The sequence below is a fragment of the Rhizobium sp. RSm-3 genome (genome assembly GCF_001854685.1).
In the GTDB taxonomy this organism is placed as follows: Bacteria; Pseudomonadota; Alphaproteobacteria; order Rhizobiales; family Rhizobiaceae; genus Rhizobium; species Rhizobium ecuadorense.
The window spans coordinates 56,630-106,381 of record NZ_MAWZ01000015.1 but is presented as its reverse complement, the minus strand read 5'-3'; the positions used below and the strand labels follow the sequence as shown (position 1 = coordinate 106,381).

Annotated in this window: 35 protein-coding genes (1 of these 35 running past the window's edge); 16 read left to right on the top strand and 19 right to left on the bottom strand. The window is 61.8% G+C overall.

Annotation, left to right across the window (positions count from 1 at the left end; all coding sequences use genetic code 11):
- Positions 1-191: 191 nt before the first annotated feature.
- Positions 192-1,343, bottom strand: a complete 1,152-nt coding sequence (locus BBJ66_RS16600) for an ROK family transcriptional regulator (protein WP_071088430.1) — start codon at positions 1,341-1,343, stop codon at positions 192-194.
- Between the two features lie 175 nt (positions 1,344-1,518).
- On the opposite strand from BBJ66_RS16600, the gene BBJ66_RS16595 reads away from it, so the two are divergent.
- Positions 1,519-2,547: an AraC family transcriptional regulator gene (locus BBJ66_RS16595; RefSeq protein ID WP_071088428.1), complete on the top strand. Its 1,029-nt coding sequence runs from the start codon at positions 1,519-1,521 to the stop codon at positions 2,545-2,547.
- A gap of 47 nt (positions 2,548-2,594) precedes the next feature.
- On the opposite strand, the gene BBJ66_RS16590 is transcribed toward BBJ66_RS16595, so the two are convergent.
- Positions 2,595-3,632: a LacI family DNA-binding transcriptional regulator gene (locus BBJ66_RS16590; RefSeq protein ID WP_071088426.1), complete on the bottom strand. Its 1,038-nt coding sequence runs from the start codon at positions 3,630-3,632 to the stop codon at positions 2,595-2,597.
- Positions 3,633-3,809: 177 nt separating this feature from the next.
- A complete protein-coding gene (locus BBJ66_RS16585; RefSeq protein WP_071088423.1) occupies positions 3,810-4,442 on the bottom strand; it encodes a TetR/AcrR family transcriptional regulator in 633 nt (210 codons plus the stop codon).
- Positions 4,443-4,554: 112 nt separating this feature from the next.
- On the opposite strand from BBJ66_RS16585, the gene BBJ66_RS16580 reads away from it, so the two are divergent.
- From BBJ66_RS16580 to BBJ66_RS16560, 5 genes are all read left to right on the top strand, one after another.
- A complete protein-coding gene (locus BBJ66_RS16580; protein ID WP_071088421.1) occupies positions 4,555-5,628 on the top strand; it encodes an efflux RND transporter periplasmic adaptor subunit in 1,074 nt (357 codons plus the stop codon).
- Complete coding sequence (locus BBJ66_RS16575) at positions 5,625-6,713, top strand: efflux RND transporter periplasmic adaptor subunit (RefSeq protein WP_071088418.1); 1,089 nt, start codon at positions 5,625-5,627, stop codon at positions 6,711-6,713. Before BBJ66_RS16580 ends, BBJ66_RS16575 begins: the two co-directional genes overlap by 4 nt.
- A complete protein-coding gene (locus BBJ66_RS16570) occupies positions 6,710-9,781 on the top strand; it encodes an efflux RND transporter permease subunit (RefSeq protein ID WP_071088416.1) in 3,072 nt (1,023 codons plus the stop codon). The genes BBJ66_RS16575 and BBJ66_RS16570 overlap by 4 nt, the downstream gene beginning before the upstream one ends.
- Before the next feature lie 82 nt (positions 9,782-9,863).
- A complete protein-coding gene (locus BBJ66_RS16565; RefSeq protein ID WP_071088414.1) occupies positions 9,864-11,015 on the top strand; it encodes an alpha/beta hydrolase in 1,152 nt (383 codons plus the stop codon).
- Between the two features lie 144 nt (positions 11,016-11,159).
- Positions 11,160-12,611, top strand: coding sequence for an NCS1 family nucleobase:cation symporter-1 (locus BBJ66_RS16560; RefSeq protein ID WP_071088412.1), 1,452 nt, complete (start codon positions 11,160-11,162; stop codon positions 12,609-12,611).
- Between the two features lie 88 nt (positions 12,612-12,699).
- On the opposite strand, the gene BBJ66_RS16555 is transcribed toward BBJ66_RS16560, so the two are convergent.
- Entirely contained in the window at positions 12,700-14,580 is a 1,881-nt protein-coding gene (locus BBJ66_RS16555) for a HAMP domain-containing methyl-accepting chemotaxis protein (RefSeq protein WP_071088410.1), read from the bottom strand.
- Between the two features lie 349 nt (positions 14,581-14,929).
- Between BBJ66_RS16555 and BBJ66_RS16550 the strand changes: the two genes are divergently transcribed.
- Positions 14,930-15,973: a magnesium and cobalt transport protein CorA gene (locus tag BBJ66_RS16550; protein WP_071088408.1), complete on the top strand. Its 1,044-nt coding sequence runs from the start codon at positions 14,930-14,932 to the stop codon at positions 15,971-15,973.
- Here BBJ66_RS16550 and BBJ66_RS16545 read toward each other — a convergent pair.
- The 3 genes from BBJ66_RS16545 to BBJ66_RS16535 form a co-directional block, all read right to left on the bottom strand.
- On the bottom strand, positions 15,970-16,746 hold the full coding sequence (locus tag BBJ66_RS16545) for a phosphotransferase enzyme family protein (protein WP_071088406.1): 777 nt from the start codon (positions 16,744-16,746) through the stop codon (positions 15,970-15,972). The two genes, BBJ66_RS16550 and BBJ66_RS16545, sit on opposite strands and share 4 nt — an antisense overlap.
- Before the next feature lie 35 nt (positions 16,747-16,781).
- Positions 16,782-17,654: an MBL fold metallo-hydrolase gene (locus tag BBJ66_RS16540; RefSeq protein ID WP_071088404.1), complete on the bottom strand. Its 873-nt coding sequence runs from the start codon at positions 17,652-17,654 to the stop codon at positions 16,782-16,784.
- Between the two features lie 70 nt (positions 17,655-17,724).
- The gene (locus BBJ66_RS16535) at positions 17,725-18,087 is read right to left on the bottom strand and encodes a hypothetical protein (RefSeq protein WP_071088403.1); all 363 of its coding nucleotides are present in this window, start codon (positions 18,085-18,087) and stop codon (positions 17,725-17,727) included.
- 241 nt (positions 18,088-18,328) lie between these two features.
- On the opposite strand from BBJ66_RS16535, the gene BBJ66_RS16530 reads away from it, so the two are divergent.
- Genes BBJ66_RS16530 through glgB form a run of 3 tightly spaced genes read left to right on the top strand, consistent with a single transcriptional unit; the run spans position 18,329 to position 27,045 of the window.
- Entirely contained in the window at positions 18,329-21,553 is a 3,225-nt protein-coding gene (locus BBJ66_RS16530) for an alpha-1,4-glucan--maltose-1-phosphate maltosyltransferase (protein ID WP_071088401.1), read from the top strand.
- Positions 21,554-24,838, top strand: a complete 3,285-nt coding sequence (gene treS / locus BBJ66_RS16525) for a maltose alpha-D-glucosyltransferase (RefSeq protein ID WP_071088399.1) — start codon at positions 21,554-21,556, stop codon at positions 24,836-24,838.
- On the top strand, positions 24,835-27,045 hold the full coding sequence (gene glgB, locus BBJ66_RS16520; protein WP_071088397.1) for a 1,4-alpha-glucan branching protein GlgB: 2,211 nt from the start codon (positions 24,835-24,837) through the stop codon (positions 27,043-27,045). The genes treS and glgB overlap by 4 nt, the downstream gene beginning before the upstream one ends.
- A 6-nt stretch (positions 27,046-27,051) precedes the next feature.
- Here the strand turns inward: glgB and BBJ66_RS16515 are convergent, their stop codons facing one another.
- Complete coding sequence (locus tag BBJ66_RS16515) at positions 27,052-28,680, bottom strand: thiamine pyrophosphate-dependent enzyme (RefSeq protein WP_071088395.1); 1,629 nt, start codon at positions 28,678-28,680, stop codon at positions 27,052-27,054.
- A gap of 40 nt (positions 28,681-28,720) precedes the next feature.
- Entirely contained in the window at positions 28,721-29,899 is a 1,179-nt protein-coding gene (locus BBJ66_RS16510; RefSeq protein ID WP_071088393.1) for an amino acid aminotransferase, read from the bottom strand.
- Between the two features lie 154 nt (positions 29,900-30,053).
- Between BBJ66_RS16510 and BBJ66_RS16505 the strand changes: the two genes are divergently transcribed.
- Positions 30,054-30,521: an Lrp/AsnC family transcriptional regulator gene (locus tag BBJ66_RS16505; RefSeq protein ID WP_071088391.1), complete on the top strand. Its 468-nt coding sequence runs from the start codon at positions 30,054-30,056 to the stop codon at positions 30,519-30,521.
- 125 nt (positions 30,522-30,646) lie between these two features.
- Here BBJ66_RS16505 and BBJ66_RS16500 read toward each other — a convergent pair whose 3' ends face one another.
- From BBJ66_RS16500 to BBJ66_RS16470, 7 genes are all read right to left on the bottom strand, one after another.
- Positions 30,647-31,408: an ABC transporter ATP-binding protein gene (locus tag BBJ66_RS16500; RefSeq protein WP_071088389.1), complete on the bottom strand. Its 762-nt coding sequence runs from the start codon at positions 31,406-31,408 to the stop codon at positions 30,647-30,649.
- A complete protein-coding gene (locus BBJ66_RS16495) occupies positions 31,405-32,445 on the bottom strand; it encodes a FecCD family ABC transporter permease (protein ID WP_071088387.1) in 1,041 nt (346 codons plus the stop codon). The genes BBJ66_RS16500 and BBJ66_RS16495 overlap by 4 nt, the downstream gene beginning before the upstream one ends.
- Positions 32,442-33,467 carry an ABC transporter substrate-binding protein gene (locus BBJ66_RS16490; RefSeq protein ID WP_071088386.1) on the bottom strand — a complete coding sequence of 342 codons (1,026 nt, stop codon included), beginning with the start codon at positions 33,465-33,467 and terminating at the stop codon, positions 32,442-32,444. The genes BBJ66_RS16495 and BBJ66_RS16490 overlap by 4 nt, the downstream gene beginning before the upstream one ends.
- 125 nt (positions 33,468-33,592) lie before the next feature.
- Positions 33,593-34,438: a metal ABC transporter permease gene (locus tag BBJ66_RS16485; protein WP_071088384.1), complete on the bottom strand. Its 846-nt coding sequence runs from the start codon at positions 34,436-34,438 to the stop codon at positions 33,593-33,595.
- Positions 34,435-35,292: an iron/manganese ABC transporter permease subunit SitC gene (sitC, locus tag BBJ66_RS16480; RefSeq protein WP_049731024.1), complete on the bottom strand. Its 858-nt coding sequence runs from the start codon at positions 35,290-35,292 to the stop codon at positions 34,435-34,437. The genes BBJ66_RS16485 and sitC overlap by 4 nt, the downstream gene beginning before the upstream one ends.
- On the bottom strand, positions 35,292-36,191 hold the full coding sequence (locus BBJ66_RS16475) for a manganese/iron ABC transporter ATP-binding protein (protein ID WP_071088382.1): 900 nt from the start codon (positions 36,189-36,191) through the stop codon (positions 35,292-35,294). Before BBJ66_RS16475 ends, sitC begins: the two co-directional genes overlap by 1 nt.
- On the bottom strand, positions 36,188-37,105 hold the full coding sequence (locus BBJ66_RS16470; protein ID WP_071088380.1) for a metal ABC transporter substrate-binding protein: 918 nt from the start codon (positions 37,103-37,105) through the stop codon (positions 36,188-36,190). Before BBJ66_RS16470 ends, BBJ66_RS16475 begins: the two co-directional genes overlap by 4 nt.
- Here BBJ66_RS16470 and BBJ66_RS34755 point away from each other — a divergent pair.
- Positions 37,104-37,253: a hypothetical protein gene (locus BBJ66_RS34755; protein ID WP_161492678.1), complete on the top strand. Its 150-nt coding sequence runs from the start codon at positions 37,104-37,106 to the stop codon at positions 37,251-37,253. The genes BBJ66_RS16470 and BBJ66_RS34755 overlap by 2 nt on opposite strands.
- Before the next feature lie 186 nt (positions 37,254-37,439).
- On the opposite strand, the gene BBJ66_RS16465 is transcribed toward BBJ66_RS34755, so the two are convergent.
- Both BBJ66_RS16465 and BBJ66_RS16460 read right to left on the bottom strand, forming a co-directional pair.
- Positions 37,440-37,721: a hypothetical protein gene (locus BBJ66_RS16465; protein WP_049731027.1), complete on the bottom strand. Its 282-nt coding sequence runs from the start codon at positions 37,719-37,721 to the stop codon at positions 37,440-37,442.
- Positions 37,722-37,747: 26 nt separating this feature from the next.
- Positions 37,748-38,200, bottom strand: a complete 453-nt coding sequence (locus tag BBJ66_RS16460; RefSeq protein ID WP_071088378.1) for a hypothetical protein — start codon at positions 38,198-38,200, stop codon at positions 37,748-37,750.
- Positions 38,201-38,424: 224 nt separating this feature from the next.
- On the opposite strand from BBJ66_RS16460, the gene BBJ66_RS16455 reads away from it, so the two are divergent.
- Both BBJ66_RS16455 and BBJ66_RS16450 read left to right on the top strand, forming a co-directional pair.
- Complete coding sequence (locus BBJ66_RS16455) at positions 38,425-44,724, top strand: HAMP domain-containing protein (protein WP_071088376.1); 6,300 nt, start codon at positions 38,425-38,427, stop codon at positions 44,722-44,724.
- Positions 44,725-44,734: 10 nt separating this feature from the next.
- Positions 44,735-46,411: a response regulator gene (locus BBJ66_RS16450; RefSeq protein ID WP_049731029.1), complete on the top strand. Its 1,677-nt coding sequence runs from the start codon at positions 44,735-44,737 to the stop codon at positions 46,409-46,411.
- Positions 46,412-46,511: 100 nt separating this feature from the next.
- Here the strand turns inward: BBJ66_RS16450 and BBJ66_RS16445 are convergent, their stop codons facing one another.
- Entirely contained in the window at positions 46,512-46,700 is a 189-nt protein-coding gene (locus BBJ66_RS16445) for a hypothetical protein (RefSeq protein ID WP_225881021.1), read from the bottom strand.
- A 532-nt stretch (positions 46,701-47,232) separates the two neighbouring features.
- Between BBJ66_RS16445 and treZ the strand changes: the two genes are divergently transcribed.
- Together treZ and malQ are read left to right on the top strand one after the other, a co-directional pair.
- Complete coding sequence (gene treZ / locus BBJ66_RS16440) at positions 47,233-48,993, top strand: malto-oligosyltrehalose trehalohydrolase (RefSeq protein WP_071088441.1); 1,761 nt, start codon at positions 47,233-47,235, stop codon at positions 48,991-48,993.
- Positions 48,994-49,019: 26 nt separating this feature from the next.
- Positions 49,020-49,752: the beginning of a 4-alpha-glucanotransferase gene (malQ, locus tag BBJ66_RS16435; RefSeq protein ID WP_071088439.1), read on the top strand. It continues 1,112 nt past the right edge of the window; the window shows 733 of its 1,845 coding nt (coding positions 1-733); it begins with the start codon at positions 49,020-49,022; its stop codon lies beyond the right edge, outside the window.

Genomic DNA, 49,752 nt, shown 5'->3' with positions numbered 1-49,752 from the left:
TTTGGCTCGAACCATAGAGACAATCAAACCAAACGAATGCGCAAACTACATCCGAAACGCAGGATATGGGTCAACCTAAATGCAAAACGGTCTAGATAGCGCAGCTCGGGTTCGATCGCCTGGGCCGCTTCAAGTTCTGATAGGCAACTCCTCGGGTTCCGCTTCATCGAGGTACTGCCGGCGACCGGGTATCACAAAACGGTTTCGAACAGCGGGATCAGGGCCGCGCCGATTGCGCCCGGGGCATCGATGATCTGTGCCACGGCAAGGCTGGGAACGTCGCGCAAGACGCCGTGCCGAGGCAGATTGTTGAATTCGGTCCGTTCGATCAGCATTCTCGCCAGCGAAGGCGGAAGCTCGCCGCCAAGGACGATGAGGGCCGGGTCGAAGATCGCGCAGATCGCATTGATGGCGCGATTATGGGCCGGCATGACGCGGTCGACCCATTCGCGAACGCCCTCCCAATCCACCAGCTTTTCGTTCTTCAGATCCTTGAGAGTTAGGTCCGAGCGCCCCTTGCTGCGAAGATATTCGAGCAATTGGCCGAGTGCGGGGCGATCGTCATAGTCCTGACGCGCGAAGAGAACGGAGAATTCGCCGGCGTTGCCGAAGCTGCCGCGAAACGGCATGCCTCCGGACACCAGGCCGCCGCCGTAGCCATGAAGATGGGCGATATAAGCGAAATCCGCGACATCACGGCCAACGCCGAAAATTGCTTCCGCCAAAGCTGCGGTCCGGGCGACATTGTCTGCCCAGACCGGCAGGCCAAGCAGTTCCCCAAGCAAAGGCGCCAAGTCTATCAGCGACCAATGAGCGAGCGGCAGAGGACAGTTGAAGGCCGTCTCCAGCATGCGGTGGCCGGCGACCGCGAGGCCGACGCCGAGCACGTCGCGCCGTGTGGCGCCCCGGCGGGCAAGAATGTCTTCGACCGCCGCTTCAATCCGTTCCAGCTCCGCCGGCAGCGAAGCGCCTGCCTGCGGGATTTCCATATTTTCCAGAGGCTCGCCGAAACCCATGAGGCAAAGGCCGATCGAGCCGACATTCACGGAGATGCCAAGCGTCAGACACCAATCCTTTCGCAGCGTCAGCTCCGGACTGGGTGGGCCCGCCCGCCGGCCTTCCGAATGCGAAAACACGATCATTCCGCGCTCATGAAGCCGGGCGACGATCCTGTGCAGGGATTGCTGGGTGAGATCGAGCGGCTCGGTCAGGTCGGAGCGCTCGATCCCCGGAGACTTCCAGATCAACCGCAAGAGGTCCCGTTCGTTGCGGGAGGCAACCCGCGCCGGTTGTACGTCTCGCAGAAAATGGGCCGCGACATGGTTTAGAGGAACGTACTTCATTTTCGGATCGTTTTGAATTACACTGTAGGTGTGAAGCTAAAGAGGAGGGGACGCTTTATTTCCATCAGTGGCAAGGAAATTCATCCATGGTGTTGGCGGTCCTGCTTACCTCATCGAGATTGGTCAGGCCAGTCGCGATGACGTCTCGTGTGGCTAGAGAAAAGAATCGAGTTGCATGATTTCATTGAGACCCGAGAATACAGCCCGCGTTCTTGAGCCTGAGGGTTATGGGTTTGTGCCGACACATGAAGGCACCAACTTCGAATCGATGGTTCAAGCCTTTTCGACAGGATACGGGGTTTTCGGCGCGCAGCCGCTGAGCAACGACCGGACTTTCGCCTGGGCGGCGGACTTGAGGAGGACCGAGGCATTCACGGTGATTCATTCGGTATACCAGAGTTCCTGGACACTCCGAACGCTCGATGAAACGCCGCAACATCTTGCGTTTTACCTGCCGCAGACGGGATCCCATCGATTGTCGATCGGAAAAAGGGTGGTTGAAAGCGGCGCCGGTCATCTTCTAATGGCCAACAACCATGAGGCCGGTGATCGTTTCATCCAAGGCCCGCATAGGTCGGACGTTCTCTTTCTGGACTGGCAGGTCGTCAGGCGAATGCTCGTTTCGCTTGTGGAAACGCCGCTCTCCGAATCGCTTGACCTTGAGCCCATCCTGGATCTCGCGACGCAGTCGGGCCAGCTTATCGGCAACCTGGTGCAGACGATCGTACAGGGCATGCGCAACGGCGGTCCGCTTCTGTCTTCTCCTCTCGCCACGGCAACGATGAGCGAAACGCTCGCGCATCTCGTCATCCGATTTGGCCACCACCGTCTGTCAGGCCATCTGGAAAAAAAGAAAGTGTCGCTGGTTGCGCCTTGGCATGTCCGGCGTGCCATCGACTATATGCATGCCAATATCGCAGAACCTCTCACCATGACGATGGTTGCGGACGATGTCGGCGTTTCCCTTCGTGCGCTGCAGACGGGCTTCAAGGCCTTCAGGGGAACCTCGCCGGCTGGTTACCTGCGCACGATCCGGCTGCAAGCGGCCCGTGAGCAACTGCGGGATCCAACGAACCAGCGATCCGTCCGCGAAATCTGCATGATATGGGGGTTCGCCCATGCCGGCAGGTTCTCCATCATCTACCGCAGCACCTTCGGCGAAAGTCCGCGGGATACGCGCCTGCGGGCGGAGCGCTTGCGTTGATTTGGGGCTATGGAGCCCTCAAGATTCTGTCGTCTTCCTACAGGTTTTTAGCGCGGCGGCGCAATGCTGCCGCGCAGGACGAGGTGGCATCCGAGTTCCAGGCGATGGGCCGGCCGCTGCGGGTCGTTGGCGACCAGCCTCTGTTCGATGAGCGCAAGCGCGGCAGCGCCGAGCTTGTCAGTGGGAACGCTGACCGTTGACAGCGGCGGACGGCTGAATTCGCCGGGGACGATATCGTCGAAGCCCAGCACGGAGATCGCTTCAGGCACGCCTATGTCGCGATCGGCCAATGCCTTCAAGCAGCCGAGCGCCAGATTGTCGGCGGCGCAGAAGACGGCGGTGGCACCTTTCATCGTGGGATCGCGGTCAAGCAGTGCGTTGATGGCAGCTTCGCCGTGACGAGGCTCATATCCTTCGGCCTCGACGATCATGTCTTCGGGCACCGGAAGCTGCGCTGCGAAATAGGCATCGGAAAAACCGTCATATCGGCGCTGGATCGTCGTGCGGCCCTTCCAGGTCAGGTGCAGGATGCGGCGATGTCCGAGCGCCAGCAGGTGCTCGATGCCGAGCCGCGCCCCGAAGCGGTTTTCCGGTGTCACCGTATCGACCAGCATGGCAGGATCCTCGCCGTTGACGATGACAACAGGCATATCAGGGGAGGAGAGGCTGCGGATGAGCTCCGGCTGATCGTCGTTCAGCACCACGATGCCGTCGGCGCGCTCGGAGAGCGCGATCTGCCTGACCTGGGCGCCGTCGATGCGCCGGCCGGTGCTGACGAAAGGCACGATCCGGATGCCGCGACGCTCGCACTCCTTCCTGAGACCGTTGAGGATCGTCCAGCTCACCAGGTTGAGGTCGCTCTCCGGCGCGGCATCGCCCGGAATGGCAAGAAGCAGGACGCGCAGCGCCGCGATCGTCGCCTTCTTCCTGCGGCGGTCGAGATAACCTAAGCGTTTGGCCGAATCCAGAACCCTTTCGCGCACTTCGACCGTCAGCGGCGCGGTTCCGTTCAGCGCATGCGAGGCCGTACTAAGCGATACATCAGCGTCGCGCGCGACATCCTTGAGATTGACTTTGCGTTCCACTTTATTCCGTCGCGAATTGAGGTTTCGCCTTCGAAGACACAAGCTAACGCGATGTTTTCACATAAAGACTTCAGAAAAGCTACGTGCGCCTTCGCCTATTTTTCGGCTTTCGGCGAAAACCGGCCGCAGCGCTGCGGCAAACGAAGCGATGATCGCTGCGCTAGGAGCCCTTAGCGATCACTGAGGTTTGGTGAGCAGGCCGTTGAACAGCAGGTCGAAATAGGTCCGCAGGAAGGCCTCCTTGTTGGGAGTGGGCACGCGGCGGTCGTCGAATATCAGCCGCAGAACCGTCGTCGTCAGGATGGGCGCGACCACGATGTCGGAGAATTCCACGGGAACTGGGCGAAACTCCCCCGATGCCACGCCCTCCAGGATCAGGGCGTCGATCTTGGCGATGATCGGGGCAATGAACTGATCGTGGTGGCGATCGATCAGGTCGGGGAAACGCTGTCCCTCCGAGATGACCAGCCGCGTCAATTCGCGCGTCGCGCGGTCCTCGGGGATCCGGTCGTAAAAGAGGCCGAGAATGGAGGCCAGTTTCTCGGCGGAGCCGCCGCTGAGCCGATCGGCGATCGCGACCAATTCCTGAAAGGGCACGGAGAAATGGTTGATCATGGCTTCGAATAGCTTTTCCTTCGTCTCGAAGTAGACGTAGACCGTGCCCTTGGTGACGCCGACTCTGTCAGCGATGTCTTCGACGCGTGTGCCGGCAAAGCCGCATTTGACGAATTCCTCAAAGGCGGCATCCAGGATCTGGATCGGCCGCAGCGCCTTCTGTTCCGCCCTTGTGAGCTTCTTTTGAGCTGCCATTTCCTAGCTCCTCCTGTTGGCTGCGCGCACCTCATTCCCGCGACGCAAAGTTTCATTGACTAATCCGTCAGTCAATTATATAGCAGCTGCCGTTGAGAGCAAGAGGTCAACTATGAGAACCATTCTGGTCGCCACAACGATCGTATGCGCCATCGGTCTCGGATCATGCAGCGATTCGAGCGGGCCGACAGAGCCTATCCCGCGGCAGGTCGGCGTCGTCGTGGCCAAGTCTGAGCCGCTGGCCGAGGGCGGCGTGCTGACCGGAGAAGTCCGGGCCCGTATCCAGACCGATCTGTCCTTCCGCGTCAGCGGCAAGATCGTCGAGCGGCTGGTGGAGGTCGGGCAGAGCGTGAAGGCGGGCGAGGTGCTGGCGCGCATCGATCCGGAAGAGCAGAAGGCCGACCTGGATGTGGCCGCCGCCAATCTTCAGTCCGCTGAGGCGCAGCAGACCCAGGCGCAGCTTGCATACGACCGCCAACAGAGCCTGTTTCGAACGCAGGTGACGACGCGTGCCGCGCTCGATCAGGCGCAAGAAGCGCTTCTGACCGCGCAGGCATCGACGAAGTCGGCGCAGGCACTGTTGGAAACCGCTCAGGACACTCTGTCCTACACTGATTTGAAGGCGGATGCCGACGGTGTGATCACCGCCCGCAATGCCGAAGTAGGACAGGTGGCGCAGGCAGCCCAGGTCGTCTTCACCCTTGCTCATGACGGCGACCGTGACGCCGTGTTCGAAGTGGTCGAAAGCGCATTCCTGCGTCCGGTGGACGGCGATGGAACCGTGACTCTTCTGTCGGACCCTTCGCAGAAGATCGCGGCTAGGGTTCGCGAGATTTCTCCGACGATCGATTCTTCCACCGGCACGATCAGGGTCAAGGTCGCGATAACGAGCAATGCTCCCATTCCGCTCGGCGCCCCCGTCGTCGGGCGATTCACTTACGTCCCGCAGGAGGTCATCCAATTGCCCTGGTCGGCCATGACCTCCAAAGACGGCAAACCGGCTGTCTGGATCGTCGATCCCGCATCGTCGGCCGCTTCGGTCAGGGCGGTTGAGATCGCCGGTTACGAGACCGGCAGCTTCATCGTCAAATCGGGTGTGACGGCAGGAGAGGTCGTGGTGACCGACGGAACCAAGTTTCTCAGGCCCGGTGAAATCGTGTCTTATCTTAAGGAAGCTTCCAAGTGAGTATTCGTCTCAAGATAGCCGCACTGATGGTGGGCACCGCCCTGGTCTCGTCCTGCTCGCCGAAGGCAGAAGAGAGCGGGGAGGAAGCGGCCCGCCCGGTGCTGTCGATGACGGTCAAGCAGACGCCGGCTTCGAGCCTCAGCCTGACCGGCACCATCGAGCCGACGATCGAGACCGATCTCGGCTTCCGGATTCTCGGGCGAATGATCGCCCGCAACGTCAACGTCGGCGATATCGTCAGGAAGGGTGACGTGGTTGCGGCCATCGATCCCGTGGCGCTGGAGCTTGCCGTGCGCAACGCGCAGTCCGACGTAGAAAACAGCGACGCCCAGCTCAGAAACGCGGTGACCACCGAGCAGCGCCAGCGCGCGTTGCTGGAGTCGCGCTCCGGCACCGAGGCCGCGCTCGAAGAGGCCGAGCAGGGGAGACGGACCGCCGCCGCTGCCGTCGCCAAGGCGCAGGCCAATCTCGACAAGGCCAAGGAGCAGCTCGGCTATGCCCAGCTTCAGGCGGAGTTCGACGGGGTGGTGACGGCGACCTCGGCCGAGGTCGGGCAGGTCGTCTCTGCCGGCCAGACCGTCGTCACGATCGCGCGGCCGGACAAGCGTGACGCCGTGGTCGACGTGCCGCAGGGCGCCGCCCAGAAACTGAAGGTCGGCGCGCCTTTCGAGGTGACGCTGCAGCTCGATCCCTCAATTCGCACATCGGGGGTGGTGCGGGAGATCGCGCCGGAGGCGGAGACGGCCACGCGCACGAGCAGGACCAAGATTGCGCTGAGCGACCCGCCTGAAGCCTTCAGGCTCGGCGCTGTGATATCGGCCTCGGCCACCATCGCTGCCGATCCAGAGATCGTGCTGCCGTCTTCCGCAGTCCTTGCCGGTACCGACGGTCCGAGCGTCTGGATCGTCGATGTGCCCGGCAAGAAGGTCTCGCTCCGCCGCGTGAAGATCGACGGCGACGTCGCCGACGGCGATACCGTCCGCGTCATCGAAGGGCTCGCCCCCGGAGAACGGGTGGCCGTGGCCGGCGTGCATAAACTTGAAGATGGCCAGGCCATCAGGATCGACCAGGAGATCAGCCAGTGAAGTCCTTCAATCTTTCCGACTGGGCGCTCGAACACCGTTCGCTCGTCTGGTACTTCATGATCGTCTTCATTCTCGCCGGCGCCTTCTCCTATTTGAACCTCGGCCGCGAGGAAGACCCGAACTTCACGATCAAGACGATGGTGATCACCGCCCAGTGGCCCGGCGCTTCCGCTGAGGAAGTCACACGGCAGGTGACCGACCGGATCGAGAAGAAGCTCCAGGAACTGGAATCGCTCGACTACACCAAGAGCGAGACCGTTGCCGGCCAGACGACCGTCTTCGTCGAACTGCTGCCGACGACCAAGGCTCGGGATGTTGCGCCGACCTGGCTGCGCATCCGCAACATGATCGCCGATATCAAGTCTGATTTTCCGACCGGCGTGGTCGGCCCCTTCTTCAATGATCGCTTCGGCGACGTATTCGGAAACATCTATGCCTTCACCAGCGACGGATTKAGCCAGCGCCAGCTCCGCGATCTCGTGGAAAATGCCCGCTCCGAAGTTCTGACCGTGCCCGATGTCGGCAAGGTCGATGTGATCGGCGCGCAGGACGAGGCGATCTATCTCGAATTCTCCACCCGCCAGATCGCAGCCCTCGGCATCGACCAGCAGTCGGTCATCCAGACCCTGCAGGCGCAGAATGCCGTCACGCAGTCCGGCTTCGTCGATGCCGGGCCGGAGCGTATCGCCTTGCGGGTGAGCGGACAGTTCTCCTCCGAGGAAAGCCTGCGGTCGATCAACCTCCGCATCAACGACCGATTCTTCCCGCTGACCGACGTCGCCACGATCAAGCGCGGCTATGTCGACCCGCCGTCGGCGCTGTTTCGCTTCAACGGCGAGCCGGCGATCGGGCTTGCGATCGGCATGAAGCAGGGCGCCAATCTGCTGCAGTTCGGCGAGGGGCTCGACGCGCAGATGAAACGCGTCGTCGCCGATCTTCCGATCGGCGTGGATGTCCACCGCGTTTCCGACCAGCCGCAGGTCGTCGATGAAGCGGTTTCGGGCTTCACCCGCGCGCTCTTCGAAGCGATCGTCATCGTGCTCGTCATCAGCTTCATCAGTCTTGGCCTTCGCGCCGGCATGGTGGTGGCGATCTCCATACCGCTCGTGCTGGCGATCACCTTCGTGGTGATGGAATATTCCGGCATCTCGCTGCAGCGCATCTCGCTTGGCGCGCTCATCATCGCGCTCGGGCTGCTCGTCGACGACGCCATGATCGCCGTCGAAATGATGGTGGCCCGCCTGGAGGCGGGCGACGATCTGAGGAAAGCTGCCACCTACGTCTATACCTCGACCGCCTTTCCAATGCTGACGGGAACGCTTGTCACCGTCGCGGGCTTCATTCCCGTCGGTCTCAACAACAGCGCCGCTGGCGAATTCACCTTCACGCTTTTCGTGGTCATCGCGGTTTCGCTGGTCGTTTCCTGGGTCGTGGCGGTGCTGTTCACGCCGCTCCTCGGCGTCACCATCCTGCCGAAGACCATGAAGTCGCATCACGAAAAGAAGGGTCGTTTTGCCGCCGTCTTCTCCTGGCTTCTGGGGCTGGCGATGCGCTGGCGCTGGATCACCATCATTCTGACGGTCGGCGTCTTCGGCCTCTCGATCGGCGGCATGGGGCTGGTGCAGCAGCAGTTCTTCCCCAATTCCGACAGGCCTGAGCTGATCATCGACTGGAACCTGCCGCACAACAGTTCGATTGCCGAGACCAACAGACAGATGGCCAGGTTCGAAAAGGAGATGCTGGCCGGCAACAAGGATATAGACCACTGGACGACCTATGTCGGCCAGGGCGCCCCGCGCTTTATCCTCTCCTTCGACGTGCAGACGCCCGACGTGTCGTTCGGACAGACGGTGATCGTCACCAAGGGCCTCGACGTGCGCGACAAGGTGCGGGCGGACCTGCAGGACTATCTGACGAAAACCTTCCCCGGCACCGACGCTTTCGTGAAGCTTCTCGATATAGGCCCGCCCGTGGGCAAGCCGGTCCAGTACCGCATCAGCGGCCCCGATATCCAGAAGGTCCGGGATGTCTCCCAGCAATTTGCCGGCGTCGTCGGCACGCATCCGCTGCTGTCGAACATGGTGCTGGACTGGAACGAGCCCTCACGTGTGGTCAAGGTCGATGTGCTGCAGGACAAGGCGCGCCAGCTCGGCGTCTCCTCGGAGGATATCGCCACCGCTCTCAACGGCATCGTCGAAGGCTCCACCGCCACGCAGATCCGCGACGACATCTACCTGGTCAACGTCATAGGGCGGGCGAGGGCTTCGGAGCGCGACTCCATCCAGACGCTTGAGAATTTGCAGCTCTCGACCTCGAACGGCAAGGTCGTGCCGCTCTCGGCGGTGGCGAACTTTCGCTACGAGCTCGAGCAGCCAACGATCTGGCGTCGTGACCGGCAGCCGACCATCACCCTCAAGGCGGCCGTCATCGGTTCGACGCAGCCGGCCACGATCGTCGACCAGCTCAAGCCGAAGGTCGAGGAATTCCAGAAGAACCTGCCTGTGGGATACAAGGTGGAAGTGGGCGGCGCGGTCGAATCGAGCGCCGAGGCCCAGGGGCCGATCGCGGCGGTGGCTCCGCTGATGCTGTTCATCATGGCGACGATCCTGATGATCCAGCTGCAGAGCTTCAGCCGCCTCTTCTTGGTCTTTGCGGTGGCGCCGACGGCGCTGATCGGCGTGGTCGCGGCGCTCCTGCTCAGCAACGCGCCCATGGGCTTCGTGGCGATCCTCGGCGTCTTGGCGCTGATCGGCATCCTGATCCGCAACTCGGTCATCCTGGTCGTACAGATCGAGCATCTGCGCGCCGAAGGTGTCGCGGCCTGGCAGGCGGTCATCGAGGCCACCGAGCACCGCATGCGGCCGATCATGCTGACAGCCGCGGCTGCCACCCTCGCGCTGATCCCGATCTCGCGCGAGATCTTCTGGGGGCCGATGGCCTATGCCATGATGGGCGGCATCGTTGTGGGAACCGCGCTCACCCTGTTGTTCCTGCCGGCGCTCTACGTCGCCTGGTTCAGGATCCCGAGGGATGAAGGCGTTAAAGCCGACGTCCCGGTGGAAGCCTGAGGACGAACTCCGTCAGCCATCAGCCATTGCAGCGGCCACCGATGTGGCCGCGGCACACCTTGACTTGCGAGGGGATCGCTCGATGCAGCAACGACGTTTGAACGGGCTTGCGAAAATCGCTTCGGCCATGCTGATCGCGGTCAGTATGACGACACTGACGGGCTGCGTCTCGAGACCGTCGCCCGATGTCTTGAAGCCGGTCCATCTGCAGGCTCGTGCCGATGAGACCGTTTCGAACCGGGTGAGCGTGCTGGCCGCGACGAACAGGGCCCCCGATACCGTGCGCGGCGGCTTCGGGAGCGCATGGGCCGACAACCTCACCTATGAGCAATATGCTTTTTCGGTGCCTTCGGACAGGAAGGGTATCACGATCGCATACCCCACCTCGATGCCGGATCCCGAACGGCAATTTGCCGTCATCGGGCGCAAGCAGTTTGCAAAGGACGCCTTCGTTGAGCAGGCGCTTCGGTCGGTTCAGCCGGACGGCACCGTCGGCATCTTCGTGCATGGCTATAACTACAGTTATCAGGAGGCGCTCTATCGCACGGCACAGATCGCCGCGGATGCGAATATACGGGGTGCTCCGATCCTGTTTTCCTGGCCTTCGGCTGCAGCTGTTGCCGGATATGTCGCCGACCGCGATGCGGCGCTCGCCTCGCGCAGCGCACTCGATTCCCTCGTCACATCGCTTTCTGCCTCCGGCAAGGTGAAACGCATCATCCTGTTCGGGCACAGCATGGGCGGGTTCCTGGTCATGGAAACGGTGCGGGAGCTCAGGCTGCAGCACCGCGACGATGTCGTCGGCAAACTGGCGGTGGTGCTCGCCGCCCCCGATATCGACGTCGATGTCTTCCGGTCTCAGCTGAAGGATATCGGCCGAATGCCGATGCCCATTTCTCTTCTGGTCTCGAAGGACGATCGGGCGCTCGTAGCCTCGAGCTTCATCGCCGGGGAGCGGCCGCGCGTCGGGCGTCTCGATATTAACGATCCCGTCATCGAGGAGGCCGCCGTGAAAGAAAGGCTCCGGGTCATCGATATCACGTCGATCCAGGCGTCCGATGGGCTCGGGCATGACCGTTACGCATCCCTCGCCAAGTTCGGTGCGCAGCTTGCCTCCTTCGAAAACGGCAAGCGTTCATCCGCCGGCGACGTCGGCGCCTATGTCTTCGACGCGGCCGGCGCCGCCGTCGCAAGCCCGTTTCGCCTGGCCGGACGTATCGTCGGCGCGCAGTGAACAGGCCGGGCGCGCTCAGGTGGATCTGTACAGCGCGGCCGCCGACATTGTGTACAATGTGACTATTAAATTGTCAGATGCTCAAATGAGGAGCAGACTTCCGTCCGTGGTCGAGTCGGCCTCAGGGGATATGGGAGGGCATTCATGAGCATACGAAATCCGTCTCCCTCGTTATACAACGAGGATCTTGCACCCGCCGAGGAGCGCAAATGGGGTGCGTTCAGTATCTTTAACGTCTGGACATCTGACGTTCACAGCCTGTGGGGTTATTATCTGGCGGCGAGCCTGTTCCTGCTGTGCGGCAGCTTCGTGAATTTCGTCATCGCCATCGGCATCGGCTCGCTGGTCATCTTTCTTCTGATGAGCCTGGTCGGCAATGCGGGTGTGCGCACCGGCGTACCCTTTCCGGTTCTGGCGCGCGCCTCCTTCGGCACATTCGGCGCCAACGTTCCGGCCCTGGTCCGGGCGGTGGTCGCCTGCTTCTGGTACGGCGCGCAGACTGCCGCCGCATCCGGTGCGATCGTCGCTCTTCTGATCAGGAACGAGAGCCTGCTCGCCTTCCACCAGAACAGCCATATGCTCGGCCACTCGACCCTGGAACTCATCTGCTACGTCATCGTCTGGGCGCTGCAACTGCTGATCATCCAGCGGGGAATGGAAACGGTTCGCAAGTTCCAGGATTGGGCCGGTCCCGCCGTCTGGATCATGATGCTGATCCTGGCCGTCTATCTGGTCGTCAAATCGGGGACCTTCTCCTTCGGTTCGGAAATCCCGCGCGACGTGCTGATCGAGAAGACCAAGGATGCCGGCGTGCCGGGCGAGCCCGGCTCGATCGCGGCGCTTGCCGCGGTGGCCGCCACCTGGATTACCTATTTCGCAGCGCTTTACCTGAACTTCTGCGATTTCTCGCGTTACGCAACGAGCGAAAAGGCGCTGCGCAAGGGGAACCTCTGGGGTCTGCCGATCAATCTTCTGGCGTTCTGCCTTGTCGCAGGTGTCACGACGACCGCCGCCTTCACCGTATATGGCGAGGTCCTGCTGCATCCGGAAATGATATCGGCGAAATTCGACAGCTGGTTCCTGGCGCTGCTTGCGGCACTGACCTTCGCGATCGCAACGCTCGGCATCAACGTCGTGGCGAACTTCGTCTCGCCGGCCTTCGATTTCGCCAATGTCTTCCCGCGCCAGATCAACTTCAAACGCGGCGGATACATCGCCGCATTGATCGCGCTGGTGCTTTATCCGTTTGCTCCCTGGGAGACGGGTGCGGCGCATTTCGTCAACTTCATCGGCTCGACCATGGGGCCGATCTTCGGCATCATGATGGTGGATTACTATCTCATCCGGAAAAGTCAGCTGAACGTCGAGGCGCTCTATCATGAGAATGGCGAGTTCCGCTTCCAGAGCGGATGGCACGGCAATGCCTTTATCGCATTCGTGGTCGGTGCGCTGTTCTCCTCGATCCTGCCGACCTTCACCTCGATCCTGCCGGATTGGTGGGGCACCTATGGCTGGTTCTTCGGCGTCGGTATCGGCGGGGCGATCTACTTCGTGCTGAGAATGGGCGCGCGGCGCAATCCGGCCTACGCGGCATGACAAAATGAGAGGCGCCCGGCGATGCCGGGCGCCTTCATATCTCGTCCGTCCAAGCGGTCAGGGCAGGGGCCGCCCCTTCGCATCCGTCTTAACGGCCTGCGGCCACTGCATGGATGGGCGCGCGGGTCGGCTGCGCCATCGTTCTCACCGTCGAGCGAAGGGCCGACGACTGGTTGAACGCCGTATCGTCGAGCTTGAACTGGGCGATAAGCTCGCGAAGTGTCTGGGCTTGCTGCGCGAGTGAATCGGATGCCGCCGTCGACTGTTGCACCATGGTCGCGTTCTGCTGCGTGGTCTGGTCCATCCGGTTGACCGCAACATTGACTTCGCTGAGGCCGATGGACTGCTCTTTCGCAGAGGTGGCGATCGAATCCATATGGTGATTGATCTGGGTGATGAAGCCGCCGATGGTCTTCAGGGCCTGGCCGGTATCGCGCACCAGCTTGACGCCGCTTTCAACTTCCTTCGAAGAGTTCTGGATCAGGCCCTTGATTTCCTTGGCTGCACTTGCCGAGCGCTGGGCGAGTTCGCGCACTTCCTGGGCGACGACGGCGAAGCCCTTGCCGGCCTCGCCGGCGCGCGCCGCTTCCACACCGGCATTGAGAGCGAGAAGATTGGTCTGGAAGGCGATTTCGTCGATGACGCTGATAATGTTGGAGATCTGCTGCGACGAAGTTTCGATGCGCTCCATCGCCTCTTCGGCATGGGAGACGACTTCCGCGGAGATGCCGGCGCTGCGGTTTGCCTCGGTGGCCACAGTGCGAGTTTCCTCTGTCCGCTTGCTGGAGTTAGAAACGTTTGCGGTGATCTCTTCCAGTGCTGCCGCCGTCTCTTCGAGCGAGGCCGCCTGCTGCTCCGTGCGCTTCGACAGATCGCTCGCACCGGAAGAGATCTCCCGCGTGCCTTCATCGATCGTGCCGATGCTTTCGGAAATCGCCCGGAGCGTCGCGCCAAGCTGGGTGACGGACTGGTTGAAGTCGTGGCGCAGCGCCTCGAAATCGGGTGCGAAGGTCTCGTTGATCTGAAAGGCGAGGTCGCCTGCGGCCAGCCGCTTCAGGCCGGCGGCGAGGCCCGAGGTGGCGACGCGCAGCCGCTCCGAGGCGTCTGCCTCCGCCTGCTTCTGGGCTGCGACGCGATCGGCCTCCGCCCTGTTGCGGTTTTCTTCGGCGTCCAGTGCCATCCGCTTATTCGTGATCGCGGCTTGGCGGAAGATCTCGACGGCTCCCGCCATCGATCCGACTTCGTCTGCGCGGTCGGCAAACGGAATCTCCGCATCTGTGTCGCCGTCGGCAAGCCGCCGCATCGAAGCGGTGATGCCGGTAATCGGATTGGCGATACCCGTTAGCACGAAGGCGATGGCGCCGACAACGAGCAAACCGGCAACAATGATGGCGGCAAGCAGATAGAATTCTATGGAATCGAAGGTTTCCTTGCTGAGGGCGGCAGCCTTGTTGCTGCCGCTGACGTCCAATTCGACCAGGGTGGTCGTGGCTTCCTTGAGCTTATCTGAGTAGGTGCGCATCTCGCCGCCCAGATATTGCCCGGCCTCTTCGGTCTTGTTGGCGCGGGAAAGGGCGAGCAGCTGCGAGCTGCTGGCGATGTAACCTCCAACGCTCTCCTTGATTGTCTTGATCAGTTCGCGCTCGTGGTCGGACGAGGCCAGCGAAAGATAGGTATCCACTGATTTGCCGACCGTATCCTCGGCGATTTTGATGGCCTCTTCGCGTGTTTTCTTTTCCGCCTCGGTCTGAGCGATGATGTGATCGCGGTAAGCGAGACGCAAATTCGTCATGGCCAGATTGATCGATTGCGAAGCCTGGACGCTCGGCAGCCAATGGGTCGCGATTTCTTCGGTGGAGCCGTTCGTGTTTCGAAGGCCGTCGACCGCAAGATAGGCGACGAGACCGAAGAGAAGAGCTATACCGCTGAAAATCAACAGCAAACTCGATTTAATGTTTGGACGACGCATTGAAAGTCCTCGATCGAACGGTCCGGCTTCATGCCGCTTGGCTAGGGACTTTTGTACAGAAAAAAATTTAACGATTTGCTCAATTTGTAAAATGCCGCTTAACAGCCTGACGTCGCTTTTGCGCAGAACATATCCCCATCGCGCCGGAAATATTTATCGATGCGTCAGAGAGTTGAGAGGAGCCAGACATGATGAAGTCGGTTGACGCCTCTCCCCGGGCGGAGCAGGCCCACTCAGCCTCGCATAGAGGCGGATGCATGTTTTACAAAATAGCATTATGATTGACGCGGCGCCTAGCCGGCGTTGCTTGCGGAGGCGTGATCTGCGCGGGAGCAGGAGGAGGGCAGGATTGGAACGGCTGAAGGATCTGGACAGTGTTTCCCCGCAGGCCGGCAGTGGCTCTGCCTCGCCGCCGTATGAGCGGCGCGGCGTTGTGGCTGCGGCCGTGTATCAGCATGGGCAGCGCATTCGCGACATCAGGATAGAAGAGGCGGGCGAATGGCGCAGTCGGGAGAATGCCATCGTCTGGATCGGTCTGCACGAGCCGGATGAAGTGCTGCTGCATCAGGTCCAGGCCGAATTCAATCTCCACGCCTTGGCGATCGAGGACGCGGCGCAGCCCCACCAGCGCCCGAAGCTGGAGATTTATGGGGACGCAATGTTCATCGTCGCCCGGACCGCCCATATGAAGGATGACGAAATCATCTTCGGCGAAACGCATTTGTTCGTCGGCCGCGGTTACGTCGTCTCGGTTCGCCACGGGGATTCGTCTTCTTATCTGGCGGTGCGGCAGCGATGCGAGGCAACGCCGGCGGCGTTGGCCCACGGCGAGAATTACATTCTCTATTCCATCCTCGATTTCATCGTGGACAACTACATGCCGGTCATCGAGGTCGTGCAGGAGGAGGTGGAGAAGCTCGAAGATCTGGTGCTGCGCGAACAGCTGGGGAAGTCCGATATCGAGCGGCTTTACCTCTTACGCCGCAAGCTTCTGCGGCTGCGCAACGCCGTGGTGCCGCTCGTCGACGTCTGCCGGCGATATGAGCACATCGATCTGCCCGGCATGGATCCGACGCTGCAGTCGCTGTTTCGCGATGTGACCGATCACGTTCGCCGGGTTCAGGAAGATATCGATGCGCTGCGCGAGGTGCTGGCTTTCGCCTTCGAGGCCAGCGTGATGATCGGCCAGACCGAGCAGACGGCGATTGCCCGCAAGCTCGCCGCCTGGGCGGCGATCCTCGCCGTCCCAACGGCGATCGCCGGCATTTACGGGATGAATTTCAGCGACATGCCGGAACTGAAAACCCAGTATGGCTATTTTGTCGTGCTCGGCGTTATCGCCGTCTTGTGCCTCGGCCTGTTCGGCTTCTTCCGTCGTAGGAAGTGGCTTTAGCAGCGCAGCGCTGTCAGCAGTCGGTCTCGATGCTGATCGATATAGTCGATATCGCCGCGATACAGCCGGGCGTCTCCTGCAGCCACGTCCTCCGCGAAGGTCTGGTCTCCAGCCGAGGCGCTTGCCAGCATGAAATTGACGAGCGCCTGAAGCCGCCTGCGGATCATCTCTGGAAGCTGGCTCCGCTCTTCTGCCGTCGTGCCGTAGGCCGTGCAGAAGATTGCCGCTCGCCGCAGCTGTTCGTCGAGGCTTGACGTCACGCCGGGATGGGAGGGATCGGACAAGGGTGCCCAGCGGTAAACCGCATAGGCCAGATCCCAGAGGCGTGGTGCGGGATGGGCTGTGTCGAAATCGATGATCCCGACAGCTTCGTGCTCTGCCGTGGCGACATTATAAGGCGCGTAATCTCCGTGGCAGATGATCTCGCGCGGTTCCTGCGGCGGCAGCATCCAGGTTTGGGCCTCGCGATCCGTTGCCAGAAACCCTTCAGATGCCGAATGAAAGTCGCGCAGAAGCCTGGCCGCGGACAGCAGCATCGTCTCCGATCCGACAAATGGATCCGCCAAGTCTTCGCAGACGCGCCCGGCGACGTAGCTGACGATCTCCTGGTTTTCTCCCGTGACGCCGATCGGCTCCGGCGCCGCCAGAAAGCCTCGGCTCCTGAGATGCCACAAAAACCGATGCACCGTCGGTGTCCATGCGCCGGATGGTCTGATGACGGTATTGCCGTCGCGCCAGATCTGCCCGGTTCGCCCGCCTGCCAAAGGTTTCACGTCATCGCCTCCCACCTGCCGCCCCTTTATGCGGATTACCGTTTTTCGATATGAGCCTGAACGGTGGCGCCAAGGTTGGTCTCATGGCAGTTTCGGTAGAACGTTGCCGCATCTGCAGGCATCCCATCGGGAATGGCAATGAAGTCTTCAAGCCGAAAACCGTTTGAACGGCCAAGCTGCTCATCGGCCAGCTGGCTTTCGCTCAACCCGTCGACACGATCGGCCAGGGCTTCGAAATAGGCGAGGTTCGCCTTCACCGTCGAAGGCGAAGATGTCTGGCCATGCGCGGGGATGACCAGCCTCGCATCGAGGTCACGAATCCGCTCCAGCGAAGAACGGATCAGGCCAAGGTCTTCGGCACTTTTGCTCCAGACTTCGGGGATAGGGTATTCCACCGCGTCGACGGCCAGGCAGATGCGCAGTTCGGGAATCCAGATGGCGATATGGTCGGGCGTGTGCCCGGGCGTATGGATGAGTTCGAGCGTGAGATCGCCGCCGTTGAGGACCATCGAGCCGGAGAAGGTGATATCGGGAGCCACGAGATCGACGTTGCGAAACCGTGATTCCTCGCTCGCCTTGTCTCTCAGGGTCTTTAGCGTAGACGGATCACGCAAGCGGTCGAGTGCTGCGGCATGCGCGATAATCGGAGCGCGCCCCGCAATGGCGGCATTTCCCCAGAAGTGATCCCAATCCATGTGGGAATTGATGACGATCAGCGGGCGATCTGCAGCCTTTTCTTCAAGCAGATCCAGCGCCATCCGGCATAGCTCGGGCGTGCCGAGCGTATCGATCAGGACGTTGAATCTCTCTGTCCGGACAAACACGGCATCGACTTCGTCCCCCGCCCGAACGATCACGATTCGATCGTCAAGTTCGGGATAGGAGCACAATTCCACCGATGGCTTCACGTCTGGTTGCCTCTATTGCAGTCGGAGTGCTTTCATTCAGTACATGAAATCATGCTCAGGTGCCTGCTCTTTAAGGATGGTGCGGCTTCCGCTCAACAGGGACATGCACATCCCATCCTTTCATCACATCATTCGGCACGGCGGTTGCGCATATCACCATCACGCTAGGTTTCGAGCGGCCGAGGCTCTTCGGCGTCCATTGTGACCGGAGCGGGACTTCGCATCGGGGGACCAGCACCTTCGCGTTCGGCTCCAGCACCTCCCATTGCTGTTGCCCTTTGGCGTTCTCCCGCTCGACGAAGTGCCTGGCCTCCTCACGGATTTCGAACAGGCCGTGTTTGTACTCTGTGGAACGATCGGTCTCGATGCTCCAGGAGGTGAGGCACAGGACGCAGGCCGAAAGGGTTGCGGCGAAGAGTATCGATCGAAGCATGGATGCGCTCTCAACAGCCAACTGACTCCCCCTCCGTAGACAATGGAAGACTACCCGGATGTGGCTGAAATTCTCAAGGTCTCTTCATCTCACGAGAAGGCTTTGATGCTCGAACGGAGCGCGCACCGTCGATCCGGCGCCGACGCGGCCGATGATTTCATACACGCGCGAATTGGCCATGCCGGTGGAACAACAACCGCCAAAGGTAGTTTGCCTTAAAAGCAACTCGAGGCGGCGGCCGATGTCATTTTCTGCAAACGGGGGTGTGTTGAGCACCCCACCCCGGATCTATTATGTCAATCCTCTCCTTCTCCGGGGCGTCGATGCATGGCGCGAGGTTTTCGACCATGCGGCGGATACCGGTTTCGATCATGTGCTGACGGCGCCCCTCTTCGACCGGGGCGGTGAATGCAGCGTGTTTGCCTCCCGGGATTTCGATCGTCTCGATCCTGAATTGTCGCTCGGAAGCGGGATGGAGGATGGGATGGCGCGCCTGGCGGAGGCTGGCGGCAAGAGCGGCGTCGCCTTGATGATGGACCTGATGCTCGACGGCAAGGCGGGTCACCAGGCAGGCTTTCGTCCTGTCGATCCAAGGCGCGCGCCATTGGACCCGGCGGAGCCGATGACGGCGATGGGGGCAGAACGGCAATCGCAGCTGTTGGCGGAATGGACCGAAAGGCTGCAGCGGCTGAGCGGTCTCGGTCTCTCCGGCTACCGGGTGCTCGGGATCGATCGCGCCGCGCCGACGCTTTTCAAATCGCTGATTGCGGCGGTGCGCGAAAAGACCGAGGCGCAATTCCTCGCCTGGACGCCCGGCACCGATTTTGCGGTGAGGGGCGGCATCAAGGGGTCAGGTTTCGACGGCTGCTTTTCGTCGATGGCCTGGTGGGATTTTGACGAGAGATGGTTCATCGACGAGCATCGCGTGCAGCAGCCGCTCGGCTGGCAGGTCGCGTTTCCGGAGCCGCCATTCGCCCGGCGTATCGCGCACGGAACCGAGAGCCGCGAGATCCTCGAACGGCGCGCCGTGAGAGCCTTGCGCCTTGCCGCTTCGCTCGGTGGGGGACTGATGGTTCCCATGGGGTTCGAATATGGCGCGGCCACGCCGCTCGATCCGACGCATGGGAACAGGTCGGGTCTTCGGGGACTGCGCCACGACTTGTCTTTCGATCTTTCCTCTGAAATCCGCCTTGCGAATAGCGAAATCGGTAGGGTCGAGCATGCGCCTGCCTCTTCGCTGCGCCTGATCCGCAATGCCAATGGACCGGTCTCGGCACTTCTGCAATCCGAGGTGCAGGATCTGCGTAGCGCTGACAACGTGCGCTTTATCCTGCTGAACAGGGACCTTCGGAAAAGCGCGCCGGCGCCGGTGACCGCACTTCGTGAAGCGGCCTCCGGTTTTCTGCCAGTCGCAGCCGATGGCGCGGCCCTGCGTTTGCGGGCAGGCGAGGCGCTGGTCATCGAAGGCAAGGCGCCGGCGCCGATCACCTCCAGACCCGCCCTGGAGATCGCGCAGGCGACGGCATCGCCGCGGCTCGCCATCGAAAACATCATGCCGCGCGTTGATGACGGGCGCTTCCCGGTCAAGCGGGTGCTCGGTGACATCGTCACCGTCGAGGCCGACATATTCGCCGACGGCCACGACCCGATCGCAGCCGTCCTGCTCTGGCGTCCGCTCGATGCCATGGCGGACTGGAACGAGACGGAGATGCATCTGATCGAAAACGACCGCTGGCGTGCCGAGTTCCTGCTGGAGCGCACCGGACGTTACGAGTTCGCGGTCGAGGCGTGGAAAAACCCGTTTGCGATCTTCCGCTACGAGCTGACCAAGAAGAACGACGCCCGGCTGGACCTGAAGCTCGAGCTGCAGGAAGGGCTGAACCTCGCCCGTGCGGCAAAGGCTGCCGCGCCTGCGGCGCTGGGCGCCGACTTGCAAGCTCTGGTCGACCGCCTCGAACACGCGTCGGATGCCGCGCGCACGGCGATCCTGCTCGATCCCAGGACATCGGAGCTGATGAACAAGGCCGACAGGCGGCCGTTCCGGCTTCGCTCCACGGCAAGCACCGTCGATGCCGAACGCAAGGCCGCGGCCTTTGCCAGCTGGTACCAGATTTTCCCGCGCTCGCAGAGCGGCGATCCGGACCGGCACGGCACGTTCGACGACGTGATCGCAAGATTGCCCGCCATCCGCGACATGGGCTTCGACGTGCTCTATTTCCCGCCGATTCATCCGATCGGTTCGACCAACCGGAAAGGCCGCAACAACAGCCTGAAAGCTGGGCCTGATGATCCGGGAAGCCCCTATGCGATCGGCTCCGAGGAGGGCGGTCACGATGCCATCCATCCCGAGCTCGGCGAATTCGAGGATTTCCGGCGTCTGGTCGAGGCGGCAGGCCGGCATGGCTTGGAGATCGCCCTCGATCTCGCCATCCAGGCGTCGCCGGATCACCCTTGGTTGACGGAGCATCCCGGCTGGTTCGACTGGCGTCCCGACGGCACGATCAAATATGCGGAAAACCCGCCGAAGAAATACGAGGACATCGTCAATGTCGATTTCTACACCAAGGACGCGCTGCCCTCGTTATGGGTGGAACTGAGGGATGTCGTTCAGCTTTGGGTCGACCAGGGCGTCAAGCTGTTTCGCGTCGACAATCCGCACACCAAGCCCTTTCCGTTCTGGGAATGGCTGATCGGCGATATCAGGGCGCGTCATCCCGATGTGGTCTTCCTGTCGGAAGCCTTCACCAGGCCGAAGGTGATGTACCGGCTGGCGAAGATCGGCTTCTCCCAGTCCTATACCTATTTCACCTGGCGCAACGCCAAATGGGAGCTCGAGCAATATATGCGGGAGCTGACGGAGACGGAGGCGAAGGAGTTCTTCCGCCCGCATTTCTTCGTCAACACCCATGATATCAATCCGGATTTCCTGCAGAACGCGCCGCGTCCGGCCTTCCTGATCCGCGCAGCCCTTGCCGCCACCCTCTCGGGCCTGTGGGGCGTCTATAATGGTTTCGAACTCTGCGAGGGGCGACCCGATGCCAAGCGCAAGGAATATGCCGACAGCGAGAAATACGAGATCCGTGCCTGGGACTACGATCGGCCGGGCAACATCATTGCCGAAATCAGGATGCTCAACCGCATCCGGACCGAAAATACCGCACTGCATTCACATCTCGGGCTGACGCTGCTGAATGCACGAAATGACAATATCCTGTTCTTCGAGAAGGCAAGCAAGGCGCGTGACAACGTCCTGCTGATCGCCATCAGTCTCGACCCCCACAACTTCCAGCAAAGCGATGTCGAGCTGCCGCTCTGGCAGTGGTCGCTCGGGGATGGCGGCACGCTGGATGCCGAAGATCTGATCGGCGGACATCGTTTCAAGTGGACCGGCAAATGGCAGAGCATCGGGCTCAATCCGCACGTCCTGCCCTATGCGATCTGGCGTATTCGCTCAAGGGAGGCATGAATGGACACGATGAATGCCGATGGCTCGCACCAGCCGCTGCTGTGGTACAAGGATGCGATCATCTATCAGTTGCACATCAAGTCGTTCTACGACGCCAATGGCGACGGCGTCGGCGACTTTGCGGGTCTGCATGCCAAGCTCGATCATATCGCGGCGCTTGGCGTCAATGCCATCTGGCTGCTGCCTTTCTTTCCCTCGCCGCGCCGCGACGACGGCTATGACATCGCCGACTATGGCAATGTCAGCCCGGATTACGGGACGGTGGAAGATTTCCGCGCCTTCGTTGACGCCGCCCACCAGCGCAATATCCGCGTCATCATCGAGCTCGTCATCAACCACACCTCCGATCAGCATCCCTGGTTCCAGCGCGCCCGTCAGGCGCCTGCGGGATCGCCGGAGCGCGATTTCTATGTCTGGTCGGATACCGATCAGAAATTCCCGGAAACGCGCATCATTTTCCTCGATACGGAAAAATCCAACTGGACATGGGACGCCGCCGCCGGCGCTTACTACTGGCACCGCTTCTATTCCCATCAGCCCGACCTGAATTTCGACAGCCCGCTGGTCATGGAGGAACTGCTGAAGGTGATGCGCTTCTGGCTGGAAACCGGCATCGACGGCTTCCGCCTCGACGCAATCCCCTACCTCGTCGAGCGCGAGGGCACGATCAACGAAAACCTGCCGGAAACCCATGCGATCCTTAAACGCATCCGCGCTGCTCTCGATGCCACCCATCCCGGGGTGATGCTGCTGGCCGAGGCCAATCAATGGCCAGAGGATACACGCGAATATTTCGGCGAGGGCGACGAATGCCACATGGCCTTCCACTTCCCGCTGATGCCGCGCATGTATATGGCGATCGCCAAGGAGGACCGGTTTCCGATCACCGATATCCTCCGGCAGACGCCGGAGATTCCCGAGAATTGCCAGTGGGCGATCTTCCTGCGCAATCACGACGAGCTGACGCTCGAAATGGTGACCGATGCCGAGCGGGACTATCTCTGGGAAACCTATGCATCCGACAAGCGCGCCCGCATCAATCTCGGCATCCGGCGGCGGCTGGCGCCGCTGATGGAGCGCGACCGCCGGCGCATCGAGCTGATGAATGCGCTGCTTCTGTCGATGCCGGGAACGCCGGTCATCTATTACGGCGACGAGATCGGCATGGGCGACAATATCTATCTCGGCGACCGGGATGGGGTGCGGACGCCGATGCAATGGTCTCCAGACCGTAACGGCGGCTTCTCCAGAGTAGACCCCGCACGTCTCGTCTTGCCGCCGGTCGCCGACCCGCTCTACGGTTTCGAGGCCGTCAATGTCGAGGCGCAGAGCACGGACGCGCACTCGCTGCTCAACTGGACGCGCAAGATGCTAGCGCTGCGTGGGCGGCATCCGGCCTTCGGCCGCGGTTCGTTGCGGTTCCTCGCACCGGAGAACCGTAAGATCCTCGCTTATCTCAGGGAGCATGAAGGCGAGACCCTGATGTGCGTCGCAAATCTCTCGCGGCTGCCCCAGGCCGTCGAACTCGACCTCTCAGCCTTCGAGGGCCGCGTGCCGATCGAATTGACCGGCATGTCGCCCTTTCCGCCGATCGGGCAGCTGACCTATCTGCTGACGCTGCCGCCTTACGGCTTCTTCTGGTTCCAATTGGAGGCCGATGCCGACCCGCCGGCATGGCGCACCGCGCCGCCCGAACAGCTTCCCGATCTGGTGACGATGGTTGTCCGCCGCGGCCTGCTCGATCTTGTCGAAGAACCCAAGCTTGCACGCGTCCTCAGCACTGAAATTCTGCCTGCCTATCTCGGCAAGCGGCGGTGGTTCGGGGCGAAAGACCAGCCGCTGCAGGCGGCGCGTCTGATCTCCGCAACGCCGATCCCGTTTGCCGACGGGATCGTTCTCGGCGAACTGGAGGCCGTGCTGCCGAACCATAGCGAATCCTACCAGCTGCCGCTGGCGGTCGCCTGGGACGATGCGCAGCCATCGGTGCTGACCCAGCAGCTCGCGCTCGGGCGGGTCCGTCAGGGCCGGCGCGTCGGCTTCCTGACGGACGGGTTTGCCGTGGAGGCGATGGCGCGCGGCATCCTGCGCGGACTTGGCGATCGCTCGCGCATCACCGGCCGTACCGGCACGCTTGAATTTCTCGGCACGGAACGGCTCGATCGTCTGGCGGTCACCGATGACCTGCCGGTCCATTGGCTCTCGGCCGAGCAATCCAACAGTTCGCTGATCGTCGGCGACCTCGCGATGATCAAGCTGATCAGGCACATCTTTCCCGGTATTCATCCGGAGGTCGAGATGACGCGCTATCTCACCCGCGCCGGCTACGACCACACGGCGCCCTTGCTCGGTGAGGTCGCGCATACGGACTCCAGTGGACGCCGCTCGACATTGATCATCGTCCAAGGCGCCATCCGCAACCAGGGCGACGCCTGGAACTGGATGCTGAACAATTTGCGCCGCGGGGCAGACGAACTCGTGCTGAACGACCCGGCCGTCCAGCCGGGCGACGACGTCTTCCAGCCGCTGATCAGTTTCGTCGCGATGGTCGGCCTGCGGCTCGGAGAACTGCATGTCGTGCTCGCCGCGGAGACCGCGGACGAAGCTTTCAGCCCGGTGGTCGCCGGCGACCGCGAGGTGGAGGCGATGAAGAAGGCGGTTGCCGGTGAGGTCGACTACGCGATGTCGAAACTATCAGAACGTGAGGAGAATGCCGATCCGGCGATCGACCTGCTCGCAGCCCCTCTGCTCAAGCGCCGCTCCGAACTCGTCGAGCTCGCCGCGACGCTGGCCGAGGCCACCCGCCATACGCTGATGACGCGCACGCATGGCGATTTCCATCTTGGCCAGATCCTCGTCAGCGAGGGCGATGCCGTCATCATCGACTTCGAGGGCGAGCCTGCAAAAAACCTGGGCGAGCGCCGCGCCAAGACCAATCCGCTGCGCGATGTCGCCGGGCTTTTGAGATCATTGAGTTATCTCGTCGCCACCGCCAAGCTCGACAACGACGCCGTCATCGAACACGAGAACGAAGTCCGTCGCGAGGCCATCGCCCGCTTCGGGCGCCAGGCGGAAGAGGCGTTCCTCGACGCCTATTCGCAGGCGGTTTCCGCATCGACGGCGCTTGACATGCCAGCCAATCAACGACGGAGGGTCCTTAATGCCTTTCTTCTCGAGAAGGCCGCCTATGAAATCGCCTATGAAGCCCGCAACAGGCCGAAATGGCTTCCGATTCCGCTCTCCGGCCTTACCGAAATCGTATCGCGCCTGGCGGGGGTCAAGGCATGAATGTTGAGCGCTCGGAACTTCTCGCCGGCATCGGACAGGATGCACTCTGGGCTCTGATCGAGGGACGCCACGGCGATCCCTTCTCGATCCTCGGTCCCCACGAAAGCGGTGGGATGACGATCGTGCGCGTCTATCTGCCTGGCGCCGAAGCCGTCGATTTGATCGAGGCGGCGAGCGGTCGGGTGGTGGCGCCTTTTAGCATTGCGCATCCATCCGGCCTGTTTGCGGCAGCAACCGGTTCGAGGACCGGATACCGGTTGCGGATCACATGGCCGGATGCGGTGCAGATCACCGAGGATCCCTATAGTTTCGGTCTGCTGCTCGGCGAACTCGACCTCCATTTGATATCGGAGGGCACGCATTACAGTCTGAGCCGCACGCTTGGCGCGGTGGCGATGCCGATCGACGGCATATCAGGTGTCCGTTTCGCCGTATGGGCGCCGAATGCACGCCGCGTCTCGGTCGTCGGCGACTTCAATGCCTGGGACGGGCGGCGAAATCCGATGAGGCTGAGGCAGTCGGCGGGCGTCTGGGAACTGTTCATTCCGACGCTTGCCCCCGGCGAAAGATACAAGTTCGAAATCGTCGATGCCGAGGGAACCTGCCTGCCGCAAAAGGCCGATCCGGTGGCAAGGGCAAGCGAAGCTGCCCCATCCACCGCCTCGATCGTCGCATCGTCGACGCCGTTTCGATGGACGGATGACGGCTGGATGAAGGACCGCTCCCGCCAGGAAAGGCTGGAAGGCGCGATGTCAGTCTATGAGGTGCATGCCGGCTCCTGGCTGCGCGAGGGGCGGGACGGCAACAGATATCTCGACTGGGTCGAGCTCAGCCAGCGGCTCGTTCCCTATGCCAGCGACATGGGATTCACCCATATCGAACTGCTGCCGATCATGGAGCATCCGTTCGGCGGCTCCTGGGGCTATCAGCCGCTCGGCTTGTTTGCCCCGACCGGCCGCTACGGCACGCCGGAGGATTTCGCCTATTTCGTCGACCGTTGCCATGGCGCGGGACTCGGCATCATCCTCGACTGGGTGCCGGCCCATTTTCCGACTGACGTCTGGGGTCTCGCCCGCTTTGATGGTAGCGCGCTCTACGAACACGAGGACCCGCGCGAGGGCTTTCACCGGGACTGGAACACGCTGATCTACAATCTCGGCCGCAACGAGGTCAAAGGCTTCCTGATCGCCAGCGCGCTCGAATGGCTCGAACGCTACCATGTCGACGGCTTGCGCGTCGATGCCGTGGCCTCGATGCTTTACCGCGACTATAGCCGTAATGAAGGCGAGTGGATTCCCAACCAATATGGCGGCCGCGAAAATCTGGAAGCGGTGGAATTCTTCAAGCACCTGAACAGCATCATCCACGAGCGCTGCCCACACGCGATGACGATCGCCGAGGAATCGACGGCCTGGCCCGGCGTTACCAAGCCCCCCGAGCAGGGCGGCCTCGGTTTCGACATCAAATGGAACATGGGCTGGATGCATGACAGCCTGAGCTACATCGAGAAGGATCCGGTCTACCGCAGCTATCACCACGGCACGATGACCTTCGGCATGATCTACGCCTATTCCGAGTGTTTCATGCTGCCGATTTCCCACGACGAGGTCGTCTATGGCAAAGGTTCGCTGCTGACGAAAATGCCGGGTGACGAATGGCAGAAATTCGCCAATCTGCGCAGCTATCTCGCCTTCATGTGGGGCCATCCCGGCAAGAAGCTGCTGTTCATGGGAAGCGAAGTGGCGCAGCCGGGCGAATGGAACCACGACGCTTCGGTGAGCTGGGATGTGCTGGACCGGCCAGAACATGTCGGCATTCAGCGCCTGGTGAAGGATCTGAACGCGTTTTACAGCGACGAGCCGGCATTGCAGTTTGGCGATTTTCATCCTGAAGGCTTCGAATGGGCGGCTGCCGATGACGCCGTCAATTCCGTTCTCGGCATGCTCCGTTATGCCAAGGACCGCTCTTCAACCGTTCTCGTCATATCGAACTTCACGCCGGTGCCGCGTTATGGCTACAGGATCGGCGTGCCTGATGATGGCGTGTGGATCGAGCGGATCACGACGGATGCACGCGAATATGGCGGCTCCGGCCTGGTCAATGGCGCGCTGTCCAGTGAACCCATATCTGCCCATGGCCGACCATTCTCCCTGTCGCTGACGGTGCCGCCGCTGACGACGGTCTTTCTCAAGGGACCGTCGCCCTGACAGGCTTCATTCGGCGTGCGGAGCCGGATGAATGAAAGGCCAGGGGCTTGCCTCGGATCCCTTTTCGATCGGAACCTCGATGAGCACGGGCTCGTCGAGCGAGAGCGCTTTCTCGATCGTCTCTTTGAGTTCGCGGGGGCTCGTCACTCTGAATGACCGGACACCGAAGCTTTCCCCGAGGGCGACAAAATCCGGATTTGTCAGGTCCGAGCCAAGGTAGCGGCCTTGATATGCCTGCTTCTGGTCGCGCAGCACGTTGCCATAGGCCGAATTGTTGAAGACGATGGCGACGACATTGATCTTGTGCTGGACGGCGGTGGCAAGTTCCTGAACGCCGAACATGAAGCCGCCATCGCCAGAGACAGAGATCACAGCTTTGTCGGGATTGGCGACCTTCACGCCCAAGGCCGTATTGAAGCCAAAACCCAGATTGTCCTGATAACCGCATGTCACGTATTGGCGGGGGCCATATACGGGGAAGGCAAAGCGGGCCGTGAAGCCCATCTGACTGACTTCTTCGACGAAGAAGCCGTCTCTCGGCAGAGCCTCACGAATGGCATCGAGATAGGCAAGCTGCGGCTGGACTTCAGAGAAACGAGATCTGGCGTCTTTGTTGAGGTCGGCGAATTCGCGGGTGCGATCCTGGCGGCTGGCGCCTGCCAGTGCAGCGATCAGAGCCTGCGTTCCGGCCTTGGCATCGGCGACGATGCCGACATCAGGCTTAAGGCGGACCATCTCGGTCGGATCGATATCGATACGGATGACCTTGAGACCCTTGGGAAGCCACTTCCAACGCATGAACTGCAATTCGAGCCGGCTGCCGATGCCGATCAGGACATCGGTGTTCTTCCAGTATTCATAGGCGGCGACAAAATTCAGATAGTTCGGGTGATCGTCGGCGACGACGCCCTTGCCGGAGCGATGGGAGGTGACGGGCGACTGCAGCACTTCCGCAAGCGCGGCGATCTCGGCGCCGGCATCCGCCGCACCGCCGCCGATCATGATCATCGGATTCCTGGCGCCAGATATCAGCGCCGCTGCGGCAGCGATCTGATCGGAGTTGACAGCCGGGTGAGGCGCTCTCATGCCCACAGGGAGGTCGATTTCCGGGCCGGATTGGCCAAACACGTCCCAGGGCGCTTCAACCGCTCCCGGACCCTGGCGGCCGGAAAGCATTTTGCCGATGACCTCGGCCATGACGGGACCAGCCTCGGACGGATGATTGATGCGCTCCGCCGTCTTGGTAAGCCCACGCATCGTCGCCAGTTGATCGGGCAGTTCGTGCAACTGGCCTCTGCCCTGGCCGATCAAATGGGACATGATGTTGCCGGTGATGCAAAGCACCGGCGCGTTGGCGCCGTAAGCGGTGCAAAGCGCCGCGCCGGAATTGAGAACGCCGGGGCCGGGGACAACGGTATAGGCGCCGATCCGGCCGGTGGACTTGGCATAGCCATAGGCCATATATCCGGCGCCCTGTTCGTGCCTTGTGTGAATGAACCGAACCTCCTCACGGGCGCCGTAGAGGGCATCGTTGAAATCATACATGTGGGCGCCAGGGATGCCGAACACCGTGTCGATCCCATGGCCGACGAGGGAACGGGTCATCGCCCCGCCGGTCGTTTCTTTCCTGCTCATTTGGAGGCTCCAATGGCCTGAGGGTTGGGTTATTACGCGGCTATTGGTTCAAACAACCTTCAGCGCGAAGTGCGGCGACGATGGCGCCGGCATCGGCCGGCTGCATGCCCGCAAGGTTCATACGGCCGGAGTCAGCCATGTAGATGCCGTGCTTGGCTCTGAGGGCTGCTGCCGTTTCCTTGGACATGGAGAGATTGGAGAACAGGCCGCGTTGCCGGCTGATGAAGGCGAGATCCGGCGCTGCGGCGGCGAGCGCCGCACGATTGCCGTTGACACGCTCGCACATCTCTTCGAGCTCGGCGCGCCACATGGCCGACATCTCCTCACTCTCAAGAATGTTCCTGACGATCGCGGCGCCATGATCGGGTGGCATCGACCAGTTCACGCGGGCAAGGGCGGCCATATTGCTCTCGGCCTTACCGATGTCGTCGACATTGCGGGTCATTGCATAGAGCGCGCCGACACGCTCGCGATAGAGACCGAAATTCTTGTCGCAGGAATAGGCGATCAACGCCTCGTCGACCGCATCGAGGATCATGCGTGTCGGTGCCGCGTCCTGCTCTAGGCCGTCGCCAAGCCCCTGATAGGCAAGATCGATAAACGGCACCAGTCTATGTGCAACGAGCAGCTCGGTTATTTCTAGCCACTGCTCCATGGTGAAATCGATGCCGGTCGGATTGTGGCAGCACCCGTGAAGGAGGACGACATCGCCTTCCGCAGCGGAAGACAAGGCGGCGATGACGCTTTCGAATTTGACCTGCTGTGACGTCAGGTCGACGAAGGCGTAGTCCTTTACGGCCAGGCGTGCCGAGGCAAAGATCGGCGCATGGTTCGGCCAGCTCGGCGTGCCCAATAGAATCTTTGCCGATGGATTCGCCGTCTGGATGAGCTCGGCGCCGAGACGCAGCGCGCCGCTGCCGCCCGGTGTCTGAATGCCGACAAGGCGGTGACCGAACGTCGGCGATTTGCCGAAAATGATGGGCTGCAGCAGCCGCACGAATTGCAGATCGCCTTCCGGGCCGAGATATTTCTTGCTGTCCTGGGTTTCGAGAAGAAACTGCTCCGCTGCTTTTACGGCTCGCATCACCGGGGTGCTGCCCATGGCGTCGCGATAGACGCCGACGCCGAGGTCGATCTTTCCAGTGCGCTCGTCGGCCTGAAAGGCCTTGATGAGGGCAAGCAGGCTGTCGGCCGGCCGGCTGTTCAGTTTCTCAAACACAAGTCCACCTCCGTTTCCAGGTTCTATCCGGAGACTAACTGAACTCTTGTGGCGAATTTCTGCGATTATCTGCCTGTGGCCGCACATCGATGCAGACATTCTGCGTCATTCGGCTATTCTGCGCAGAAATTCTCCTTGTCTCATTGGATGGCCCATGCTTGACCAGTTCGATATCAAATTACTCGCCGCCCTCCAGCAAAACAGTGAAGTGACGCAGGGCGAGTTGTCGCAGAAGGTCAATCTTTCCGCGACCCAATGCGCACGCCGTTTGGAAAGGCTGCGCAACGAGGAGTACATCCAGAGCGTCGTCGCCATCCTCAATCCGGTAAAACTGGGTTTTGCCGTCGTCGCTCATACGCTTGTCAGCCTGCGCGCGCATACGGAAGGTGGAAACGAGCGGCTTCATCGGTTCATCGAGACCGCGCCGGAGATTCTTGAGTGTTATTCGCAGACGGGCGACGCCGATTTTCTGATGAAGGTCATGACGCGTGACCTCGACCATCTCAGTCAGTTTCTCGAAAGAATGATCCGGGTCACCGACAATCTCGCCTCGGTCAAGTCGAGCATCGTCCTGAAGACGCTGAAAAAGACGACTGCTTTGCCGCTGCAGATCGTGACGTGAGAGCGGCAGAGCATGATGCCGAAAAGTGTGAGCGGTTTTCGGGCGACATCATGCTCTAACTTCTTAATTTAGAACAGGATGATTTTAGGCCGATCCGGCCTAAAATCATCCTGTTCTAGCCGCTCTCACTTGAGATAGTGGATGTGCGGGCGCGAATGATAGGGCGAGGCTTCGACGCGCGCCTCGATCGAGAAGACCTCGCGCAGGAGCTTTTCGCTCAACACGTCCTCAGGCGCGCCGGAAGCGACGATCCTGCCCTGCTGCATGATAACAAGCGCATCGCAGAACATGGCGGCGTGGTTGAGATCGTGCAGGGCGACGATGCTGGTGATGGGCAGGCCGGAGACGAGCTGCATCAGGCCGATCTGGTGCTGGATGTCGAGATGGTTTGTGGGTTCGTCGAGGATCAGCTCCTGCGGCGACTGGGCGAGCGCCCTGGCAATATGGGTGCGCTGCTTTTCGCCGCCCGACAGGCTCTGCCAGCGATCGTCACGCTTCTCCGCCATGCCGGAGCGGGCGAGCGCTGCTTCGACCGCCTCTTCGTCGGCCTTGGTCCAGCCTGAGAACATGGAACGGTGCGGGAAGCGGCCGAGCTTGACGACGTCGATGACCTTCAGATTGGCATTGGTCGTGGCGTGCTGCTCGACGAAAGCGATGCGCCGGGCGATCGAGCGGCGGCTGATCTTGCCGATATCGTTGCGATCGAGGATGACGCGCCCGGAATGCGGCCGCTTCAGGCCGGCGAGAAGCCGCAGCAGCGAGGTCTTGCCGGAGCCGTTCGGCCCGAGCAGGCCGAGCATCCGGCCGGGCTGCGCCTCCAGGGAAACGCCGTCCAGAATGGTCTTCCTGCCAATTTTCCAGGTGAGGTTGTCGGCCTTGATGCTCATGACGCACGCTGGAACCGGTAGAGGATGATCGAGAAGAAGGGAACTCCGACCAGTGCCGTGACGACGCCGATCGGCAGGATCTGGCCGGGAATGAGGGCGCGCGCGGCGATGTCGGCGAGCACCATGAAGATCGCGCCTGCGATGGCGCAGGCCGGCAGCAGCCGAATATGCAGCGGCCCGACGACGAAGCGGGCGACATGCGGCACGACGAGGCCGACGAAGCCGATCGACCCGACCATGCTGACGATCGTCGCAGTCATCATGGCGGTGAGCGCGAAGAGCACCATGCGGGCGCGGGCGACATTGACGCCGAGCGAGGATGCCGCCTCGTCGCCGAAAGCGAAGGCGTCGAGCACGCGGGCATAGAGAAGACAGGCGGCAAGGCCAAAGCCGACGACGACCGAGACCAGCGCGAATTCCGGCCAGCGCACGCCGCTGAAGCTGCCGAGCAGCCAGAACATGACGTCGCGGGCCTGCTGCGCATTGGCCGAGGTGGTGACGATATAGGAGGTGGAAGCATTGAAGAGCTGCGAAGCGGCGACACCGGCAAGAATGGTGCGGTCCGCGCCGCCGCGCGTGCCGTTCGAGAGCAGCGCCACGAAGAAGAAGGCGGCGAAGGCGCCGGCAAAGGCGCCTGCCGACAGCGACACCGCGCCCGCGCCGAGCCCGAGGATGACGATCGCCACGGCGCCGGTGGAGGCCCCGGCGGAGATGCCGAGCACATAGGGTTCGGCAAGCGGGTTGCGCAGCAGCGATTGCATGATGGCGCCCGACAGTGCCAGCCCCGCGCCGCAGAAGGCGGCGACCAGCGCGCGGCTCAGGCGATAATCCCAGATCACCGTCTCATGGATGCGGTTCAGCTCGACCGCGGTCCAGCCGAGCCGGTTGGTGACGGCCGAAAACGTGGTCGCAAGCGGAATCGGCAAGTCGCCGATCCCGACGCTGATGCCGACGGCGACAGCGATGAGGCAGAGGGAGGCGAGCAGCAGTCCGGTGACCGCTCCCAGCTGCCGGAAGAGACGGCCTGCGTCCGTCACTTCAACAGACCGAGAGCCTTTAGCTGCTCGGCCACCTGCTCGGCGCCGTAGATCGTGCGGATCGTCGGGTTCATGGCCTGACCGTCCATGACGACGAGCGCCTTGTTCTTAACAGCAGGGGTCTGGCTGACGGCTGGATCGGTATTCAGGAAGTTGATCTTGGCCTCGGGCTTATCGAGTTCCCAGCGGTTGCGGTCGAGGCTGGCGACGACGATAACGTCGGGATTGGCGGCGATGATGCCTTCCCAGCCGATGGTCGGCCATTCCGCTTCGGCTGATATCGCATTGTGGCCGCCGAGCAGGTCGGCGATGAAGCCGGAGGCGCTGTTCTTGCCGCCGACATAGGCGTCGGCCGACGGGCTGGGGCTCGAAAACCAGAAAACATAGGAGAGGTTCTTGCCGTCCTTGGAAACGCTCCCGCGAAGCTTGGCTTCACGCGCCGTGAAGTCGGCAATCAGCGCCTGGCCGCGATCGGCGACGTCGAAAATCTGCGAAAGTTCGTCGATCTCCTTGTAGAGGAGATCCATGTTCCACAGCTCGGCGCGGCTGCCGTATTGGTCTTTGACGTCCTTGGTGCTGAGGCAGGTGCTGGGCGAGAGATAGGTTGAAACACCTACCTTGTCGAAATCCTCGCGCTTGGCAACCTTGCTGTTCGGCCCGACGAGGCTCGGCAGCGCCGCCGCCACGAAGTCGGGATTTTCGGCGAGGATCGATTCGAAGGTCGGCATCTCGACGGTGAGAAGCTTGACCTTGGCATTGGCTTCGGCGAGCTGCGGCAGAACCTTGCTCGGCCAGAAGGCGGTGCCGACCATCTTGTCCTGAAGGCCGAGCAGCAGCAGGATTTCCGCGCTGTTCTGGCCGAGGCCGATCGCCCGCTCGGGCGCCTTCTTGAATGTCACCTCAGCGCCGCAGTTTTCGAGCCTCAGCGGGTAGGCCGTCGAACCGGCCAGCGTCGGATTTGCGGCAAGGCCGATCAGGGCGGAGAGGCCGCAGGCGGCCAGAATTGATTTGAGGCTGGTCACGAAGAAATCCCCGGTGCGTGAGTGTCTGCGGCCGGGGTATAGCCTCAGGAGCAGTCTGAAAACAAGACTGAATAAATCAACTTATCGCAAAATTCGACAGGTGATCGTTGAGCGACAGTCGCTCCTCAGCTTGCCTCTCCGGTTTCGATGCGGGCGGTTTTGCGCGTGGCATGCAGGAAGGCTGCAATGAAGGCGATCGCGAACAGGAGAACGATGGTCGGGGCCGGTGCGCTGTCGATAAAGAAGGAGAGATAAACGCCGGCAAAGGCAGTGATCACCGCGATTGCGACCGACAGAGCGAGCATCGTACTGAAGCGGCGCGTCAGCAGATAGGCAATGGAGCCCGGTGCGATCAACAGCGAGATGGCGAGAATGATGCCGACCGACCGAAGTGCTGCGACGATCGTCAATGAAAGCAGGCAGAGCAGGCCGTAGTGAAGCAGCTTCACCCTCAGCCCGACCGCTCTTGCCTGAGCCGGATCGAAGGCATGCAGCAGCATGTCACGCCACTTGACGGCGATGATGGTGGCCGTCAGCGCCGCAACGGCTCCGGTCTCCACGATGTCGGGAAAGCCGATGCCGAGCATGTCGCCGAAGAGGATGTGATCGAGATGCACCTCGGACTGGATCTTCACATAGAGAACCAGGCCGAAGCCGAACATGCCCGAAAATACGATGCCCATCACCGTGTCCTGCTTGATGCGGCTGTTATCCTTGAGGAAGCCGGTGGCAAGCGCGCAGACCATCCCGGCCGCAAAGGCGCCGACCGCCAACGGAAAGCCGGCGATATAGGCGATGACCACGCCCGGGAAGACGGCATGGCTCATGGCGTCTCCCATCAGCGCCCAGCCTTTGAGCACAAGGAAGCAGGAGAGCAGCGCTGTGGGGATGGCGATCAGCACCGAGATGATCAGGGCGTTGATCATGAAATCGAACTGGAACGGCGCCAGCAGGGTGGTAAGACCGTTCATGAGGATGTCTCCAGCGCTTGAGCGGCCCTGCGCCGGCTCGCCAGCATTCCGTGCTTGGGCGCCAGGATGAAGGCGGCAAGGAAGATCAGCGTCTGGAGGACGATGATGATGCCGCCGGTCGCGCCGTCGAGGAAATAGCTCACATAGGCGCCGATGAAGCTGGTCGCCGCCCCGATCGCGACGGCGATGACGAGCAGCCGCGGGAAACGATCCGTCAGCAGGTAAGCCGTCGCCCCCGGCGTCACCACCATGCAGATGACCAGAAAGGCGCCGACGGTCTGCAGCGCCGCGACCGTCGAGGCCGACAGCAGCGTGAAAAACATGATCTTGAGCCGCGTCGGATTGAGCCCGATCGAACGGGCGTGGGTCTCGTCGAAGAAGACGACCATCAGGTCCTTCCACTTCACCAGCAGGATGGCGAGCGAAACGAAGCCGATGATGGCGAGCTGAAGCGTGTCTTCGGGGGTGATTGCGAGGATGTTGCCGAGCACGATCGTCTGAATGTTCACCGCGGTTGGTCGGAGCGATACCATGAACAGGCCGAGCCCGAAGAAGGAGGAAAAGATCAGGCCGATGATGGCGTCTTCCTTCAGCTTGGTGCGCTGGTTGAGGAAGAGCATCGCCGCGGCGGCAAGGCCGCCGGAGAAGAATGCGCCGATCGAGAAGGGAAGTCCGATCATGTAGGCGCCGGCGACACCCGGCACGATGGAATGCGAGAGGGCGTCGCCGATCAGCGACCAGCCCTTGAGCATCAGATAACAGGAGAGGAAGGCGCAGACACCGCCGACAAGAGCCGATACCCACATGGCGTTCAGCATGTAGTCATAGGTGAAAGGTTCGAGAAAGACGGCCATCAGGCTTGCTCTCCGCTTCCGTTCGCCGAGACAGGCGCGAGCAGCTTGCCCTCCCGCAGGACCAGCGGCCTCTCGTCGTCGGTGAGGATCCCGACGGGATATGGCTTGCTGCCGGAGCCATTCAACACGAGATGACGAAGCACGCCGCCGAAGGTTCTCTCGAGGTTTTCCTGGGTAAAGGTCTCGTCCGTCTGTCCGTAGGCCAGCACCGTGCCTTTGATCAGCACCGTGCGGTCGCAGAATTCCGGCACGCTGCCGAGATTGTGCGTCGACACCAGCATCACCCGGCCTTCGTCGCGCAGAGAGCGGAGCAGCTTGACGATGGCCTCTTCGGTCTTGACGTCGACGCCGGTGAAGGGTTCGTCGAGCAGGATGACGCGGCCGTCCTGCGCCAGCGCGCGAGCAAGGAAGACGCGCTTTTTCTGGCCGCCGGAAAGTTCGCCGATCTGGCGCTTGCGGAATTCGCTCATGTTGACGCGGGCGAGCGCCTTGGACACGGCTTCGTGGTCGACCGCTTTCGGAACGCGCATCATCCCCATATGGCCGTAGCGCCCCATCATGACGACGTCCTCGACCAGCACCGGAAAATTCCAGTCGACCTCTTCCGATTGCGGCACGTAGGCGACAAGATTTTTCCGCAGCGCTTGTTCGACCGGCATGCCGAGCACGGAAATCTCACCCCTGGCGAGGCGCACGAAGCCCATGATCGCCTTGAACAGGGTCGATTTTCCGGAGCCGTTGACGCCGACGAGCGCGGTAATGGTACCGGTGGGTGTCTGGAAGCTGGCGCCGCGCAGCGCCGTGTGGCCGTTGCGATAGGTAACCGTGGCATCCTTTACAGAGATGCCGGCCCCCGCATCCGAAGATGCGGGGGAAACCGGGGAAGCGATACCGTTCATTGCGACAGGCCTTCGGCAAGCCCCTTGACGACGGTGTCGGAGGTGACGCGCAGCAGGTCGATATAGGTCGGCGTGGGGCCGTCGGCTTCGCTCAGGGAGTCGACATAGAGCACGCCGCCATACCGGGCGCCGGTTTCACGGGCGACCTGGCGGGCCGGCTTGTCCGACACCGTGCTCTCGCTGAACACGGCAGGGATCTTGTTGGCCCTGACGGCATCGACAACTTTGCGGACCTGTTGCGGCGTGCCCTGCTGATCGGCATTGATCGGCCACAGATAAAGTTCCTTCAGGCCGAAGTCGCGGGCGAGATAAGAAAAGGCCCCTTCGCTCGATACCAGCCAGCGCTTGTCCTCGGGAATGGTATTCAGCTTCTCGCGGATCGGCGCGATGGTCGCCTCGATCTCCTTCTTGTAGGCCTCGGCGTTGGCCTTGTAGATCTCGGCATTCTCAGGATCGTATTTGACGAAGGCATCGCGGATGTTGTCGACATAAATGATCGCGTTCTTCGGCGACATCCAGGCATGCGGATTGGGTTTGCCGCTATAGGGGCCTTCGCTGATGCCCATCGGCTCGACGCCTGTGGAGACCACGACGTCGGGAACATCTTTCAGGTTTCGGTAGAATTTCTGGAACCACAGCTCGAGATTGAGGCCGTTCGACAGGAGGATCTGGGCGCCCTGCGCCCGCTGAATATCACCGGGCGTCGGCTGATATTCGTGGATCTCGGCCCCGGGCTTGGTGATCGATTCCACGATCGCCGCATCGCCGGCAACGTTCTTTGCCATGTCGGCAATGACGGTGAAGGTGGTCACCGCTTTGAACTTCTCCTGCGCGGCGGCACCGCCGGCCATCAGGCCGAGTGCGGCGACGGCCACCAGTCCGCTTACGATTCTGCGTCTCATGTAACTCGGCATGAATATTCCCTTCATTGCTTCATCAAACCATTCGGCGCGCACAGCGACGGCCGGCAACAAGTTCACCGATGAAAATGCGACGCATTTGCAATTAATGCCGATGAGCCTCGTTGCTATCTATTCTGCAATTGCGAATGAATTGCAATAAGGATTTTGAAAACGAGCAAACCGAAAATTGTCCGGACGCGCTGATGTCGAACGGCACGGCGCCTTGCCCGGGTCATATGCCTGGCGATGAAGCAAAGGAGAGGAAGGGCGTACCGATACACCGTGGCGGGCCCGAAACGGCCCGGCCCGACCTCGGCAACCTCAAGGGAAAATCCCTGGAATAGGGTCAGCTCAGCTTTCCCACGAGCTTGGCATAGTCCGAAAAAGTTAGCTGCTCGCCTTTCCCGGTGGCCTGCTCGGCAAGCTGCAAGACACGGATGGGAAACAGGATCGCGGCACGGTTGGCGTCCGACAACTCATGGTCGTCGTCGTCCTCGACGGACTTCATCGCTTTCGACAACGCGGCATTGAGCTCCTGGCGGGTGAGCAGATCCTTCTCGACGATTGCGTCGCAAATCGACGCCATCGCCATGATCAGGCCCTTGAGCTGCAGATTGGCCGTATTCATGAGAACTCCAATGAAAGAGGCAAGCTCTAATCCGGTTCGACCGACCGGATCGTGTCGACCGAGACCATACCTTCGACAATGCCACGCATGATATCGTGCCTGTTCCGGTCGATCTCGATGACAGTATAGAGCTTGTCGTCGCGGAAGGCACTGGCATTGGCCGTCGTCACATCCTCTGCGGGAGCCGCATCCACTTCCATGAAGTCGAGTTCGCGCGCCGCGGCGACGATCCTGGCGTCGCCAGGCGTTCTGGCGGCCACGACGACGATGCCGTGACCGGGGGCATTGTCCCATCTCGTATCGTCAGGAGCCGCGATCGGTTCCAGCTGGTAGATGTTGAGCATCTCGCCGCCCGTTTCGGGCGAGGCTTGCGCCGCCGCATCCTGCATTTGTGCTTGGCTGTCGACCGATTTTCCGAATGTGTTCGGGCTGGTCGCGTTGTTGATCTCTTCCTTGCCTGTCCTTGAGACGTTCGACATGTCGCTCTCCATTGTCAGGACGGAAACGACGGCCGGTGCGTAACTGTTCCCGCCTGCCCGAAAAACCGCAAATCTCGCCAAAACGGTTTTCGGCGGGCGCTTTGGATTCATGCAGCTGTTAAGTTCATTTTGAATGACAAATGATGATAGGCTGTATGCGGAATGGCCCATACCATTTTCTGCGTTGAGCACTAAATTACCAACCGTCGAAGAGGGGGATTTTCGTGAGCAACAAAACCAGTGAACTCGCGCGCGACAGCGTCGCAGCAGACAGCCTCAATGGCCACGACCACAAAATGATGGCCTTCGACGATGCCAGCGCGCTCCTTGAGGTCCTCGTCGCGGTCCGGCGCGGCGACTTTTCGGTGCGGATGCGGTCCGACCTCACAGGCGTCACCGGCAAGATCGCCGATGCCCTCAACGACATCATCGCCGGCAATCAGCGCATGGCGCAGCAGCTCGAACATGTCGGCCAGGTCGTCGGCCGGGACGGGCGCACGAGCACGCGGGTGCGCTTCGGCCTGTCCGATGGCTCTTGGTCGGAGATGGAAGGATCGATCAACGGCCTGATCGACGATCTCCTGTGGCCGACGACGGCGGTCACCCGCACGATCACTGCCGTCGCCAAGGGGGACCTGCTGCAGACCGTGCCGCTCGACGTTGATGGGCGGCCGCTGAAGGGCGAATTCCTCCGTTCGGCCGATATCGTCAACACGATGATCAAGCAGTTGAGCGTCTTCACCTCCGAGGTGACGCGCGTCGCCCGCGAAGTCGGCACCGACGGAAAACTCGGCGGGCAGGCGCAGGTGCCCGAAGTGACCGGCGTCTGGAAGGACTTGACCGAGAGCGTCAACTCGATGGCGTCGAACCTGACGGCGCAGGTGCGCAACATCGCCGAAGTGACGATCGCCGTTGCCAATGGCGATCTTTCCAAGAAGATCACCGTCGACGTGCGCGGCGAAATCCTTCAGCTCAAGGAAGCCATCAACACGATGGTCGACCAGCTCAGATCCTTCGCTTCGGAAGTGACGCGCGTGGCCCGCGAGGTCGGCACCGAGGGCAAGCTCGGCGGCCAAGCCCTGGTGCCGGGTGTCGCCGGCACCTGGAAGGATCTGACCGACAGCGTCAATGCCATGTGCGGCAATCTGACGGCCCAGGTGCGCAACATCGCCCAGGTGACGACGGCCGTCGCCCGCGGCGACCTGTCGCGCAAGATCACCGTCGACGTCTCGGGCGAAATCCTGGAACTGAAGGAAACCATCAACACCATGGTCGACCAGCTCAACGGCTTTGCCGGCGAGGTGACGCGCGTGGCGCGTGAAGTCGGCACCGAAGGCCGGCTCGGCGGCCAGGCGCAGGTGCCGGGGGTTGCCGGTACCTGGAAGGACTTGACCGACAACGTCAATTCCATGGCCTCGAACCTCACCGCGCAGGTGCGCAACATCGCCGAGGTCTCGACCGCGATCGCCAATGGCGACTTGTCGAAGAAGATCACCGTGACGGTGTCGGGGGAAATCCTCGAGCTGAAGGAGACCATCAACACGATGGTCGATCAGTTGAACGCCTTTGCCTCGGAAGTGACGCGCGTCGCCCGCGAAGTCGGCACCGAGGGCCGGCTCGGCGGTCAGGCCAATGTGCGCGGTGTCGCCGGCACGTGGAAGGATCTGACCGAGAACGTCAATTCGATGGGCGGCAACCTGACGGCACAGGTGCGCAACATCGCCGAAGTCTCGACCGCGATCGCCAATGGCGACCTGTCGAAGAAGATCACCGTCGACGTGAAGGGCGAAATCCTCGAGCTGAAGGAAACCATCAACACGATGGTCGACCAGTTGAACGCCTTTGCTTCGGAAGTGACACGCGTTGCCCGCGAAGTCGGCACCGAGGGCCGGCTCGGCGGCCAGGCCAATGTGCGCGGCGTCGCCGGCACCTGGAAGGACCTGACCGACAGCGTCAATTCCATGGCTTCCAACCTGACGGGCCAGGTGCGCAACATCGCCGAAGTCGCGACCGCCGTCGCCCAAGGAGACCTGTCGAAGAAGATCACCGTCACCGTGTCGGGGGAAATCCTCGAGCTGAAGGAAACCATCAACACGATGGTCGATCAGCTGAACGGCTTTGCCGGCGAGGTGACGCGCGTGGCGCGCGAGGTCGGCACGGAAGGCCGGCTCGGCGGCCAGGCCAACGTGCTCGGCGTCGCCGGCACCTGGAAGGACCTGACCGACAGCGTCAATTCCATGGCGGGCAATCTGACAGCGCAGGTGCGCAACATCGCCGAAGTCTCGACCGCGATCGCCAATGGCGACCTGTCGAAGAAGATCACGGTGTCTGTGTCGGGCGAAATCCTTGAGCTCAAGGAAACGCTGAACACCATGGTCGATCAGCTGAACCGCTTCGCCTCGGAAGTGACGCGCGTCGCCCGCGAAGTCGGCACCGAAGGCAAGCTCGGCGGCCAGGCGCAGGTGCCGGGTGTGGCCGGCACCTGGAAGGATCTGACCGAGAACGTCAATTCCATGGCCTCCAACCTGACCGGTCAAGTGCGCAACATCGCCGAAGTCACGACCGCGGTGGCGCGCGGCGACCTGTCGCGCAAGATCACCGTCGACGTGAAGGGCGAAATCCTCGAACTGAAGAACACCATCAACACGATGGTGGACCAGCTCAACGCCTTTGCCGGCGAAGTGACGCGCGTTGCCCGCGAAGTCGGCACCGAAGGCAAGCTCGGCGGCCAGGCACAGGTCTCCGGTGTCGCCGGCACCTGGAAGGACCTGACCGACAGCGTCAACTCGATGGCCGGTAACCTGACGGCGCAGGTGCGCAATATCGCCGAGGTGGCGACCGCGATCGCCAATGGCGACCTGTCGCGCAAGATCACCGTCGACGTGCGCGGAGAAATCCTGCTGCTCAAGGATACCTTGAATACCATGGTCGATCAGCTTCGCTCCTTTGCCGGCGAAGTGACGCGCGTTGCACGCGAAGTCGGCACCGACGGCAGGCTCGGCGGCCAGGCCGTCGTTCCCGGCGTCGCCGGCACCTGGAAGGACCTGACCGACAACGTCAATCTGCTTGCCGCCAATCTGACGACCCAGGTGCGCAACATCGCCGAAGTCACGACCGCCGTGGCGCGCGGCGACCTGTCGCGGAAGATCACCGTCGACGTGAAGGGCGAAATCCTCGAGCTGAAAAACACCATCAACACCATGGTGGACCAGCTCAACGCCTTTGCCGGCGAAGTGACGCGCGTCGCCCGTGAAGTCGGCACCGAAGGCAAGCTCGGCGGCCAGGCGCAGGTGCCTGGAGTGGCCGGCACCTGGAAGGACCTGACCGATACCGTCAACGTCATGGCCGCCAACCTGACCGAGCAGGTCCGCGGCATCGTCAAGGTGGTGACCGCGGTGGCGAACGGCGACCTCAAGCAGAACCTCACCGTCGCCTCCAAGGGCGAGGTGGCGGCGCTCGCCGAGACCATCAACAACATGACGAACACGCTTGCGACCTTCGCCGATCAGGTGACGACGGTGGCGCGTGAAGTCGGCGTCGAAGGCCGCCTCGGCGGCCAGGCGAATGTGCCGGGCACGGCGGGCACCTGGAAGGATCTCACCGGCAACGTCAACCTGCTTGCCGCGAACCTGACGACGCAGGTGCGCGCCATTGCCGAGGTGGCGACCGCCGTCACCAAGGGCGATCTGACGCGCTCGATCAAGGTCGATGCGCGCGGCGAAGTCGCCGAACTCAAAGATAATATCAACACGATGATCGACAATTTGCGCCTAACCACCGAGCGCAACACCGAGCAGGACTGGCTGAAAACCAATTTGGCCCGCTTCACCAACATGCTACAGGGCCAGCGCGACCTGACGCTGGTCGGCAAGATGATGCTGTCGGAGCTGGCGCCGCTCGTCGGCGCGCATCAGGGGGTGATCTACCAGGTCGATGCCGATGAGGAGCAGCCGTTCCTGTCGCTGTTGTCGGTCTATGCGCAAGGGGTCGAGGCGGCGCATCCGCTGCGGCTCGATTTCGGCCAGGGACTTGTCGGCCAATGCGCCAGCGACGCCCGCCGGATCCTCGTCACCGACCTTCCCGACAATGTCGTTCCGATCAGCTCCGGCGTGTTCACCACCCTGCCGCGAAGCGCGATCGTGCTGCCGGTGCACTTCGAGGGGCAGGTGAAGGCGGTGATCGAGCTTGCCTCCGCCGGCGAGTTCACCGAGCTGCAGCTATCCTTCCTCGACCAGCTGACGACGTCGATCGGCATCGTGCTGAACTCGATCGAAGCGACGATGCAGACCGAAGGCCTGCTCAAGCAGTCGCAGAAACTCGCCGCCGAGCTGCAGACGCAGCAGCGCGAACTGCAGCAGACCAACGAGCAGCTCGGGCAGAAGGCGCAGCAGCTCGAAGAACGCAACGTCGAAGTCGAGGCGAAGAACCAGGAGATCGAGCAGGCCCGGCGCGCACTGGAGGAAAAGGCGACCGAGCTGGCCCTGACATCGAAGTACAAGTCCGAATTCCTCGCCAACATGTCGCACGAGCTGCGCACGCCTTTGAATTCGATCCTCATCCTCGGCCAGCAGCTCGGCGAAAACCCCGACGGCAACCTGTCGGGCAAACAGGTCGAGTTTGCCAAGACGATCCACGGCGCCGGCACCGACCTCCTGAACCTCATCAGCGATATTCTCGACCTGTCGAAGATCGAATCCGGAACGGTCTCGGTCGATGCCGAGGAGATTTTTGTCAGCAACCTGCTCGAGATGATGGCCCGGCCATTCCGGCACGAGGCCGAAAACCGCAGCCTGTCGTTTACGGTCGAGGTCGACGCTGATGTCACCAAGAGCATCATCACCGATTCGAAGCGGCTGCAGCAGATCCTCAAGAACCTGCTGTCGAACGCCTTCAAATTCACCGCGGAGGGCGGCGTGACGCTTCGCGTCGCGTTGGCAGCGAACGGCTGGTCGCCGGATCATCCGTCGCTCCGGCACGCGCCCTCGGTCATCGCCTTCGAAGTCGTCGATACCGGCATCGGCATTCCGCCGGAAAAGCAGCGCATTATTTTCGAAGCGTTCCAGCAGGCCGATGCCTCGACGAGCCGCAAATATGGCGGCACCGGCCTCGGCCTGGCGATCAGCCGCGAACTGGCGAACCTCTTGGGCGGCGAGATTCAGCTGCGCAGCACGCCCGGTGTCGGCAGCACCTTCGTCCTCTATCTGCCGCTCACCTATGTCGGTGCCGGCGCGGTCGCGCCGAAGCCCGCTCCATCGGCCAATGTCGTGGAATTTGCCGAGGCGGCCGCAAGCCGTCGCGCTGAAAAGCCTGCCGAACATGTCGAAGACGATCGCCATCGGATCGTGGCCGGCGACTCGGTGCTGCTCGTCGTCGAGGATGATCCGCATTACGCCCGCGTCCTGGTCGATCTCGCCCGCGACAACGGATTCAAGGTTCTGGTGGCGATGCGCGGCAGCGATGCGCTGGTACTTGCCCAGGACTACAGGCCGGCGGCGATCTCGCTCGACATCTTCCTGCCCGACATGCTCGGCTGGACGGTGCTCAGCCAGCTCAAGCAGAATTCGCAGACGCGGCATATCCCGGTGCAGATCATCAGCCTCGACGAGGATCGCCAACACGGGCTGACCCGTGGCGCCTTCGCTTTCATGAGCAAGCCGACGACGCCCGAGGGCCTCGGCAAGGCGCTGTCGCGCTTGAAAGCCTACGCGCAACCGCGCCGCAAACATCTGCTGCTGGTGGAAGACAACGAGGCCGAGCGGCTGAGCGTCACTGCGCTTCTCGGACATGACGACATCGACATCACCAGCGTCGCCTCCGGATCGGAAGCACTCGCCGCCCTCAGGCAGGATCCTCCGGACTGCGTGGTGCTCGATCTCTCGCTGCCTGATATGTCCGGTTTCGAGGTGCTGGAGCAGATCCGCGACGACGCCGAGATCGGCGAGGTGCCGGTGGTGGTGTTCACCGGGCGGGAGCTTTCTCCCGAAGAAGACGCGACGCTGCACAGCATGGCCCGAAGCGTCGTGGTGAAGGGCGTCGAGTCTCCGGAACGTCTTCTCGATGAGACCGCTCTGTTCCTGCACCGGGTCGTCGCCGACCTGCCGCCGGCAAAACAGGCAACGCTGCAGGAACTGCACAGCTCGGATGAGGATCTCGTCGGCGAGACCGTGCTGCTCGTCGACGACGACGCCCGCAACATATTCGCGCTGAGCAGCGTCCTCGAACGCCGGGGCATGCGGGTACTGACCGCGACGACCGGCAGCGAGGCCATCGACGTCATCAACAACGAGCCTTCGGTGGCGATCGTGCTGATGGATATCATGATGCCTGGAATGGACGGTTACGAGACGATGCAGGTCATCCGTTCGGAGCCGCGGTTCCGGCGGCTGCCGATCCTGGCGCTGACGGCCAAGGCGATGAAGGGCGACCGCGAGAAATGCCTGGAAGCGGGGGCCTCAGACTATCTGGCGAAGCCGGTCAATACCGAGCAGCTTCTGTCGGCCCTTCGCATGTGGCTGCATCGCTGAGGACCCGGCCATGAACCCCGTCAACATCCTCCTCGTCGACGACCAGCCCGCCAAGCTCTTGAGTTATGAGGTCATTCTCGAAGAACTCGAGGAAAACCTCATCAAGGCGCAATCCGCCCGCGAAGCCTTCGAGCATCTGCTGCGCACCGAAATTGCCGTGATCCTCGTCGATGTCTGCATGCCCGAACAGGATGGCTTCGAGCTGGTCAGCATGATCCGTCAGCACCCACGCTATCAGAACACGCCGATCATTTTCGTTTCCGCGGTGATGCTGGCCGAACCCGACCGGCTGCGTGGCTATGCTGTCGGCGCCGTCGACTACGTCTCCGTGCCGATCGTGCCCGAAGTGCTGAGGGCCAAGGTCAGGGTCTTTGCCGATCTCTACAGGAAGACGCGGGAACTCGAACGACTGAACGCCGAACTGGAGGCCAGGGTTCGCCAGCGCACCGCCGAGCTCGAGGCGTCGGCCGCCCAGCTGCGGGAGCTCAACGAGGAGCTGGAGCACCGGATCGATCAAAGAACGCGCGAGCGCGAGGAGGCGCTGGCGCAATTGTTTGAGGCGCAGAAGCTCGACACGATCGGCCACCTGACGGGCGGGGTGGCGCATGACTTCAACAACCTTCTGATGGCGGTGCTCGGCAGCCTCGGCCTTCTGAAGAAGCGGCTTCCGGCGGATGAACGCAGCGAACGTCTGCTGACGAATGCGATCCAGGCGGCCGAGCGCGGCACGGCGCTGACCCAGCGCCTGCTTGCCTTCGCCCGCCGCCAGGAGCTGAAGCCCCAGGCGGTCGATTTCCTCAGGCTGTTCGAAAACGTCGAGGATCTTCTCGCCAAGGCGGTGGGGCCGCGCATCGAAATCCGCAAGCGCATTCCGGCCGATCTGGCGCCGCTTCTGGTGGACAGTAACCAGCTGGAGCTGGCGCTGCTCAACCTGTTCGTCAATGCCCGCGACGCGCTCGAAAGCGGCGGGGCCGTGACGGTTGCCGCGGCAGCGGCCGAAGACGCTCGGCCGGCCGGTCTCGCAGGCGGGAATTACATCAGGATATCGGTGTCGGACGATGGTGAAGGCATGGATGAGGCAACGGTCGCTCGCGCCGCCGAACCGTTTTTCACCACCAAAGGGGTCGGCAAGGGCACCGGCCTCGGCCTGTCGATGGTTCATGGCCTGGCGGCGCAATCCGGCGGCTCGATCCAGATATTGAGCGCGAGGGACAAGGGCACGACCGTATCCCTGTGGCTGCCCGTCGCCGAGACCTTCGTCAAGACGCAGCCGGCGGTCGAGCCTCCCGCAACGGAAGCCTTGAACCCGGTGTCACGGCCGCTCGCCATTCTCGTCGTCGATGACGATGCGCTTGTCCGGACGGGAACCGTGGCGATGCTGGAGGATCTCGGCCACCTGCCGCGGGAAGCGTCTTCCGCCTCGCAGGCCCTGGAATTCCTTGCCGACGGACGGGATTGCGATCTTGTCATTACCGATCACGCGATGCCCGGCATGACGGGTGCAGAGCTTGCACGCCACCTTCGTTCCGCCTTCCCGGGCCTGCCCATTATTCTTGCCTCGGGCTACGCCGAGTTTTCCGAAGACCACGGTCTCGGCCGGATGCTCAGGATGACCAAACCCTTCACCCAGGAGCAGCTTCAGGCGGCTATGGACAAGGCACTCTCAGGCAAAGTCGCGGCGGCGTAACGGCCGGGAAGCAGCGGAGAGCGCGGTCGAAATCTTGGATGAGGTTGAACCCGAACGGGTGGAATTGGAGCATTTCCACTTTCTATTTGCCTACCTCCCTTCATTCCTCCCGATCGATTTCGTCCATGCGTGCTTCAAGCCGCTTCCAGACCTCATCGAGAGGCTTGGCCTTGGTGGGGTCGGCCTCATGGGCGTCATAAGTGGCCACAATTTCCGTTCGCAACCAATGCTCGACGTGCTTTGCCTCTTCTGCGGGAGAGGCGGTGTTCATTTGCCAGATTGTGTGCATCGTTGCGTTCCTATCTCTCCACGTCATTGTTGGTACGCTACAGGAGAAAATCCCGCTTATCTTGATCATCGACAGCTGCGGCTGTCGCGGGTTTTATTCGTAATGTCTTCAAAAAATGATGGCATCGCCCGAACGAAAGGTATTGGTGTGCCCTCAGCTATAATATTGCTCCTCGCGACGAAGGCCTTGTTCGCAGGCTGGAGCTGGAAAGACTCAGGCGAGAGCACGCTGAGGGTAAAGCCAGCGGTGAACCCGAAGAAATTGACCCCACGCGCTTCCTGCAAGAGCTGCAAGCAGAACGTGCGGCGCGTCGTTGAAATAAAGCGATCTCTGTCGGCTTCGCCTCAGATACGAGATATCTGGCGCACAATATCGCCGTTCACAACGAAGTGGTTCGAGCTGGTTGCCACGCATTCTTTAATCCGGTGACGGCGGCCGCTTTCGCGTGTTCCGCGTGCGGATGAAACTTTTTGCTCCTGCAAAAGTTACCTCAATCGATCTTCACTTCACCGAAGGCTTTCCCTTGACCAACATGACGTTCGGCCCCGCAGTCATTGAAGAGGGTATTCTATTTCGGCTCTGGGCTCCCCTGCATGAAAGCGTGTCGTTGAAAATCGAAGGCGCCGATCTGCTGCCGATGCAGGCGGCGGACGGTGGCTGGCATCGGTGCAGAGTTTCGAATGCCGATGCCGGTACGCGCTATTGCTTCGTTCTTCCCGACGGCCTCGAAATTCCAGATCCCGCCTCGCGGTTCCAGCCGCAGGATGTGCATGGTCCAAGCGAAGTGGTCGACCTCACCTCCTATCGCTGGACGACGCGCGACTGGACCGGCCGGCCCTGGGAAGAAATGGTCATCTACGAGATGCATATCGGCTGCTTCACGCCGGAGGGGACTTTCACCTCTGCGATCGAGCGGCTCGATCATCTCAGGGAGCTGGGTGTTACGGCTTTGCAGATCATGCCGGTCAGCGAATTCCCCGGCCGTTACAGCTGGGGTTATGACGGCGTGCTGCCCTATGCCCCCGACAGCAGCTACGGTCGGCCGGAGGATTTCATGGCGCTGGTGGACGCGGCGCATCAGCGCGGCATCTCGGTGTTCCTCGATGTGGTTTACAACCACTTCGGGCCTGACGGGAATTATATCCCTTCCTATGCGCCGCTTTTCACCGACAATCACAAGACGCCCTGGGGCCACGGCATCAACTATGACGGCGACGGGTCGGGGATGATCCGTGAATTTGTCATCGAGAACGCCATCTACTGGATCACCGAATTCAGGCTCGACGGCTTCCGCTTCGATGCCGTTCACGCGATCAAGGACGATAGCGACGAGCACCTGCTTCACGAACTTGCCCGCCGCGTCAAGGCTGCGGCCGGCGATCGGCATGTTCATCTGATCGTCGAAAACGAGGAGAATGACAGCGATCTGCTGAAGCGTGACGAAAAAGGCGCAGCGAAGCTGTTCACCGCCCAGTGGAACGACGACGTCCACCACCTGCTGCATATCACCGCCACCGGCGAAACCTTCGGCTATTATGCCGATTATGCCGGCGACGCCGGCAAGCTCGGCCGGGCGCTGGCCGAAGGCTTCGTGTTCCAGGGGGAACATATGCCTTATCGCGGCGGGAATAGGGGCAGGCCGAGCGGTCACCTGCCGCCAACGGCTTTCATCTCCTTCATCCAGAACCATGATCAGATCGGCAACCGGGCGCTGGGCGACCGGGTCATGGCGTCGAGCCCTACCGATGCCGTCAAAGCCGTCACATCAATCTATCTGCTGGCGCCCGAGATTCCGATGCTGTTCATGGGGGAGGAGTGGGGCGCTGCAGAGCCTTTCCCGTTTTTCTGCGATTTCGACGAGGAGCTGAACGAGAAGGTTAGAAAGGGCCGTCGCGAGGAGCTTTCGCGTCTGCCGGGCTTCGACTCCGAAGACCTTCTCGACCCGACGGCGCCATCGACCTTTGCTGCGGCCAAACTGGATTGGTCGAAACGCGCTTCCTCCGAGATCCTCGATTTCTACAGAACGTTGCTCGATGTCCGGCACCGGAAGATCGTTCCTTTGCTGAAAGGTGTGACGGCGGGAAGCGCCGTCTACGGTTCGACGGGCAATGCGATCGTGGTCGATTGGACCCTGGCGGAAGGCCGGCATCTTCATCTGCGCGCCAACCTTGGCGACGAGGCGGCGGCGCTCGACTCGCCACCGGACGATGCTGAGGCGATATTCCATCTCGGCGGACGCGACGGCGGCGGTCTGGCGCCCTGGGCAGTGATCTGGAGCCTGAGCGAGGCGTGAGGACGCTGGGAGGAAGGGGTCCAATGATGAAATCCGCAGAGCTCGACAAACTCGCCCGCCGCCACGGCATCAGCCCGACCAGGCCCAGCCCCGAGAACCGGGAAGTGGTGATCTCAGCCGCGACCAAGCGCAAAATACTCTCGGCACTGAATATCGAATTGACGGTAGATCAAGAGACCGGCGCGCCGCAGCGGAAAGCAAAGCCGGACGGCAGGAAGATCCCGGTATCGTTTCTGCCGGATTTCCTATCCGCTACACGGGTCTGGGGCGTGAGCCTGCAGCTTTACGAGCTCCGGTCGGCACGCAACTGGGGCATAGGGGACTTCCAGGATCTGGCCGATATGGCCGATCTGGCGGGGTCGCTGGGAGCCGATTTCATCGGCCTCAATCCGCTTCACGCGCCGTTCCTCGCCGATCCCGACCGCTGCAGCCCCTATGAACCCTCAAGCCGCCAGCATCTCAACCCGCTCTATATCGCCGTCGATCAGGTGCCGGGATTTGCCGGCAGTCCCGAACTCGAACGGCAATTGGAGGGCCTTCGCCAATCCGATCTCATCGACTACGTCGGCGTCGCGCGCACCAAGCTTGGCGCCCTTCATGACCTCTGGTCGGCACGGCGACAGCGCCGCGTTGATGACGAGGCCGATTTCGACGCATTCGTGGCGCAAGGCGACGACAGTCTGCGGCTGCATGCGCTGTTCGAATGCCTTTCCTCTTCCATGGTCGAGCGCGGGGCAGGTGCCGGCTGGCGGCGATGGC

Bases quoted from the DNA above. Each gene is read 5' to 3' on its own strand.
- BBJ66_RS16600 (WP_071088430.1), bottom strand. From the start codon at position 1,343: ATGAAGTACGTTCCTCTAAACCATGTCGCGGCCCATTTTCTGCGAGAC.
- BBJ66_RS16595 (WP_071088428.1), top strand. From the start codon at position 1,519: ATGATTTCATTGAGACCCGAGAATACAGCCCGCGTTCTTGAGCCTGAG.
- BBJ66_RS16585 (WP_071088423.1), bottom strand. From the start codon at position 4,442: ATGGCAGCTCAAAAGAAGCTCACAAGGGCGGAACAGAAGGCGCTGCGG.
- BBJ66_RS16580 (WP_071088421.1), top strand. From the start codon at position 4,555: ATGAGAACCATTCTGGTCGCCACAACGATCGTATGCGCCATCGGTCTC.
- BBJ66_RS16565 (WP_071088414.1), top strand. From the start codon at position 9,864: ATGCAGCAACGACGTTTGAACGGGCTTGCGAAAATCGCTTCGGCCATG.
- BBJ66_RS16560 (WP_071088412.1), top strand. From the start codon at position 11,160: ATGAGCATACGAAATCCGTCTCCCTCGTTATACAACGAGGATCTTGCA.
- BBJ66_RS16555 (WP_071088410.1), bottom strand. From the start codon at position 14,580: ATGCGTCGTCCAAACATTAAATCGAGTTTGCTGTTGATTTTCAGCGGT.
- BBJ66_RS16535 (WP_071088403.1), bottom strand. From the start codon at position 18,087: ATGCTTCGATCGATACTCTTCGCCGCAACCCTTTCGGCCTGCGTCCTG.
- BBJ66_RS16530 (WP_071088401.1), top strand. From the start codon at position 18,329: ATGTCATTTTCTGCAAACGGGGGTGTGTTGAGCACCCCACCCCGGATC.
- treS (WP_071088399.1), top strand. From the start codon at position 21,554: ATGGACACGATGAATGCCGATGGCTCGCACCAGCCGCTGCTGTGGTAC.
- glgB (WP_071088397.1), top strand. From the start codon at position 24,835: ATGAATGTTGAGCGCTCGGAACTTCTCGCCGGCATCGGACAGGATGCA.
- BBJ66_RS16515 (WP_071088395.1), bottom strand. From the start codon at position 28,680: ATGAGCAGGAAAGAAACGACCGGCGGGGCGATGACCCGTTCCCTCGTC.
- BBJ66_RS16505 (WP_071088391.1), top strand. From the start codon at position 30,054: ATGCTTGACCAGTTCGATATCAAATTACTCGCCGCCCTCCAGCAAAAC.
- BBJ66_RS16500 (WP_071088389.1), bottom strand. From the start codon at position 31,408: ATGAGCATCAAGGCCGACAACCTCACCTGGAAAATTGGCAGGAAGACC.
- BBJ66_RS16485 (WP_071088384.1), bottom strand. From the start codon at position 34,438: ATGAACGGTCTTACCACCCTGCTGGCGCCGTTCCAGTTCGATTTCATG.
- sitC (WP_049731024.1), bottom strand. From the start codon at position 35,292: ATGGCCGTCTTTCTCGAACCTTTCACCTATGACTACATGCTGAACGCC.
- BBJ66_RS16475 (WP_071088382.1), bottom strand. From the start codon at position 36,191: ATGAACGGTATCGCTTCCCCGGTTTCCCCCGCATCTTCGGATGCGGGG.
- BBJ66_RS34755 (WP_161492678.1), top strand. From the start codon at position 37,104: ATGAATATTCCCTTCATTGCTTCATCAAACCATTCGGCGCGCACAGCG.
- BBJ66_RS16470 (WP_071088380.1), bottom strand. From the start codon at position 37,105: ATGCCGAGTTACATGAGACGCAGAATCGTAAGCGGACTGGTGGCCGTC.
- BBJ66_RS16465 (WP_049731027.1), bottom strand. From the start codon at position 37,721: ATGAATACGGCCAATCTGCAGCTCAAGGGCCTGATCATGGCGATGGCG.
- BBJ66_RS16460 (WP_071088378.1), bottom strand. From the start codon at position 38,200: ATGTCGAACGTCTCAAGGACAGGCAAGGAAGAGATCAACAACGCGACC.
- BBJ66_RS16450 (WP_049731029.1), top strand. From the start codon at position 44,735: ATGAACCCCGTCAACATCCTCCTCGTCGACGACCAGCCCGCCAAGCTC.
- BBJ66_RS16445 (WP_225881021.1), bottom strand. From the start codon at position 46,700: ATGCACACAATCTGGCAAATGAACACCGCCTCTCCCGCAGAAGAGGCA.
- treZ (WP_071088441.1), top strand. From the start codon at position 47,233: ATGACGTTCGGCCCCGCAGTCATTGAAGAGGGTATTCTATTTCGGCTC.